This window comes from Paenibacillus hemerocallicola, assembly GCF_006265175.1.
Taxonomy (GTDB): Bacteria; Bacillota; Bacilli; order Paenibacillales; family NBRC-103111; genus Paenibacillus_AB; species Paenibacillus_AB hemerocallicola.
In genome coordinates this window covers 1-57,671 of sequence record NZ_VDCQ01000007.1, presented here as the reverse complement: position 1 = coordinate 57,671, position 57,671 = coordinate 1, and the positions used below count along the sequence as shown (strand labels likewise).

Below are 57,671 nucleotides of genomic sequence, written 5' to 3'. Positions count from 1 at the left end.
TATACTTCGCCAACAGTCAGAAGTGGCCGTTAACGATGGGGATTTACGAATTTTTCGGCAAATACAATCAATCATGGAACCTTGCTTTTGCGGACATTATTTTGGGAATCATTCCGTGTCTGTTGATTTTTATTATCGGACAAAGATTTATCGTCACCGGTCTTACTGCGGGAGCCGTTAAAGGCTGACGCCCGCTTTCATTTCAACCCTTTCGAATCATTAAACAATAAAAGGAGAGATCCTTATGCAGCAGTATCCCGTAATCCCGAAAGAAGAATTTATCGACCGGCAGCAGAAGGTCAAGGCGTTTTTGAAGGAAAACGCTCTGGACCTATTCATTGCATACGCGGACGATAAGGCCGTATACGGTCCGGCTTATGCGCGCTGGTTGTTTAATTATGCGCCTCACTTCGAACCGTGCTGCATTTTAATTCCCGCCGAGGGAGAGGCCGTTATTCTAACAGGGCCTGAATCGGATCAGTTTATTTACGCCACTTCCCACTGCCGGAATGTAAAAGTGATTAACGAGTTTTCGCACCCGGGCGAAGAGTATCTGTTTGCCCAAGTAACTACTCTGGAAAGCGTAATCGGGCAAATGCGCAAAGAGCTTGACCGCGACATTTCGAAAGTGGGGATCGTCGGGCTGGAGATGATTCCGCATTTGCTTTATGAGGCGATGGGAGCGATATTCGGACCGGGGAATATGGTCGATATCGAGTACCAGATGTTGAAGCTTCGCGCCATAAAAAGCGAAAATGAAATCCGGGTCATCGAGTACGCTTATTTTATCGCGGAAAAGGGACTCCAAGCTGCCATTCGGAGCATTGCCGAAGGGAAGTCCGAACGGGAAATCGCCGCCGAGGCGGAATATACGATGCGTCGATTAGGATCGGAAGGAATGGGCATCGACACGATCGTCGCCTCCGGCGTCCACAACACTTACCCCGTTCTGGCAAGAACAACGCACCGGAAAATCGGACAGGGCGATCTCGTTCTGTTAACCATCGCTCCAAGATACGAGGGCTATCATGGCGCGCTTGGCATGCCGGTCATCCTGGGGAAGCCGGATAAAGCAGTCGAAGAAGCCATGACCGCCGCAATTGAAGCGCAGCATGCCGCCAAGGACGCATTGCGTCCCGGAACGCCGGGCCATGTTGTGGATCGGGCGGCGCGTCAAGTTCTTGAGAAGGCGGGTCTTCAAAGCCATGTGCAATATTCGGCGATTCACAGCGTAGGCGTAATTGAGTTCGAAGCGCCGATTCTGACGTCCGCCTATCGCGACGAAGTTCAGGAAAATATGGTTTTCTCCATCGATATTCCGCTGTTTTCCGCTCCGTGGGGCGGTTTGCGGTTTGAAAATGGCTTCCATGTCACCAAAGACGGAGCGCGCCCCTTGCAAACCGTCCAGCCGGAAATCATCTGTCTGTAATCGGAACCGGCATAGAAAGGAGGTTCCTGCTCTCATGGCTGACATCATTCTGCATCCGGAGCTTACGCTCCCTCCCCTTAAGCGTCTGCACGGAGTGAATAACGGTCCCGTCTGTTACGGATCGCTCCTGGACGTTACGCCTTATTACGAAAAAGCGGGCTTTCCGCTGATCCGGCTGCACGACACGAACTGGCCGAATCCGGGCGAGGTGGACATTCATACGATATTCCGCGATTTTTCCCGGGATGCCGACGACCCCGCCTCGTACGATTTTTCGCGTACCGACGAATACATCCGTTCCGTACTGGCTACGGGTGCCAAGATCGTATACAGGCTGGGGGAAAGCATCGAGCATACGAAGGTCAAATATTACGTACATCCTCCCGCCGACATGGAGAAGTGGGCGCGCATCTGCGTGAACATTATCCGCCATTACAATGAGGGATGGGCGGACGGTTTTCATTACGGCATCCGCTATTGGGAAATTTGGAACGAGCCGGACAATCCGGACCGGAACTGCATGTGGTCGGGAACGCCGGAGCAGTATTACGAGATGTACCGGATCGCGGCGACCGCGATCAAGCGGCACGATCCGGCTTTGAAGGTGGGCGGTCAAGCCGCGACGATGGTCAACCTGCCGTTCACCGAAGGGTTCGTCGCCTACTGTCGGGACAATCGGCTGCCGCTCGATTTCTTCACCTGGCATACGTATGCGGACGAGCCCGGCCAGATCATGCGAAATGCGTTGAAAGCGCGAAAGCTGCTGGACGAGGCAGGGTTTGAGGATACGGAAAGCCATCTGAACGAATGGAACTACATGCGGGCGGACGAAGGTACGGAAGCGGAGCTTTGGGGGCGGCTGTGGAAGCCGGGGGGAGAGACGTTTCGGCGGAGCTTGTTCGAGCGGCAAAAAAACGAAGAGGGTGCCTCATTCGCAGCTGCGGTGTTCGCGATGCTGCAGGATGCCCCCATCGACGAAGCGAACTACTACGACGGCCAGCCGCACGAGCTGTTTAGCGGGCTGTTCGATGCGTATGGCATCCCGCAGAAAACGTACCGGGTGTTCGAGCAATTTCAGTTGATGTGCGCCTATGGGAAGAGGGTCGGCTTAGCGATCGGCGAGTCGGCTGCCGGCTTATACGGCTTCGGCGTCTCTTCGGACGACGGAGCGGAGATGGCGATGTGGATCAGCAATTTCTGCGGCGAGAGCCGCCAATATTCGATCGAGGTGGTCGGGGGTGGGGGTTCTGCCGCCCATGCTGCGGGCACAAGCTGGCGAACGGAGTGTCGTCTGCTCGATGCGGAGCGGAATTTCGATTCACCGGCGGTTATCGCGGGTGAGGATGGAGCAGTCGAGGTATTCCTGCCCAGGCATTCTGTTATGGTGCTGCGTTGGAAGCGATTTTGATACTGTTTATCAAATATACATTTCGGGGCATGCAGCGATGACGGAGGATCGGACAGCATGTAGCGCGGCGAGGGTATCGATGAAGAAGAAACAGTAAATAAACTGCTGCCGGGGGGAAGGGCTGAGTTGGGCATCGTCAAGCAGCCACGCCGAGGGCCGAAAGGCGAGCTTAGCGTCCGGAGGAAAATTGTCGACGCGCGGCGATCGAGATTGCCGGCCGAAACGGACTGGCGGCCGTTTCGATGAGCAGAGCCGCCCAATCGCTCGGCTTCGCCACGATGTCGCTGTACCGCTGCATCCGGACGAAATTTGTTGAAGCGGTAAATGATGGGAATTACCGCTGCGGAACTATATGGCATATAGAAGAAGCATGACATCGACATGACGCAAGAAAGGCTGAAGCTGGTGAACGTGAAGACAAGCAAATCCAGATGGCATGGCCAAAGATGGCATTGTCCATATTTCCCCGTATGTTGCGCAGAGCGCTTTACGACACGCGCGAGCGGCTGCTGTCTACCGAAGCGGCTCGAATCGCTTTTCTGGAAGATTCGCTCGCTCCCGAACAAGGGGATGCCATGCGGATGCCCGGAAGTCAGTCCGCTATTCTGATCAAACGCAAAAAAAGCGTCAGTTTCGAACTGAATTCCAGTTCAACTGGCGCTTTTACCCTTATGAACGTAAGCTAAGGCAGGTGGCGGACCGTGTAGTCAATTCCCGTGCAACGATTTAGCTATCCGTCCTTGCCATCTGAGCTGCCTTTTCCGAATAGGGTCCATGATTGCCTGCATCCGTCTGCGCTGCACGCGATTCATATACCATGGAGCATCGATTCAAGAAATTCGTGACACTGCTTAGATGAAGGTGGTCTTTGGCAGCGTGCTGGATCTGTGTGATATTTTTGCGTCCGGCGCAGAGCATAATACGATGGACTTTCGGGCCTTATGTTGCTTGCACAATTAATTCACATTGTGAATTTAATGTGCTACAATACAACAGATGGTTTAGGAACCGTTAAGCGCAACAGTTCCATAGCGGAAAGGAATTGTACTCGTCATGTTAAGCACTTCGGAAATACTCGTGTTGACGGAAATCCAAAAAAGCGAAGGCATATCCAGAAAGGCGCTGGCGGAGAAAACCGGTCTCTCGCAAGCTTCCTTGACGAAAATAACGCATAAGCTGGTCGCGGAGTCCTATATAACCGAAGGCGAGCGGATCGGAAGCGGCTTGGGTAGAAAGGAAGTGCTGCTTACCCCGAATCCGGACAAATTCAAATTTCTCGGTATCGATATCGGCGGATATCGGCTTCGCCTCGCTCTGGCCAATTACCGCTATGAGTTGATCCGCGTAGAAGAGTATTTAATCGGGGAATTGGAAGACAAGGAAGACGTGCTCGGGGAGCTGATCGGCAAGCTGCAGTCGTTTCTGGAGGCGGCCGGGACGACGTCCGTCGATGCGATCGGGGTAAGCGTGACCGGGATTATCGACATCGGGAGACGAACGATTTTGAATATCCCGAACTTGGACCGATGGAACCACGTAAACATCGTAGAGGCGTTATCGAACCGTTTCGCCTGTCCGGTATATTTGGAGGAAAGCGGCCGGACGATGGCGTATGCCGAGAAGCTGGCAGGCAAAGCGAAGGACGCGGCGGATTTTATCGTAGTCCATGTGGCGTACGGCGTCGTTGCGGGCATCTATACGAGCGGCGAGCCGCTTCGGGGAGCCGGCAACGTAGGCGGCTTGCTCGGTCATATTACGGCAGACGAAAAAGGCATAAGATGCCGCTGCGGCAATTACGGCTGTCTGGAAAATGTCGTCACGTTTCCGATGCTGGAAGGGGAATTCCGCAGAAGAAGCGGCGGCAGCTCGGCTTCGTTGGCAGAGGCATACGGAATCAATGACAAAGACGCGCTGGACGTCTGTATCGGAGCCGGCAAATCGATCGGTATCGCGCTCAGCAATGTCGTCAATTTATTCAATCCGGAAACGATTTACTTGGGCGGCCCCGTCTTCGAACGGTTCCCGATCGTTTTCGAAGAAGTGAGGAGGACCGTGCTGCTGCGGGCGAACCGGTTCGCGACCGTCGGCATGACGCTGGACAAAACGACATTCGGCGACAGGCAAGGCTTGCTTGGGGCGCTGACGCTGGCAGGCACCTCTTATATATCGTCGATGGAAAAATGAATGAATACAACCGGCAGGTAGCCGTCTCGCTTGAGACGGCTATTTTCGTTTTTCTTTAGTGTTTTAGGGAAGGAAGCAGTTTTTATCGCTCCTATGTCGGTTTACGCGTCCGCATACAACCTGGAGACCTTGTGATGAGGCGTGTAGAATACGTTGCCGTAAATAGAGGAACTTGATTCCGTTATTGTCCCGAATTCCGTTGCACCCTTGAGGATAAAGGAACAAAGCTTCCGTTATCTAGATCTTTCGGATGAAAATGGAGAGTAAACAGCGGAATAGCGGCATGGTTTTCCGTTATTTTGCGATCGACAAGGGTACTCGGATCCAATAGCATACGCTAGTTCCGCTATTTATGGATTCGCGGAATTGCCGGCGGAATTGCTGGCGCCGACAAAGGCGGTCGGCCTTCACCGATCTTGCGATACATATACTTCTGTACGCGAATTATGCTGTATACGGTGAACAAAGAACCAACTAAGAGTATCCCCATGCAAGGGAAGAGGGGAATGAACGTTAGAACCTTTAGTTCAACATATAGGATAGAAAAGAACTTATTTACAAAACGGTATTGTTGTTATATATTTTACTTAGTAAATTATTTAAAGGGGATTACCCTTGATTAATTTCCGTGGTGATTTAAATTGGGCGAGCCGCAGCGCTCGGCAACGAAAGGAGCGATCGCATTGCAACAGCTGAGGGGAGCATTTCGCAAAGTGCTCATGACTCCCGATGAAATTGCGCCTTTGCAGGGCTACGATCCGAACGTCCACATCGCCGATCCGGAGACGGATATTTTGGACGATTTGTATGCGCGCGTTGTCGTGCTTGATGACGGAAAGCGGCGCAATGTCATTATCAGCGTGGACTGCTGCTTGGCAAACGAATCCGCATTTCAGGCAGCCGACCCTTCAGGCAAGGCGCCGATTTACCGTCACCTGCTGCAGACGTTCCCCGAGGGCACGAGACGGAATTGGGGGATGGCAGCGGGCGTCGGGGAGCAGTCGGTATCCGTTCACGCCACCCATACGCATAGCGCCCCCGAGCATTTCGGCCCGAAATATACGGCGAGAATAGAGCAGGCGATTCGGGAGGCGGCGAGCGAATTGCGGCCGCTGAGGGTACGGGCGGCAGCCGGGGAAACCGCGGTTTCGGTCAACAGGCGGCCGCGTCTGCAGCACAATGACGAGCTGCCGATCGACAGGTCGCTTCACGTCATCGTGTTCGAGGACGAGGGAGGCGGCTCCGTCGGAAGCATCGTCAATTGTGCCGTACACCCGACGCTGCTTCTGAATCCGATGAACCGGATTTCCGCCGAATTCGTCGGGCTCGCCGTGAAAGAATGGGAGCGGGAGTGCGGAGACGGCTTCGCGGCGCTGTTCATCCAAGGGTTCTCGGGCGATGTCGGGCCGTACGGCCATTACCGGAACGAACCCGGCGACACTTACCCGTGGGTTCGACGGCTCGGTCATGAGCTGTATATGGAAATCGCGGCGATCGCAGCCGCTGCCCGACAAACGCCGACGATCGCGGCGCTGCCGCTGGCAAGCGCGGAGCGGAAAGTCGACTTGCCGACGCGGGCCGGCTATTTCAAGCCGGTTATTCCCGTAACGCTGTACGGTCTCCGGATCGGAGAGCTGCTGCTCGTCTCCGCATCTTGCGAAGTATTTAACGGATACGTCGACATTCTTCGCCCGCGCTCTTGTGCGACATACACGTTATTCGCGGGGATTTCCAACGGGTATACCGGTTATTTGCCGACTGCCGAGGCGTTTCGCGACGGACTTGGCGGGTATGAGATGAATACGACGCCATATGACGCGGAAGCGGCGCCCGCATTCGTCCAAGCGGCCGGGCAATTGCTCGGCGAGCTGCGCCTGCACATATCAGACTTATAGGGAAAGGGGCCTTATCCGATTATGCAATCAGAAACCGAACATAAGCCCGTCCGCACGAAACCATGGAAATTCGGAATGCTCAGCACCGAGGAGTTCGGGGAAGCAGAGAAGGAACTCGTGCTCGGCGTGTTGGAGAAGAAGCGGGTGTTCCGCTTTCTCGGCTCCGACAAGGAGCAATCCGAGGCGTACCGGCTGGAGCGGCTGTACAGGGGGCGTACCGGCGCGAAGCACGCGCTGGCCGTCAACTCCGGAACTTCCGCGCTAGTATCCGCTCTGATCGGGGCGGGAGTCGGGCCCGGGGACGAGGTGATCGTGCCTGCTTACACGTATATTGCCACGGCGGCGGCCGTACTGATCGCAAGGGCGGTACCGGTCATCGTGGAAGCGGACGATTCGCTGACGATGGACCCGCAGTCGTTCGAGGCGGCGATTACGCCGTACACGAAGGCGGTCATTCCCGTTCACATGCGCGGCGTACCATGCCGCATGGACGAGATTATGGAAATCGCCGGGCGACGCGGCATCCTCGTCATCGAGGATGTGGCGCAAGCGAACGGGGGCTCCTACAAAGGCCGGCCGCTCGGATCGTTCGGCCGCGCGGGCTGCTTCAGCTTCCAGCAATACAAGCTCGTTACGGCGGGGGAAGGCGGCTTGGTCGTCACGAACGACGACACGTTATACGCGCGGGCGAACATTTACCACGACTCCGCCTTCGTCTATTGGGACATGAATGCGGATAACGTTCAGCCGCCGTTTGCCGGGGAAAACTACCGGCTGAGCGAGATCAATGCTGCGCTCGCGCTAGCCCAGTCGGGGCGGATCGATACGATTGTCTCCAAGCTGCGGCGGATCAAAGCGACCATTACGGCAGCAATTCTCGATTTGCCGCAAATCCGGCTTCAGGCGATTCCCGACCCGCAGGGCGACGTGTCGTACAGCCTGGTCTTTTATTTGCCTACGGCCGACGAGGCAATGCAGTTTTCGCATTTGCTGTCGCGGGAAGGCATTCCGAACGGTACGATCGGCAATAACGGCTTCGCCGACCGCCACATTTACAAAAATTGGACATATGTGATGGAGAAGCGGGGAGCATCCGAGCGGGATACGCCGTGGAACTGCGCGAGCTACAAAGGAAACGTGCAATATTCTCCGGAGATGTGTCCGATTACGCTCGACTGGCTGGGTCGGGCCATTACGATCGGTCTGCACCAGCATATGTCGGAGGAAGACTGCGACGACGTCATTCGGGCGATTCGCAAAACGGCGGCCTCCCTATGAGAGAGTCGATCCGATTCGAGAGAGGTGAACGAAATGACGAGCAGGCTAAGAGCGGCGTTCGGTAAAGTGAAAATTACGCCCGAGGAGCACTCGCCGCTGCAAGGGTACGATACGACCGCGAATATCGCCGATCCCGCCAGGGACATTCTCGACGACATTTATGCGAGAATCGTCGTGCTCGACGACGGTCTTTCCAGACAAATCGTAATCAGCACCGACAGTTGCGTGACGTGCGAGGTTCCGTTTCTCGCCGTGAACCCGAGGGATGCGGCCAGGTTCAACTATTTTCCGGCCTCGTTCGCCGAAGGAACGAGAGCGGCGTGGGGGAAAGCAGCAGGGGCCGAGGAATCGTCCGTTACGGTCATAGCGACCCATACGCACAGCGCTCCCACCTATTTCAACCGCAAATATACGTCGAGAATAACCGCCAAAATCAAAGAAATGTTGCAAGAGCTAAGGCCCGTTCGTGTGAAGGCCGCCACGGGGAAATGCACCGTCTCGGTCAATCGGCGGCCCTTTCTGCAGCATAACGATTCGCTCGCGATCGACCGCTCCTTGCACGTGCTGGTGTTCGAAACGGAGGAGAGCGAACCGCTTGGGGCGATGGTGAACTGCGCCGTTCACCCGACGCTGCTTATGAACACGTTCGGGCGAGTATCGGGCGAGTTTGTCGGACTGGCGATGAACGAGCTGGAGGAGCGGTACGGCGGCGGATTCGTTTCGCTGTTTATTCAAGGCTTTTGCGGCGACGTCGGTCCGGTAGACCATTATAGAACGGAGAAGGAAGATACTTATCCGCACGTCCGAGCGATGGGGCACCGATTGTTCGGAGACATCGTAAGGACCATCCCCAGCTTGTCCGCAATCGGCGGACTGCCTCTTCGAAGCGCCGAGAAGACAGTCCGATTGCCGACCCGCGAAGGCTATTATATGCCTTCCTGCAGCATGACGCTGCACGGTTTGAGGATTGGGCAGGCGGTGCTGATATCCGTATCCGGAGAAATATTCAATGGCTTCGTCGGACCGATTGCGCGCGAATCCCCTTTTCCGTACACGCTCTTGTCCGGTCTCGCCAACGGGTACAGCGGTTATTTGCCGACGCTGGCCGCGTTTCACGACGGGCTGGTCGGATACGAAGTCAACACGACCCCGTACTCGGACCGGGCTTGCGAGATGTTTACCGATCAAACGGCGGAGCTGCTGAGGCATTTGCACGAGTACCGGCCTGTTGCCGCTTCGAAGTAATATACCACCGAACAAGGGGGCGTTTCATGAATGCCGGGCAAACAAATGAAAGCGCTTTTGTTATGGCTTGCCGTGTCGATGCCGATAGCCGCCTGCAGCGCCGGAACGACGGCGACGGATAAGGAGGATGCTCCATCCGATCGTTCGACCGCAAAAACTCCGGCCATCGACAAGCCGACGGAGCTGACGCTTTACCACCCTTGGGGCATGACGCAGCAGCTGTTCATGGAAACCGAAGGAAAATATGTCGTCAAGAAATACCCGAATCTGACGTTCAAGGTGCTCAACCGGTCGAACGGAACGCTGGAGGAACTGGTCGCCTCCGGGACGAAGATCGATCTCGTATATGCCACGGAGACCGAGCTTTACTTACTGAAGCAATTCAATCTGGACTCGGACGCGTCCGATCTGATCAAGCTGTACGGATACGATCTCGACAAGGTAGAACCGGCCGTCGCCAATTATATCAAGACATATAACGGGGGCAAAATACCTGCTCTTCCGACACAGTTGCAAACGCTTGCATTGTATTACAACAAAAGCTTGTTCGACAAGTTCGGGGTTCCTTACGCGACGGACCGGATGACCTGGGATCAGTTGTACGACCTGTCCAGGAAATTGACGAGATCAGACGGCGGAGTCGTGTACAGGGGCTACGCGGACGGCGCGATCAACAATTCGTTCCGGTTCAATCCGTTCTCCATGCCGCTTGTAGATCCGCTGACGAATAAAGCCGTATTTGACAACGATCGGATGAAACAATATTTGGATCAATTGATCCGGCCTTTAACGATACCGGAATACAGCCCGCAGAGCGATACGATCAACAACAACAAGGCGAGGGATATGTTCCGCAAAGAGCAGACGCTGGCCATGGTCACGATGATGACTACGGATTTTCCGAGAGCGAGCACGGGGGATACGGTCAACTGGGCTGCCGTTTCGTATCCGACCTTCAAGGATCTCCCGGGGGTCGGGCCGCAGCCGGAAATCATTATGTGGTACGTCACCTCTACCAGCGGCAACCGGGAGGCGGCTTTTTTGGCGGCTGCCGAGATGACCTCGGTACACGTTCAAACCGAGCTATTCAAGGAGGGCTCGATTACGATCCTGAAGGACAAATCCGGCTTGGGCACGTTCGGCTCCTCCTTGCCCGATCTGAGCGGGAAAAACGTTAAGGCGCTGATCCCGGACAAGTATGCGGAGAAATCGCCGTACTCCCGGTATGCGCCGACGGCGGCCGGGCAGCTTGTCGGCGTTTACGTCCAATCGGCTCTCGGGACGAAAGATCGGAACACGTCTTTCAGGGAAGCGGTTGAACGTACGGACAAAGCGATCGAGCAAAGCATCAGCACGAAGTAACGCGCAGCCGCCGCACAGCTTCCCCTAATACAATTTAAAGGGAGGATTCGTATGGATACCAACAAGGAAACCGGGAATGGACCTATCGAGCGGACGGATGAAGAATCGGGAGCAAAAATAAGCCGCAGAAGTTTGCTGACGTCTATCGGCATGGCGGGCGTTGCAGTCGTATCCGGAGGGCTGATCCACGAAAGCTTGGCCGGCGGTTTGAACGGAGCGACGACGGTTACGGGGGAGGTATACAAGCTGAAACGAATCACGGGCTGCGAGGAGCCTATCCTGGACGCCGATTGCGTCGCCTTCCGCCGCTCCGGCGAATCGCCGGAGCGAACAGTCGGCGAAGCTTTGCGCGATACGGTCAGCTTGAAAGATTTCGGGGCGCAGTGCGACGGCATAGCCGACGATACGGCCGCTTATGCGGCGATGCGCGGACATTTGGGCAGCGGACCGTTTATCGTGCCGTCGGATTCGCTCATTGGCGGACGTATACTTCCCGCCGGCGCTTATTCGCTTACGCGATCCGACTTTGCCGATATCGGCACGGACAACAAGGTGGCGAACCCGACGTTCGCCAGCTCTGCCGCGGGCTGGACGCTCGGCGGATTTGCCGCAGCCGCCGGGCCCGACCGGATCACGCACCTTGTTGCCGGCGCATCCAGCGCCAAAACGACCGTTTTCGCGGAACGCCGTACCGTGTACCTGCTGCGCGTAAAATTGATCACAGCAGCGGACGGCGTCATCAATTTCCGGCTGGGCAACAAAGACTTGTACGGTCCCGAGAAGCTGTATCAGGAAAACGGCGTGACGGTGGCGGGCGCATACATGTCCGCAGCCGTTATGCCGAACGGCACCGGAGCCGAGCAGCTCAGGCCGATCAGCGCCTCCGTCTGGTCTTACGCCTGGCTGACGAATAATACGGTAGACGGAGCGAACCAGTCGGGCAACGTCACCCTGGAAATATCCACCGGGACCCATTCGACTTGGCGCGGAGAAATTCTCAGCGTCGAGCTGATCAAAATCGCCAAGCCGCTCGTTTCCGGCCTGGGCCTAGTCGGTCACGACGATTCCACGCTGCTGGACCAATGGGGCGTCAAAATATCGAACGGCAACTACGGTACTGTCGGTCTCGGAGATCACCAGACGCTTCAACTCATTAACGGCGACGGCAAAACGACGTCGGAGGGGGCGCACAATGTAGCGATCGGCGCCCGGACGTTGGCGAGCACGATCGACGGAGACGAAAACACCGCAGTCGGCGACATGGCGATGCAGTTCTGCGAAGGATCCGGCAACACGGCGATCGGCTACAGCGCGCAGAAGTTCGGCCAGAAGGGGATGGAGAACACTTCGATCGGCTACAAAACGTTGACTACCAACGTTTGCGGGATCGCGAACACGATCGGCGGATTTCGCTCGGCCGCTTTTAACATAACCGGCAGCTATAATTCCGCGTGGGGCTGGAAATCGCTGGAGCGAAACAAGGATGGCAGCTACAATGTGGCGATCGGGTATATGGCCGGCTTCAATATCGGCAGCGTCGGGAATGTCGCGATCGGATCGATGAGCGGCCCGCATATTGGCGGGGGAGGTCCTTATTCCTATACGGGCTCCACCAGCGTCGGACACGAGGCCAAGGCTTACGGCAGCTACAGCGTGGCGCTGGGCGCGCAAGCGCAGGTCGGTTCGTATAACCCGGCAACCAATGTCACGACAGCGTATTCCAATTCCGCGGCTATCGGATATCAGGCGGCGGTGAGCGGCTCCAATCAGGTTCAATTGGGCAACAGCGGCACGACGACTTATGTATACGGAACCGTCCAGAACCGTTCCGACGAGCGCGATAAGGCGGATATCCGCGATACGGCGCTCGGGATCGAGTTTATTCTCGGCCTGCGCCCGGTGGACGGCCGCTGGGATTTGCGCGACGACTACCGGGTTACCGATGCGAACGGCAATACGACCGAATATCCGAAGGACGGCTCGAAGAAGCGTTCCCGGTATCACCACTGGTTCATCGCTCAGGAAGTCAAGGCATTGTGCGACAAGCTGGGCTTCGACTTCGGAGGGTATCAGGATCATCGGATCGGCGGCGGCGAGGATGTGCAGACGCTCGGGTACGACGAGTTTATTCCGCCGGTCGTCCGCTCGATTCAGCAATGCTGGGAGCGCCTCGAGCGATTGGAGGAGCGTCTCGCGAAGGCGGGGCTGTAGTTTTGCCGTACGAACAAAAAGGGGGATATACGCAATGGCGAGCAAACAATTGGCGGGAGCGCTGCTGGGCGCGGCTCTTCTTCTGTCCGGATGCGGAACGGGCAAGGAGGCTCCGGCAGCCGGGAACGATCCGGCTCCGATTCCGAAGGATCCGGTCGATCTATCCGTCTACTTTCCTTTTCCGGCGGATTGGCCCGAGGAGGAGTTCATGAAAACGTTCGGCCAGCCGATCATGAGCAAGTTTCCGCACATCAAGATCAACTATTTGGCCGGCGGCAAAATTCCGGAGCTGCTGGCAGCGGGGCAGACGATCGACATTTTGTTCGCTTCCATCGGAGCAAGTCCGACCCATTTGATCGAGAACAAGCTGGAATACGATATTACTCCGCAGCTCAAAACGTTTCAATACAATCTGGGTCAGCTCGAGCCGACGATGGTGGACATCGCGAAGCAGCTCGCCGGCGGGAAGGGGATGTACGGGCTGCCGGTCTATACGCCGCCTTCCGCGATCTACTACAACAAGGACATCTTCGATAAATTCGGCGTCCCGTATCCGAAGGACGGCATGACCTGGGATCAGTTGTACGATCTCGGCAAAACGCTTACCCGCACCGATGCCGGGGCGGCTTATTACGGATTGGGATCGTCCCACGGCCATCTGGCGATGATGAACCAGCTCTCGATTCCCCTCGTGCTGACGGATTCCAAAAAATCGACGTTCGACACTGACCCGAGATGGAATGCTTTCGCCGATAATTTGATCCGGTTCTACAAGCTGCCCGGCTTTGCCGGCATCCAATCGAAGCAAATATCGGAGCCGCACGAACGGAATCGTTTCTTCAAAGACCGGACGGTGGCGATGTTCCTCGCCCTGACCGCGCTGCATACGCCTCAGGAGCTCGGGAACCTGAACTGGGATTTGGCTTCGTTTCCGGTGTTCAAGGATAAGCCCGATGTCGGGCCGCAGGCGTACCCGACCTATTTTTTCGTAACGTCGATGAGTCCGCACAAGGACCAGGCTTTCGAAGCGATCGCTTATTTGACGAGCGAGGAATACCAGGCGGCGCGGCTGAAGGAGGGCAAGTTCCTGACTGCCTCGAGCAACAAATCGCTCCGGCAAACGTTCGGTCAGAACAATCCGGTGTATGCCGGGAAAAACGTCAAGGCGTTCCAGCCGGACAAATACGCTCCGGCCGGCTCGGTAAACAAATATAACGGAAACGCGATCGGCGAATTCAACACCGTCATAAAGGACATCGTGTTCGACAATAAGGACGTGAACACGGCGCTTCGCGAAGCGGCCGAACGGGTCAACAAACAAATTCAGGCGATCGAGGCAGCGACGGCCAAGCCGTAATTGAATTTGAGGCTTGCCCGGCCGACGGGCGCAAAAAAAGGCCCCTTGTCAACGGGACAAGGGGCTTCACCAAAAGGTTTATATTAAAAAGGGGGTCTTGCTATCTATAATACCCCGTTTACGTTATGGGAACATAACAGAAATATTTCATTTGTGTAACAAAAATGCGGGCCGACTCACTGAGTACGGAAGGCATTACTCCGTTAGCGTTACAGCTCTACCGCGATCCGCTGCTTTTGACGGAAAAACACCCATTCCTTGTAGCCGATGCTTTTCAGTAAGCGCTTCACTTCCTCGAACTCGTCTCCGACCCGTCCGGGAACGTGGGCGTCCGAGCCGAATGTAACGGAGACGCCGTAATGGTGGGCGCGCTCGAGAATGTCGTTCGCCGGATACCAGCCGCCGCAATCTTTCATTTTGCCGGACGTATTGATCTCGATCGCCATCTTGTTCTGGCCGATGATGCGGAGCGTTTCCTCGATCGCCGCCGTTTGAATGCCGGAAAATTCGGGATAGTATGCTTTCATCGCGTCGATATGGCCGAGAATCTGAAACAGGCCGCTTTGCGCGGACTGGCGGATCAAATCGTAATACAATTCCTTTTGCCGCAATTTCTCGGCGTCCTTCATATGCTTCCAGCGGTTTTTGTTAAAGATGCTGATCCCGTCCGATTTGTGCACCGATCCGATTACATAGTCGAACGGATATTGCTCGTAAATTTTTGCGTATGTGTCGATATGCTCGGGGAAAAAGTCCGATTCCACCCCGAGCAGTACCTCGATCCGGCCCCTGTATTCCTCTTTCAGCTTCAATACTTCCGACACGTAGCGCGCGAATTCGCTTTTGGCCATGGCGATGCCGGGCCAGGGCTGTTCCTCCGGCTCCGCGAAATACGGCGAATGGTCCGATATGCCGATAACCTGTAAGCCCTGTGCGACCGCCGAGTCGATATAGTCGCGGATCGTTCCTTCGGCATGTCCGCATCGGTCGTGATGGGTATGCAAATCGAATTTCATGTTGCGTCCTCCTATATGTTTTGCCGAGCAAAACTTGCATCGTAACCACTACGTTGCCTATTGCCTTATTGTATCCAAACGGACCGCGGCTCACTCCGCGCGCGTACCTTCCGCCTTATTCCGAGCCGAGGAAATTTGTTTCGGGCATGCCTTTCAAGTCCTGCAGAAACTGATGCATCGCCGAATTCATATATTTGCCGGCCTTCGTAATGACGCCGATCGGGTGGGTGAGCTCCAACTCGTTCACTTGAATCATCTTCAGCGTGCCGAGGCGCAGCTCGCCCGCGATCGACAGCTTCGAGATGATGGCCGCCCCGAGGTTCAGCTCGACCATCCGCTTCACTTCCTCGCTGCTAGACAGCTCCATGACGATCGGCGGCTCGATTTTATAGTTGTGGAACACTTGATCGGCGAAGCGTCTGCCTGCCGTCTCCGGCGACAGCATAATGAAAGGAATGTCCTTCAGTGCGTCAACCGTCGTATGCGACAGCCTGGCGAGCGGGTGCATCGGCGATACGACCAGCTCGAACGTGTCGTAATACAGGATGGACGTCTCCAGACCGGGATGCTTCTCGAACAAATAGCCTATGCCGATGTCGAGCGTTCCGTTGTCTACGCTGGCCATAATTTGCGACGAAGTCATCGAGTGGATCGACGTTTTGATCAGCGGGTATTGGTTTTGAAAATACGAGAGCACCCGCGGCAATATTTGCATCGCGATCGACGTCGTCGTGCCGAGATGAATATGGCCCTGCGGCGTATGGTTCAGGTCGTCCAGCCTTTGCTTCAGGTCTTCGACCGTCTGCAGGATGCGCTCCGCATGCTCCAGGAACACCATGCCGCTGTCCGTGAGCGTCACCGGCTGGTTGCGATCGACCAGCACCGTCCGGAATTCTTCCTCCAGGCTTTTGATTTGAGCGGATACGGCCGGCTGCGTCAAATTGAGCAGCTCTCCGGCTTTGCGGAAGCTCATCGTTTTGGATATGGTCACCAGCGTTTCCAACTGGTTGATGTTCACGGCAACTCTCCTTTCCGTGAGACCCGGCTTGGCAAATCGTCAGCGATTTGCTGTCGGCCCCGGTGCGTTTCTCCTCAGTTTTCGGGGAGGAATATTTATTAGAATGGGTTTAAGTGCGCTAAAGCGATACAGCTATGGAGCAATGCTTCGATATAGAATACAGCGAATTTTTGATTCGAGCAAGGCAACCCTTTAATCGCCTAAGCCGGTATTGCAAATAAATAGTTCGAGCAGATCCTCTTCATAATTATCGAAGCGCCTCGTTGCACGCAATAAGATCTGTGGTGTCCGTTATCCTGACCATTCCTCTCGAATAGTCACCGCATAGCCGCAGCTAGCCGCTTACTTCGCGGCCGCCGGCTCGAACAATTCCAGCCATTCCCCGTCGGGTCCGTAAAAAAACCGGTATCTCGCCCCATTCGGAAGCGTCGTAATGTCCGGGTCGATAAACGTGATGCCGAGCTTGTCGATTCGCTCGATTTCCGCATCCAGGTTGTCAACCGTGAAGGCGATATGGTGCACTTTGCCTTCGGCCGGCAGCCCCCCGTTATAGCCTTCGACCAGCTCCACCTGGGTTTCCTCCGCTCCGGGAGTGCCGAGAAAGGCCAGCTTGACCGTTCCGTTGCCGTGATCGAGCGAGCCCAGCAGCACAAGCCCCAGGACGTCCCGATAGAAGGCGATCGAGGCTTCCATGTCTTTTACCATAATGCCCACATGTTCGATTTTGCGTACTGCCATTGTAAGATGTCTCCTCCCGATAAAGCAAAAATCAGTCCGCAGACTGTTCCGTAAGTCGTCTCGTCTATTGTACCTTTAACGGGTCGGCAGGAAAAGTGCCGGCTAGAAAACATTTCCTAAAATCATCTTGAAACTTACTCAAATTTGAATATAATAATTTGTGTATATGGAAATAATCCGAACCTAAATGAGGGATGAAGCGAAATGAATCCGAACCGATCCAACATGAAGCTTACGATCGTCGGGCTGATGCTCGGCCTGCTGCTGGCGTCGCTCGATCAGACGATCGTGTCGACCGCCATGCCGACGATCATGGGCGAGCTGGGCGGCCTGGACAAATTCGTCTGGGTGTACTCGGCCTACTTGATCGCCAGCGTCACGGCGATGCCGATCTTCGGCAAGCTGTCCGACATGTACGGCCGCAAGCTGTTTTATTTGTCGGGGTTGACCGTGTTTATGATCGGCTCCGCCTTATGCGGTACCGCGGACTCCATGCTGCAGCTGATCATTTACCGCGCCATTCAGGGGATAGGCGGCGGAGCGCTTATGCCGATTACGTTTACGATCGTATTCGACATTTTCCCGCCGGAGAAACGGGGCAAGATGCAAGGACTGTTCGGCGCGGTTTTCGGCATATCCAGCGTATTCGGACCGCTGGCGGGCGCTTATTTCACCGATTACTTGAACTGGCGCTGGTGCTTCTACATCAACCTGCCGCTCGGCATCCTGTCGTTCATCCTGCTTCTGCGCGCTTATCACGAATCGCTCAGTCACCGGAAGCAGCGCATCGACTGGCTCGGTACCGTGACGCTGGCCGCAGCGGTGTTGGCCATTATGTTCGCGTTGGAGCTGGGCGGCAAGGAATACGCCTGGGGATCGTGGCAAATCGTCTCGTTGTTCGCCGCGTTTGCCGTCTTGTTCGTTCTGTTCCTTGTGACGGAGACGAAGGTGGCGGACCCGATCGTACCGCTCGGACTGTTCCGCAACCGATTGTTCTCGTCGAGCATGGGCATCAGCTTTTTGTACGGGGCGATCATGATTGCGGGAGCTTCCTATATTCCGCTGTTCATCCAAGGCGTTTTCGGAGGCTCGGCGACCAACTCGGGCACGGTCTTGACGCCGATGATGCTGGGGGTTGTCGCTTCCAGCGCCATCGGCGGCCGGTTTATCGGGAAGCTGTCTTACCGCAATATTATGATCGGATCGGGTGTGCTCATTTTGGCTGCGGTCATTCTGCTCGGCACGATCGATATCGAAACGCCGCGCTGGATCATAACGTCCTACATGGTGTTGATGGGACTCGGCATCGGGGTAGCATTTCCGGTAACGTCGATTTCTTCCTTGCATAAAGTGGAGGCGAACCGCCGCGGAGTCGTCAGCTCGCTCGTCGGCTTCTTCCGGACGATCGGCTCGGCTATCGGAGTAACCGTGTTCGGCTCGCTGCAGAACGACGCGCTCCGTGATAAAATGGCGGCTATAGCCGACCCGGCGTTTGCCGACAAAATTCCGAACGCTCAGGTGCTGCTGCAGCCGGAGGTGAAGAAAACGATTCCGGAGCCCGTGCTCGACAAGCTGATCGCGGCGCTCGCCGACTCGATCGCTTACGTGTTCCAATGGTCGACCTTGTTCGTCATCCTCGCCGTCGCGCTGATCCTGCTGATGGGGAAGGCGAAAATGGAGGTCGGGAAACCGTCGGTAAAAACGGAACCGGCACCGTCATCGCACGTATAACCTATTCAGGTGATGCAAAGTGTCGATGAGACTCGTCATATTGGGCTTATTGATGGAAGGCGACAGCCATCCGTACGAAATCCGGCAAAAAATGATCGAACGGGAAATGCACCGGTTCATGAAGATGAAGGACGGCTCGCTCTATTACGCGATCGATCAGCTCAAGAAGGACGGCATGATCGAGACGGTCGAAGTCGTGCGCGATTCGAACCGGCCGGACAAGACGATATACCGGATCACGGAAGCGGGAAAAGCATCGTTCCAGACATTGCTGCTGGAGCAAATGGAGGCCGACGCGCCATATCATCATCCGATGCATACGGCTCTGCCGTTCTGCCATTACGGCGATCCGATGCAGATCGCCGCGGTGCTCAGGCGCAAGCTCGAGCTGGTCGAGCAAAGAACGGAACGGATGAGGCAGGTGTACGAGGAGCACATTCCGATCGTGCCGCGCGGGGTGCTTCACCTGATGATCAGCGGGTACGAGCATGGCTTGACCACCGCCGACTGGCTGAGGAGACTGATACGCGATGCCGAGGACGGACGATTATACGAAATCGGGACGCCGATCGAGGCATATCCGCCGTCCGGGACGAGCCCGGATGCAGGCGGTCGGGATCCGGAGAATAGTTAGCGTGAAGCGAGGAAGAACGATACTTGCGGGGATCGTTCTTTTTTGTTGCGCGGAAACCGAGGCCAATCGGAACATCAGTACTCCGGCTGAGCTGATAACGTCGGTATGAGCACTATTGGACGGCTGGGGGGAGAATTTCGCGGGGATAAGGTTGGAATGTGCACTATTGCACGCGTTCAAGCCCATTTTGACGGCTTTTGTCCCTGCTGCTGAGCTGATAACGTCGGTATAAGCACTATTCGACGGCTGGGAGGAGAGTTTCGCGGGGATTAGGCTGGAATGTGCACTATTGCACGCGTTCAAGCCCATTTTGACGGCTTTTGTCCCTGCTGCTGAGCTAATAACGTCTGTATGAGCACTATTGGACGGCTGGGGGGAGAATTTCGCGGGGATAAGGCTGGAATGTGCACTATTTATGAATTCTATATTTGCAACGAAAATCGACAAATCTACGAATTTTCGTCTAGTATAAGACTTTTGTCCTAGATTTCCAGCGTGCTATAATGAGGGGGCATGGATGATTATTCCTGTTGAATCGACAAATTAGGACGACGGAGGCTGTATACGTGGGGAATGCGAGTTCGATAAAATACAAAATCATATGGCCGGTGTTGATCGTGATCTGTCTCGTATCGGCCGCGATGGGATGGATCAATTACCGGGAAACGGCCGACAGTATCCAGCGCAAAGGATTCGCTGCACTCGAGGTTGCGATGATCGGCATAGAGAACGCCTTGTATGCGCGCAAGACGGCGGAGGAGGTCATGGAGAAGGAGATGATCGGCCAGGCCGCTCTTATCTCCAATTTGGTGGAGAGAGGCTTGAACTACGAGCAAATATCCGCACTGGCCAAGCGCGCCGGCATCGACGATATTTGGGTGACCGACGGCAAGGGAGAGGCGATATTGACGAATGCCGGTCCGGACGTCAAATTCAACTTCGCAGCCGATCCGAAGCAGCAGGCGTACGAGTTCATGGAGCTGATCTCCAAGACGAAGGAGACGGTCGTGCAGCCGGCACAACCCCGAACGATCGATCCGAAGGTGTACAAATATGTCGGAGTCGGCGGCTGGACTGCGCCGCGCATCGTCCAAGTCGGCCGGGACGGCGCCAAGCTGACCGAGCTGGAGAGCAAGATCGGCGCCAAGCCGCTTATCATGGAGCTGAAGGAACGCGTCGGAGACGAGGTGCTGTTCGCGGGTATCGTGAATGCTGACGGAAGCCTCGTATTTGCCAGCGACGAGTCGGTTCGGCAGTTGGATGCGCCTATCGGAGAGCTTGCCAAGACGAGCTTGCAATCCAAAGAACGGCTATCCGAGGCGTCCTCTTACGATTCCCGAAAGGCGACGTACTACGTATCCCCACTGAGCAGCGGGCAAGGGCTCGTACTGGCCATGTCGACCGAGGTGCTAAACCGCATTTTGTGGAAAACCGTTCTGTGCGTAGCGCTCGCCAGCCTGATCAGCGGAGCGGTGCTGTTTCTCGTTGTCGGGCGCCAGTTCCGCCGCTTGGACGGGCTGAAGACCGCGATGAACGAGCTGAGTCAAGGCGAAGGCGATTTGACGCGGCAGCTTCCGGTCGGCTCCAAGGACGAGGTCGGCGAGTTGTCCGCGGCGATGAACCGCTTTATGGGCAAAATACGGGCTATCGTCACCGAAGTGAAGGGAACGACCGGGAACAGTACGCGGGAGGCGGACGATATCGACCGGCTCTCGACCCGGACTATGGAAATTTCCCGCGAGATGAATTCGACGATGGAGCAGGTTGCCGAAGCGACGGCCCGCCAAGCGGTAGAAGTAGAGCAAGGACTGAACAGCGTGCACGAGCTTGCCGGCATTATCGATATATACCGGAGGCAAACCGCCGTGCTGGAGGAAAGCAATCGCGAGCTGCGGCATAACGGGGAAAGAGGCGGCGAAGCGGTGGGCGAGCTGATCGAATCGATCGGCGAAAATGCCGGAATCGTGCGCGACGCGGGCCTCAGTCTGGAAAAGCTGCGCAAGGAGCTCGAATCGGTCGGCGAGATGGCCGAGGCGATAACGGCGATCTCCCAGCAGACCGGGCTGCTGGCGTTGAATGCTTCCATCGAAGCGGCGAGGGCCGGGGAGCACGGCAAAGGGTTCGCGGTCGTGGCGTCGGAGGTTCGCAAGCTGGCGGACCAGGCGAACGATTCGGCCGAGCGGATCCGCGAGCTGCTCCATAAGGTGCATTTGTCCACGAACGAGACCGTCCTGGCGATGGATGGAGCCGTCCGCCAGACGGACAGCCAGGAGCGGTTCGCCGGCACGACGAGGGATGCGTTCGGCGCGATGAAGCTGGCGCTGGCCCAGATGGACGGATTGATCGGGGAGCTGTCGGGCGGCATGGCGCGGATGGAAGAGAAGAAAAACGGCATCGTGGAAATGATCGAGGCGATATCGGCGGCGTCCCAGCAAACGGCGGCGAGCTCCGAGGAAATATTGGCTGGCGTCGATTCGCAGCTGCGTCAAATCGAGGAGATGAACGGAAAAGCCCGGCTGTTGAACCGCCATATGAGCCAGCTTCAGGCGGAAGTGAATTTGTTCGAGGTATAGGCAAGCTTCGAGGAAAAGGACCTCAGCCCCCTACTTTGTAGTGGAATCTGAGGTCCTTTCGTTTGAAAATTGGAACGTTCCCGTATCATGCCAACACTTTTGGGACAGCTCTTTGCGAGCAAATTCGGAACGGCCTGGTTTAGTAGGGCGTTTCAGAACTTCGCTTGACCGGAAGCAACCGCGCCATCGAGAAAACGGATGAAGAAGCCACTATGGGTGTACGGGCCAACGGGGCGCCGGAAGAAGGGAACGGAAACGGAAGCGGAACAAAAAGTTCCGCTATCCGCTTCCGAAGGCGGCAAAACGGGCTTTAACGGAACGATTTTTTCCTCTATTTCGTGAAAAAGCCGGTTTTACGGGACCCGAGACGCCGTTAGCGGAACTGATTGTTCCGCTAAGCCAATTTCGGAGTGCCGTGACGAAGAATAGCGGAACTTTTTGTTCCCTTTTGGCCCTCGAGCAAATAGCCGAGGAATGCGGATTCGGGAACGTATACTACTTTACCCGGGTATTTACGAAAGAGTACGGAATGCCCCCGGGAAAATATCCGAGAATAAAGCTGCAAGGATGATTGTCCCGTCATGTTCATTCCGCGAGCTTCAACCGCACCCAGAAACGGATCTCGTCTCCTTCGCATTCCGCCCAAATGTCGCCGCCGTGGTAATCGATAATACTCTTGGCGATGGCGAGACCGAGGCCGGAGCCGCCGGTTTCCGACGAGCGGGACGGGTCGATCCGGTAAAACCGGTCGAACAGCCGGTCCACGTCCTGCTGCGTAAGCGGCGTGCCGTTATTGCTGATGCGCACGGTGACATAGTCGGCTTCGCGGAACAGGAGCACCCGGATCGTTCCGGGCTTGCGGCTGTATTTGACCGCGTTCGTCAGCAGATTGTCGAACACCCGGATCATCTTGTCGGCGTCCACCGTTACTCTCAGCTTCTCGGGAGGGAAAGCGCGGACGATGCTCAGCTCGTTCTCCTCCGCATAGCTGACCATTTCCTCGAGCAGCTGCTCGAGCAGCTCGTTGATGCATACCGTATCGAGCTTCAGCGTGTCGCCCTTGTTGGAAAGCTTCGTATATTCGAACAGGTCGTCGATCAAGCTTTTCAGCTTCTCCGATTTGCCGTAGGCGATATTGACGTACGAGTCGGCTTGCGTATCCGATTCGTAATTTCTGTCCTTCAGCAGCCTCAAATAACCCATAATAAGCGTCAGCGGCGTGCGCAGGTCGTGCGAGACGTTCGTGATCAGCTCGTTCTTCGTCGCTTCCGCCCGGCGCTCCTCCTCGAGCGTCTGCTGCAGCTCGACCGTCATCCGGTTGATGCTGTCGGCCAGCGAGCCGAGCTCGTCCCGGCTTCTCGCGGGCACGCGGTAATGCAAATTCCCTTTGGAAATTTCGCGCAGTCCGTGGGCAAGCTCGCCGATATATTTCATTTTTCTTTTCGTAATCCAGAAGAACAGGAAAATAAAGGCGATAAAGGCGAGCAGCATGGGCATCGGGCTTTTGCCCCCCTTCATATAGACGATGCTGGGGGAAGGCATGCCGGACACTACCAGGTAAGCTTTCGCATTTTGCAAATCGAGCGGATAAAAGCTGGAATATTCTTGATTTTGATATCGTCTGTCGTTGATCCGCGCGTCCATCGCATTGCGGATGATGCTGTGCAGATCGACCTTGCTTTCGGTAGCGTTGGCCGATTTGAACAGGACTCTGCCGTCGAGATCGAGCAGCAATATTTTCATATTCGGATTCCACTGGTTGTATCTGGATATAATGTCGGTAATCCGCTGTTCCGAGGTTGCCACGGCCACGGCCGAGCCGCTGCGCCCCGATCGTTCCTCGGCGCTGTAGTCGTTGTTGATGTCGTTCAGGATCGACCGCGCCCTCGAATCGATTTCATGAACGCCGGCCGAATAATCGATCGTCGGGTATTGGTTGGCGTTGGCGAACAGCGGGCTTGTCGCGCTTCGGACGATCAGGGCGGCCAATACGCAGAAGACGAACGTCAGTATAAGCTGCATCCGGATGCTCGATTCGATGTGCCGATGTACGAACATGTACACGTCGCGAATAAATCCGAGCAGGACGGACACCCAGTGCATGGGGTTGAATAGCGACCTACTTTTCAATTTTGTAGCCGACCCCCCACACCGTTTTAATATATTTCGGCTGACGCGGCGTCGTCTCCAGCTTCTCGCGTATTTTGCGGATATGGACCATCACCGTATTGTCCGATTCGTAGAACGTCTCGTTCCACACCGACTCGTATATTTTCTCGATGCTGAAGACGAGTCCCCGGTTGCGGGCGAGCAGCTCCAGAATGGCGAATTCCCGCGGCGTCAATCGGACCTCGCGGCCTTCGACTCGCACCTCGTGCGTAGCGGTGTTGATGACGAGCTCGTCGATCTCGATTTCTTCCTCCAGCCGGGGCGCCGCGACGTTCAGCCGTTTGTAGCGGCGAAGCTGCGATTTGACTCTGGCGACCAGCTCGAGCGGGTTGAACGGTTTCGTCATGTAATCGTCCGCGCCGGTGCTGAGTCCCATAATTTTGTCCATATCCTGACTTTTGGCCGACAGCATGATGATCGGCATGTTCTTCTCCTCGCGGATGCGCATGCATGCCTGAATGCCGTCCATGCGCGGCATCATGATGTCGAGGATAATAAGGTCGACCTCGCGCTGCTTGAGCACATCCAGCGCTTCCGCGCCGTTGGAAGCCCGGAGCAGGACATAGCCTTCGTTCTTCAAATAAATTTCCAGCAAATCCAATATTTCTTTTTCGTCGTCAACAAGGAGCAAGGTCTCCTGTGCCATAGACAATCGTCTCCATTCGTAATCGTCGCGTTAAAAGGATACCATAGCAAGCTGGCATATTAAAACGGCTGAACCTCATTATAAAGGCCATTTCTTAAGAAACTTCAGTCCCAGTTCTTAAGTAATTCTTAAACCCATACAATTTATACAAAGGGACAAGGGGCGGGGAGGAATTCAAATTGCAGTTTTTTCTGCAGTTCGTGGCGGTGGTGCTGGGCAGCTCGGCAGTAGCTTTCGGGGTGGACGCCTTTCTGGCGCCGTATCGGCTTATCGACGGAGGGTTCATCGGAATCGGACTGCTGCTGAACTATCATTTCGGACTGCTGCCCGGATTGACGGTTCTGCTTATTAGCGCGCCCGTATTCGTCGGCGTGTTTTTTTACGATAAAGCGTTGTTTATGAACGGGATAAACGGATTGCTGGTCACCTCGCTGCTGATCGACCTGCTGTCTCCCGTCGCCGGATGGTTTCGGTTCGGCATGCCCGTGCACGCCCTTCTCGGCGGGTGGCTGATCGGAATGGGGGTAGGCACGATGCTGTCGTACCGGACGAACTCCGGGGGGACGGATCTGCTCGGTCAAGTCGTGGCCGACCGTACGGGCTTTCCCGCCGCGGTATTCATTTTGATGGTGGACGTCGCCGTGCTGCTGGCGGGACTGAGCGTAATCGGCTTCAATCGGACATTTTTCTCGCTCGTTACGATACTCATCGTGTTCGTGGCGACCGTTCGGTACTCGAGACGCAAGCCGTTAGGTCGAAGTATCCATATTTTTTTGAAAAAAAATTGACGAAATTTAGGTCGGAGGATCGAACGAAAAACGACACCCGGCGGGACCTTTCGGCATGAAAAGCATTCCCGCAGGGACGTTTGGACGATGACATCCTATATACAGGTTCAGGAAACTCGAGTATAATTAGAAAAAGTCCTTTTGCAGGTTTGCAGGACGGACGAGCTGCCGCGAGCATGCGGCCGTTTTTTGTGCCGGGAAGAAAATGGCGCCTATTACCCCAAAGGAATCGATAGTTTTGGAGAAATAGGGCCGGGAACGTGAAACTCCCAGAATTTTGTCGAAAGGGGACTCTATGTAATGAAGGCCGAGTACATCAACCCGTTTCTGGAGTCAGCGAGAATCGTACTGGAGCAACTGATCAACGTGCGTCCGACAACCGGGCAACTCGGTATTAAAGACGTCAAATTCGTGGAAAACCATATTTGGATCCAGATCGGGATGTCGGGACAAATGCAGGGCGACATCGTCTTCGGACTTCACGAGGATGTGGCGCTGAAGCTCGTATCCGCCATGATGGGCGGATTTTCCGTGACGCAGATGGACGAGATGTCCCAAAGCGCGATCTCGGAGCTGGGCAACATGATCAGCGGCAATGCCAGCACGATCCTGTACAATCAGGGGGTACGCGTCGATATTACCCCGCCGAAGCTGATTCAGACCGCAGCGGCCGCAGGCTTCACGCCTACGAAAGCGCTAACGATCCCGCTCATGATGGAGCATATCGGCCAGCTGGATATCAAAGTACTGATTTCGTAACGGCACCGTTTTGCGGAAATGTACATACTAGGCGGAGAGGGTGCGCAAGCAGCCTCTTTTTTCGTTAGCGGAAGGGGCAGGTATGCCGAGCAGGTCGAGCAGGTCGAGCAGGTCGAGCGAAAGGACGGGGATTGCATGAACGATTGGAACGGCAAAGTGGTGGCCATCACGGGAGCTTCCAGCGGAATCGGCGAGAGAACGGCGGTGCTTGTCGCCGGGCGAGGAGGCATCCCGCTGCTGATGGCCCGAAATCGCGCGAAGCTGGACGAAATCGCCGCACGACTGGGCGGACGGTGCGCGGCGTACGAGTTGGACGTGTCTTCGTCCGATTCCGTCGAAGCTGCGTTCAAGCTTGTCTACGAACGGCACGGCCGGGTAGACGTACTCGTCAATAACGCCGGCTTCGGGATATTCGAACGGTTCGAGCTCACCCGGCCCGAGCATTTCGAGAGCATGATGAACGTCAACTACATGGGTATCGTCCGCTGCACGAAAGCGGTGCTTCCGGCCATGCTCGCGGCGGGCGACGGGAACATCGTCAACGTCGCTTCCATGGCCGGGAAAATCGGCACGGCCAAATCGACCGGTTATTCCGCGACGAAGCATGCGGTGCTCGGACTGACCAACAGCCTGCGGCAGGAGTTGGCCGGAACGGGCGTTACCGTAACGGCGATCAACCCGGGACCGGTGGATACGCCCTTCTTCGACATGGCGGACCCGTCCGGCAGCTACGTGGCGAATGTCAAAAAGCTGATGCTTACGCCTGACCGCGTGGCCGGAGCGATCGTGCGCGCGGTGGAGCGGAACCGGGCGGAAGTGGATTTGCCGGGCATAGCCGGCTTCGGCGCCAAGCTGTTTCACTTGTTCCCGCGGACGTTCGAACGGGTGAGCCGACGGTTTTTCAATTTGAAGTGAAATAGAGGATCAGGCCGATAACGGACGCCCAGATCGGTAGACTGAACAAGGTGCCCCATACCAATCCGGCGATCGCATTGCCGTCTTTTTCATACATAGGGTCTTCACTCCCTTGGAAAGTAAATGTTCTACTTGTCAGTATGTTCGAAGACGTCGCATTCAAAACGTGCCGCGATCGTTGGAACGATATGGGACATGATATGCGAAAGGGACACATACGGTGCTCGGCTTGACCGGGCCGGAGGGAAGAGCTTGAATGGAAAGACACGAGCGAGGAAAAGGGACTGTCCCAAGAGGATCGAACCTGATGAGGAATCCCGAATAAATAGCGAAAAAACCTCCATCGCCAACTTGATGGAGGTTTATTTATGAGCCGATCATGGGCGTGCCTTACGGGCTGATCAGCTATGCGCGGATATCTGGCAAGATGGATTTCTCCAGACACGCCGCGTGGAACCATTCGAGGTCGGAAAATCGCCTTTGCAACGGCAAGCAGAGAGGCAATAAGTGAACTTCATTAATCGGGGCCGGACCTTCGAGCTGGCCCGCCGAAGAGCGGCGCCGAGGCCTTAAGGACCTAATCGACTCTAACTGTATGTAGGATGGCGTTAGACGATTTCCTGACCAGTCAAAACGACGCTTTATTCGCCTTGGTCTTCCGAAGCTTTGGACGTCTCCGAGCGTGAGCGTGCGGCCCGCTGCGCTTCGTTCAAGCTTTTGATTTCTTCGAACAGCTTGCGTATTTCCTGCTTCGCTTCGGGATGGCTTTGGTTCCAGTGGCTCGCGAGTGCCGGCATCGATTTGTGGATATGGTTGTAGATGGCCCATTTTTTTACTTTCTCGACCGTTTCCTGGTTGGTTTTGCCGGTCAGAAGCTCTGCGAATTTCTCCACCAACGCTTCGAACTCGCGATCAAATACGGGATTCATAGTTCTTGACACCTTTCGCCTCGATTGTTACTTTCAGTCTACGAGAACGGAGACGCGTTGTCAAAGCGCCTTCGCCCGCATAAGCGGCCTGCCGTTCGCGGCGGTTTGCGGGCTGGCAGGGCATGCTAAACCTACAATCCAAGAAATAGAGGGACGGCCATGACACCATATTCGGAAACGGATGGAACGATTATTGAGCGGGAACGGCTCCCGGACCCGGCAGAAGGTTTGAATCTGGAGCGAGTGACGTACTACAGTCAAGGGCTCCGGGTAAAAGGGTATTTGTGCGCGCCCGAGTCCAGTGGACCGCTGCCCGGTCTCGTATACTGCCGAGGCGGCATACGCGGCGTCGGAATGGTCCGCATCCCGAGGATCGCGACATTGGCGAGGCGCGGATACGCCGTGTTCGCTCCGTTCTACAGAGGGAACGAAGGCGGGGAAGGGCGGGAAGATTTCGGCGGCGAGGACCGTTACGATTTGTATGCCGGTATCCGTTTGCTGCGCGCGCTTCCCGCGACGGGCCCGGACCCGGTGCCGTTGATCGGCTTTTCCCGGGGAGCGATCATGGCGCTGCTGGCGGCCAAGGAATGCGAGGGAGTCGGTCCCGTAGTCGTATGGGGCGGGGTCAGCGACCTGCAGCTGACCTACGAAGAGCGGGTCGATTTGAGGCGGATGCTGAAACGGGTCGTCGGCCATCCGAAAAAAGACGAGGAAGCGTACCGCAGCCGTTCTCCCGTATGCTGGGCCGGGCAAATCCGCTCGCCCGTGCTCATTATTCACGGCTCTGACGACGAGCACGTAGGCGTGGAGCATGCTTACCGGCTCGCCAAAGCGATGGAGGCGGCCGGCAAGCCGGTTGCGATGAACATTTATCAAGGAAGGGCTCACGTTTTTCCGCGGGATGAGGACGAGCAGGTGCTGGATACGATTTTCAACTGGATCTCCCATTGACAGTGGGACTCCTCGGGACTATAATTTAAACAGTTTAAATATTAAAGTGTGAAAATAAATTTCGATTAAACGGGAGGTGCATCGTTGGGCGCCGATTCGCAAGGATATGTCGATCGTTTCCATTCCGCGATGGAGTCATTCAAGCGCAAAATCGTACAGGAGTTTTCCGGCAGGCTGCAGTATGGGCTGACGATGCCGCAATTTTTCATGCTGCATATGATTCGGGATAAAGGACCGTGCAAGGCTACCGCATTGGCCGAGCAGATGGAAGTGAAGCCGAGCGCGATCACCGTCATGATCGACCGTCTCGTGAATCACGGCTTCGTGGAGCGAAGCCATGACGAAAGGGATCGGCGCATCGTGCTGATCCGGCTTACCGAGCAAGGCAAGCAGGCGCTTGTCCAGATGAACCAAATCCGCGCTGAGATCGCCAGCCGCTATTTCGACAAGATCGACAAAGACGAAGCGGAGCAATTTCTGAACATACTGGAAAAGCTTGCGAAGTAAAGTCCGGCGCGACGAGCCCGGGAAGCAAAATTTCATAAGGAGGAGCAAGTGTGGACACAGTGCGGGAAAAGCCGTTGAACGAGGAACAGCCGCTGCAGCGGAGGGGGCTGCTCATTGTCGGATTGATGATCGCGATGCTGTTCGGCGCGCTCGATCAGACGATCGTCGGAACCGCCATGCCGCGGATCGTCGGCGAGCTGGGCGGGCTTGGCCTGATGGCTTGGCTTACGACGGCATACATGCTGACCTCTACGGTCGTCGTGCCGATCGCCGGCAAGCTGGCCGACTTGATCGGCCGCAAAGTCGTTTACGTGACCGGTCTCGTCATTTTTATAGGGGCATCCGCTTTGTGCGGAATGGCTCAAGGTATGACGGAGCTTATCGTGTTCCGCGCCCTTCAGGGTGTGGGCGGGGGCATCATGATGCCGATGGCGATGATTATCATCGGCGATATTTTTACCGGCAAGGAACGCGCGAAGTGGCAAGGGGTATTCGGAGGCTTGTTCGGCTTGTCGTCGGTCATCGGTCCTCAAGTAGGCGGATGGCTCGTCGATTCGCTCAACTGGCGTTGGGTGTTTTACATCAATTTGCCCGTGGGAGTGCTCGCTACGATTCTGATCGCCATGGCGCTGCCTAAGCATAAGGCGCCGGGCAAGGTCGTATTCGACATTCCGGGCATGGCGACGATGATCGTCGGGGTCGTCAGTCTGCTGCTGGCGCTCACGTTCGGAGGCGTCGATTACCCGTGGGGCTCCTGGCAAATTATCGGCCTGTTCGCTTTGGCCGTAGTGTCTCTCGCCGCATTCGGCGTCATCGAATCGAGAGCGAAGGAACCGATTCTTCCGATCCGGCTGTTCAAAAACCGCGTGTTCAGCTCGATCAACGCGGTCGGCTTCCTGATGTCGGTCGGCATGTTCGGGGCAATCATGTTCGTTCCGTTGTTCATGCAGGGGATCGTCGGGGTAAGCGCCTCGGCCTCGGGAACCGTCATGACGCCGCTCATGATCACCATGATCATCACGAGCATTATCGGCGGTCAGATTGTGTATAAAATCGGCGTACGCGTGCAAATTATGATCGGAATGATCGTCATGGCCGGAGGCTTCATTCTCCTGACGAACATGGGAATGGAAACGACGAAGCTGGGCGCTTCGGGCATTATGGTCGTGCTCGGCGTCGGAATGGGGCTTGTCATGCCGATATTGACGCTGGCGCTCCAGGACAGCTTCCCGAAATCGGAATTGGGCGTCGTAACGTCGTCCAGCCAATTTTTCCGCTCGATCGGGGGGACGTTCGGGATGACGGTGCTCGGCGCGATTATGAATCATCAGTCCAGCAAGCTGCTTACGCAAGATTTGGCTCCCGTGCTGAGCAAAATGCCGGATCAATCGGGGATGGTGGCGGATATGGCCTCCAAAATCCACAGCGATCCGCAAAGCTTGTATTCGATGCTGCTCAGTCCGGAAGCGTTGGCCAAGCTGCCGAAGGAATTCATCGATGCGGTATCGCCGATTCTGAAAAGCTCGATGGTAACCGCCTTGCACAGCGTTTTCTGGCTCGGCTTCGTGTTCGTGCTGCTCGGGGCGGCCATGACCTTGTTGATCGGCCGGATCAAGCTGTCCGAACGGAAGAAGGGAGAGAACAAGCTGCAGGAGGCTTCGGTACACTGACCGGCACCGGAACTTCGGCATGGATTATGCTGGCGCATTCGAATCGATAGTTGCCGCATGTTGATGTTTATCCAAAAAACGCTCCCGTCTACGTATGGTCGGGGAGCGTTTTTTGGCTATATTCCGCGAACGACCTTTAACGCGTCTTCGCATATAACGGAACGCTATTCCGTTAAAGTTCCATTTTCCTCGACATATCCGAAAATAGCGGAACAGCGTTCCGTTATATCCGATTGTGGTGAAGAAAAGTGTCCGTGGAGGAGAAATAAGGGAACGCTATTCCGTTATCGTGTCATCAACGGCGTCGTTCGGAGAAATAACGTGCGTACGTTCCGCTATTTTCTGTGCGATTTCAAGAGAGAAAGTACACAGCTTCATCCTTGCCGGGAAGCGGCTTTGTCTTTCTTGGGCCAAATCAAGTAGCTGAAGCTCCAGAGCAGATCGATGCCGAGCACGACCGTCCATAGCTTTACGACGGAGAGCAGGGCGGAGGTGCGCTGCTCGTCCCCGACAAACCAGACCATCGCATACAGGACCACACAGCCGAGCGCCCAAGCGACGAGATGATGCAGCCACAACTTGGCTTCATGGATCGCATGCTCCCGGCCGTGCTTGGGGGGCCGGGCGGGCGGAGGCCCTCCGGCGAACCGGTGGGCGAACCGTTCGTCGGCCCACTTGATCATCCGATGTCCGTAGGCGACGGAAACGCCGATATAGACGGCGGCCAGTCCGTGCGTTATATTCGCCGTCGCCCCGTTTCGCAGATCGACAACGGTCGCGACGATGAGCACCAAATCGACCACAGGGGTGCACAGCAGCAAGACGGAGCCCAATCGCTTCAGCTTCAGTACGTATCGGCTGAACAAACCGGCCAGGACGAACAGCCAGAAGCCGATTTCGCAGCCTATAATAAATGCGGTAATCATCGATGTAAAACTCCTTTTTCAATACAAATGTATTAAAACAACCGAATTTATTTTAACACGATTGTATTATGAAAAACAACCGTGATATAATCGGAGCATGCCGAAAATCGTAAATCATGACAGCCGCCGAATTCAGCTGGCGGAAGCCGCTTGGCGCATCATTCGCAGCAAAGGAATCGACGAAGTATCCGTGCGCAACGTCGCCGAAGAGGCGGGAATGTCGCTCGGCTCGCTTCGCCATTATTTTGCGACGCATTCCGAGCTGCTCGCTTTTTCCATGAGACTCGTCTCGGACAGAGTGGAGAGCCGGTTGAGGAGCATGGAGTGGAACGGCGGTCCCCGCCAAGCAATGGAGGCGATCATTGCGGAGCTCGTCCCGCTCGACGACGACCGTTTGGCCGAATGCCAGGTTTGGTTCGCCTTCGCGGGCAAGGCGATTGCCGATCCGTCGCTGGGCGCGATGCTGCGCGAGGTCCACGATTCGCTTCATGCCCTCTTCCGCCAGCTCACGGACGATCTTATACGCCTCGACTTGACGAAGCCGGGCATCGATGCGGAGCTCGAAGCGAAGAGAATGCACGCGATGGTGGACGGGCTCGTCGTTCACGGAGTGACATGCCCCGAGCGTCTGACCGGCGAACGGATCAAGGAGGTCGTGTCTTACCACCTCGATCGTATTCTCCGTTAACCGGGCGTCCGAATATTCATCCCGTCTGCGCCGATGACGGCGGCAGCCGGTTGTAGCAATCAGCATCCTGTTGCCTGACAAGGGCGGACGGATGCTTTTTGGCATGAGCCGGAACCCGCTTATGTGTAAGCGTTACTAATGGACATTTAATAGACTTGTCTTTTAATACCGATATAGCCTAATCTTAAGGTAAGCAAGTTTATATTTTGCCAAATCGAAGGGAGTTCTTATGAAAACAATTGCCGAATTAGAAGCCAAACTGGCCGAGCCTTCCGAGGCGCTCGTTAAAGACATCGCAGCAATCGACGGAGACATTATGCTGCTCGGCATCGGCGGCAAAATGGGGCCGAGTCTGGCGAGACTGGCGCAAAACGCATTGAAGCAAGCGGGCGTGAACAAAAAAATATACGGCGCATCGCGCTTTTCCGACAAAGAGCTGAAGGCGGAGCTGGAGGCGGACGGGATCGAGACGATCAGCGTGGACCTGCTGAACGACAACCAGCTGCAGCAGCTGCCGGACGTCAAAAATGTCATTTATATGGCCGGCAACAAATTCGGCACGACGGGCAACGAGCATTTCACTTGGGCCATGAACTCGTATTTGCCGGGCCGCGTAGCCGAAAAATATAGAAACTCCCGCATCGTCGTATTCTCGACGGGCAACGTATATCCGCTTACGCCGGTATTTTCCGGCGGCGCGACGGAAAATACGCCTCCGGGAGCCAACGGCGAGTACGGCATGTCCTGTCTCGGCCGCGAGCGCGTATTCGAAAGCTTCTCCCACCGCTACGATATCCCGATGGCCATCTACCGTCTGAACTACGCGATCGACCTCCGTTACGGCGTATTGCTGGAAATCGCCAGATCGGTCAAAGCCGGACTGCCGGTTGACGTTTCGATGGGCCACTTCAACGTCGTGTGGCAAGGAGACGCCAACGAATGGGCTATCCGCTGCCTGAATGTGTGCAGCACGCCGCCTGCGGTATTCAACATGTCCGGGCCGGAGACGCTGTCGATGCGCTGGGTTGCGGGCGAGTTCGCGAAACGTTTCGGCGTCGAGGCGAATATTTCCGGTCAAGAATCCGACACGGCGCTGCTCAGCAATTGCTCCAAAGCGCACAAGACGTTCGGCTACCCGCGCGTCAGCATTCTTCAAATGATCGACTGGATCGCGGATTGGGTGGAAATCGACGGCAAAACGTGGAACAAGCCGACCCACTTCCAGGAAAGAGAGGGGAAATATTAAGCCATGAGCCGCAAACCATTAAGCCCCGAGCAAGTGAAGGCGCTGCACGACGGCCTTGTCATCCCGGCCCAGCCGCTCGCGCTGACCGAGGAGCGGAAGCTGGACGAAAGACATCAGCGGGCGTTAACCCGTTATTATATCGCGGCAGGCGCCGGCGGCGTTGCCGTAGGTGTCCACTCGACGCAATTCGAAATCCGCGAGCCGCAGCATAATTTGTACGAGCCGGTTCTCCGTCTCGCCGCCGAAGAGGCGGATCGGGCGGGATTGGATCGTCCGTTTATCAAAGTGGCCGGCATTTGCGGTCCGACCGCGCAAGCGCTGAATGAAGCGGACATTGCCGTCAAGATCGGCTATGACGCCGGACTCGTCAGCATGGGCGGTCTGAAGGAATGGACCGAGGAGCAGCATCTCGAGCGGATCCGCGCGGTTGCCGAGAAAATCCCGGTCATCGGCTTTTACTTGCAGCCATCGGTCGGCGGCCGTATTTTCAGCTTCGACTTCTGGCGTCAGCTCGCCGACATCGACGGCGTCGTCGCGATCAAGATGGCTCCGTTCAACCGCTACCAGACGATCGACGTCGTACGGGCGGTAGCTTATTCCAAGCGCCGCGACGAAATCGCGCTATACACGGGCAATGACGACAATATCGTAACCGATCTGCTGACGACATACCGTTTCAACGTCGACGGACAAACGGTCGAGAAAAAAATCGTCGGCGGACTGCTCGGCCACTGGTGCGTTTGGACGAAAAAAGCGGTCGAGCTGCTTGACGAAGTCAAGCAGGTGCGGAACGACGCGACTCTTTCCGCAGAATGGCTGACGCGCAACATCGAAGTGACGGAAACGAATGCGGCTTTCTTCGATCCTGCGCACAATTTCGCCGGCTGCATCCCGGGCATTCACGAGGTGCTGCGCCGCCAAGGGCTCATGAAGGGCACGTGGTGCCTGAATCCGCACGAAGTGCTGTCCCCCGGCCAGACGGAGGAAATCGACCGGATGTACCGCGATTACCCGCATCTGAACGACGACGAGTTCGTCCGGCGGCATTTGAGCGAGTGGCTGGCCGATTGATAAACGCATAAGCGGACAGTGAAATAGCGCTGTCCGTTTTTGTCCGTTCGGAATAAAATGAGGAAAGACGGGGCAGAATGAGGGGTTAGTCCAATGCGATTCAAAGACGTTTTTTCGATTATCGGTCCGGCCATGGTCGGACCATCGAGCTCGCACACGGCGGGCGCCGTCCGGATCGGACGCGTCGCGCGGCACATTCTCGGCGATTTGCCGGAGAAGGCGGATATTTTGTTTTACGGGTCTTTTGCAGATACGTATCGAGGCCATGGCACCGATCTTGCCATCGTGGGCGGCTTGCTCGATTTCGACACCGACGACTCCCGCATCCCCTCTTCGCTCGCGATTGCCGGGCATCTCGGAATGGACATTGCATTTAAAGAGGGAAAAGGACAGTTTCCGCACCCGAATACGGCCAAACTGATCTTGCGTCGCGGAGAGCGGGAAGTGACCGTGGTCGGCGCTTCGATCGGCGGGGGCAATATAGAAATGTTGGGCGTGAACGAATTCGACGTGAAGTTTACCGCCATGTATCCCACTCTGATTTTGTTCCACAATGACCGTCCGGGCATGATCGCCGACGTGACCCGTGTACTGAGCCGCGAGAACGTGAACATCGGACATATGTCCGTCGACCGGAAAGGACGCAGCGGAGAAGCGCTCACCGTCATCGACACGGACAATTCCCTGACGGAGGACGTAATCCAAGAGATTGCGCAGCTGGCAACGGTGCGCGATGTCCGCTTGGTCGACTTGACGGCAAATGGGGGGAGCGAAGCACCATGAGATTTCGTACGCTGAAGCAGTTGGTCGAACTGTGCGAGCGGGAAAACAAATCGTTCGGCCGCCTTATGCTGGAAGAGCAGGCCAACGAATCCGGCAGGAGCGAGCAGGAAGAATTCCGCAAAATGTCCGAATACTATGCGATCATGAAGGAAGCGGTCCGCAAAGGGTTGACCGAGGACACGACATCCCGCAGCGGGCTCACCGGCCGCGACGCCCAGCGGGTTATGCAATATATGGAAGGCAATGAAACGTCCGTCGGAGCCGTTGCGGCGGAGGCGATGGCGAACGCGCTGGCCGTATCGGAAGTAAACGCTTCGATGGGGCGGATCATCGCGACGCCGACTGCCGGCTCGTGCGGCATCATACCGGGCGTATTCGTCAGCAGCCAGAAGCGGTTCGGCTGGAATGACGATACGATGACGTATGCCTTGTTCGCCGCCGGGGCGATCGGCTACGTCATCGCCAACAATTCGTTCGTCTCCGGCGCCGAAGGCGGCTGCCAGGCGGAGGTCGGGTCGGCGATCGGCATGGCTGCCGGAGCGATGGCCGAGCTGCGCGGAGGCACGCCGTCCCAGGCGGCGCACGCGGTAGGGCTGGCGCTCAAAAATACGCTTGGGCTCATCTGCGATCCGGTGGGCGGGCTCGTGGAAATACCGTGCATCGTGCGCAACGGCTTCGGGGCGGTTAACGCTCTGGCGGCGGCGGATATGGCGCTTGCCGGGGTGCGCAGCGTCATTCCGTCGGATGAAGTGATCCAGGTGATGCTGGAAGTCGGGTCGAGCATGCCGGAGAAACACCGCGAGACGGCGAAGGGCGGACTGGCCCAAACTCCGACCGGCAAGAAGATCATGGATCAGCTGTACCGGAAAGGCTCGCCGAAGCAAACGGCCGCGGATGCCGCCGGAAACGATGCCGGCGCGCAAACGGAGAAGAAAGACTAGCATGGGATACCGGTAAGGAATGATCCGGAGAGCGGCTGCCATCCCCTTAAAGGGTTGGAACAGCAAGACATTTGAATAAATTACGAAGTCAAAGAAGATGGCTTGGCTCGTTAAGATAATGGCAGGGGACGCTAAATAGCGGAGCGGTTAATGTTCGGACGAGCGGCTTGACGCAGGAACGTCAGCCGGGCGCCATGAACGATTTCGTTCCGCTATTTCATTCGTTTGAAATGGAACGAGGGCGCCGGCGCAATGTGCGGATGAACTCGAAAATGACGGGATTCAGCGAATACGCGGAATCGTTTCGGAAGCATGGTTGACGATTTGATCCCAATGTACGATTATGATAATGATAACGGGATAGATGGTTTTCCAATATCGCGGCGATTGCCCCTGCGAACGTTGAAGTCCGTTTCGACCCGATAGCACCGAACCGTTACGATACGCGATACGAAAGGAAGATCTTCATGTCACAAGCAAACGCCCTGCAGCCGCTGCTCGCTGCGGGACAACGGATGGAATCCGAGCTGGTCGATTTCCGGCGCGATTTGCACCGCAATCCGGAGCTCAGCATGCAGGAATCGGAGACGGCGGCGAAAGTCGCGGACCGATTGCGGGCGATCGGATTCGAGATCAAGACCGGCGTAGGCGGACACGGCATCGTCGCCGAGCTGTCCGGCGGCAAGCCGGGTAAAACGATTGCGCTTCGCGCCGATATGGATGCGCTTCCGATCGAGGAGGAAAGCGGCGTGCCGTTCGCATCGGGGCGCCCCGGCGTCATGCACGCCTGCGGACACGACGCTCACACGACGATGCTGCTGGGAGCGGCCCGCATTTTGGCGGAACGGAAGGACGAAATCAACGGCAGCGTCCGCTTCTTGTTCCAATCCGCGGAAGAAATCAATCGCGGCGCCCGGCTCATGATCGAAGAAGGCGCGCTCGACGGCGTGGACGAAATATACGGATTGCATAATTTGCCTACGCTGGCGGTCGGCAAAGTCGCCACCCGGTATGGCTCGTTGATGGGGTCCGTGGACCGCTTCGAAATATCGCTGACGGGCAAAGGCGGCCATGGAGCTATTCCGGATCAAAGCATCGATCCGGTCGTCGCGGCTTCCGCCATCGTAATGGGACTGCAGACGGCGGTAAGCCGGGAAATATCGCCCTTCGATCCGGTTGTCGTGACGGTCGGCAGCGTACAGGCCGGCGACACGTATAACGTCATTCCGCACCGCGCTTCGATGGTCGGAACGATTCGGACGTTCTCCCCGCGCGTCCAGAGCACAATGCAGGAGCGAATTACCCGTATTGCCGGCCAAATAGCCGAGGCTTATCGCTGCAAGGCCGAAGTCGATTACGTCGAGATGACGCCGGTGCTCGTTAGCGCCGACGATTGCGTCGCGCACGTCGAGCGGACCGTCGAAGCCGTCATCGGTGCGGACAACCGTATCGAAGCGGCGCCGACGCTGGCCGGCGAAGACTTCTCGCTCTATTTGCAAAACGTGCCGGGCTGCTTCTTCTGGCTCGGGTCCGGTCCTCTGGAAGGGGCGGAGCACGCCTACGGGCTTCATCATCCGAAATTCCGGATCGAGGAAGACTGCTTGCCGCTCGGAGCTTCTCTTCTTGCGGCCGTCGCGCTAAACCGATTAACCTAAGGAAGGCTGCAGGCGGCGATTATTTCCGCCGGCCGCTTAAGCGATTATAACGTCACGTCTGGAGGCTGAACCATGGCCGAAACGAACACGGCTCCGACCGCCAAAGGCATCGCCATCGGGATTATCGGTCCCGAGCCGCTCGTCGAGAAAATGAACCATTGCTTGAAGGGGTTTCCGTCGTTCGACCCGATCGCCCGGGCATACAGCCGCGAGGACGAGGCGCCGGACCTTGCCCGGGAACTGATGGACCACGTGGAAGTGATCTTGTTCTCGGGACCGGTCCCGTACAGGCTGGCCGTCGAAAAGCTGAATTTCAAAATTCCGGTCCATTATGTGCGTTTGTCGGGCACGGGCTTGTACCGGGCGCTATTCCGCATCGAGAGACGATGGGGGCTCGATGAAATGTCGGTCGACACATTATCCAAGCAATCGGTGGAGCAAGCTTTCCGCGAGCTTGGAGAAGTGTATAAGGGAACGGTCCACTATCCCGGGTCCGAATTCGTGTCCAAGGAAGCGCTGATCGAATTCCACGCCGAGCAGTACAAGTCCGGCAGGGTGAAGGTAGCTCTCACGAGCGTAGGTTCCGTATCGTCGGCGCTGACGGAGCAAGGCATTCCGAACGAATGGGTGCTGCCTACCGATCAGGACATCATCGTGTCGCTGGAGCGTTCGTTGCTGTCGACGGAGACGCGCCGCAGCAACGAGTCGCAAATCGTGGCCGGTTTTATCCACGTGGACGAATTCGACCGTCTTGCGAAGAAAAAAACGTCGGAGCACGAGGTGCAGCGGCTCAAGCTGGACATTCATCGGATGCTGCTCGGATACGTGGAGTCGCTCGACGGGCATTTGACGCATCTGGGCGGAAACGAATATTTGTTCATTACGACCCGCGGCATTTTCGAGCGGGAGACGGGCGGCTACAAATCGATTCCGCTGGCCCGGGTTGTCGAGAAGTACTATGGGCTGTCGCTCAGCATCGGCATCGGGTTCGGGCGTTCGGCCAATGAAGCCGGTACCCACGCCAGACTTGCGCTGCGCAATTCGAAGGAAAGCGGGGGAGACATCTGCTTCATCGTCCGCGAGGACAAGAGCGTGATCGGACCTCTGGAGATGACGCATCCGCACGAGTACGACCTGTCGCTGATCGACGCGAACTTGCTGAAGCGGGCCGAAGACGCCGGCCTGACGTCGGGCTATTTGAGCAAGCTCGTCGCCCATGTTACACGCTTCGGCAAGACGGATTATACGGCGCAGGAGCTGGCCAATGTGTTGGACGTCACGGTGCGCAGCACGCATCGTTTTTTGCTGGCGTGGCTCGATTCCGGGCTGATCGAAATTATCGGCGAGGAGAAGGGCAAGTCGAAAGGCCGGCCGAAGCAAATATACCGGCTGTCTTTTCTGAGCGAGCTGGTCAGGTAACGTTGCGCCGAATCGGGAAATATCGAAAAAAAAGGCGAAGCCGATCGAAAGAAAAGGCAATATTTCCGCTCCCTCTCTTGGTATAGTACTTAGAGGAACAGGCTTCGTACGAAGCCGACGGAAAATATGGATGAGGAGGTGCGTTCCATGTCGAACGCATTGAAGATCGGAATTATCGGATTGGATACGTCCCACGTTACCGCTTTTACCCAGCTGTTGAACGATTCCACCCATGCGTATCATGTGCCAGGGGGCAAAGTCGTAGTCGCTTTTCCGGGCGGGTCGCCGGATTTCGAATTGAGCATTTCCCGGGTGCAGGGCTTTACCGACAAGCTGCGCGACGAGCAGGGCGTCCAAATCGTCGACTCGGTCGAAGCGGTAGCCGAGCTGAGCGATGCGATTTTGCTCGAATCGGTAGACGGACGCGTGCATCTGGAGCAGTTTGCCAAAATCGCGCCGTTCGGCAAGCCTGTGTTCATTGACAAGCCTCTTGCGGTAACGTCGGAAGACGCCAAGCAAATCGCGGCTTTGGCGGCCAAGCACGGCATCGCCGTCATGAGCACATCCGCGCTCCGTTATGCGGAAGGACTGACGGAAGTATTGGCCAATGCCGAGAAGGGCGCGATCATCGGCGTAGACGCATACGGTCCGATGGCCATCCAGCCGACTCAGCCGGGCTACTATTGGTATGGCATCCATACGGTCGAGATGGTATTCGCCGTACTCGGCAAAGACTGCGTCGACGTAACGGTGACGACGAACGACGACCACGACGTTATCGTCGGACGTTGGGCGGACGGAAGAATCGCCACGGTTCGCGGCAACCGCAAGGGCAACAACCAGTTCGGCGCGACGGTGCATCGGGAGAAGGGCAGCCAGTTCGTGGACGTGTACGCGCACGCGAAGCCTTACTATGCCAGCCTGCTGGAGCGGATCGTCCCGTTGTTCAAGGGCGAAGGCGCGGCTATCGATTTCACGGAAACGATCGCGGTCATCCGCTTTATCGAAGCGGCCAACGAGAGCCGTCTGAACGGCAAAACCGTAGCGCTGTAATACAAGCGAAGATCGGGGCGGGGAGAGCAAGTTTCCCCGCCTTTTTTCGATGCAGCGGAATTTTTAAAAGGCCGGCGGCAGCTCCAGGCAGAGCGACCGAATGACGTCGACGGAAGCTAGCCTCCTCATGCTTGACTGTAAATGATACAGTTATTTTCAGCAAATTCGCGATATTCGCCGAAATAAGCGGAAAATATGCAGGTAAATCACTACCAGACCGAAAAATGGGTGTAAACAAGCTAGAATAACTGTATATTTTCCAGTTCACCACGGCAGCGAGGCAAGTCTTCACCGAAATAGCTGCATATTTTCTGGTTGTTGAAAAAGTCAAAAGAGAGATTTGTCATACAAAAAGCGGTGGGGGAAGTGTGCGGAAAGCGAAGCGGTTGACTTTAAAATCGTGTTGTAACCGCTAAAATCTTAAAACCAACACGATGTTAACGGATGTGGAGCGCATTCCCCCGCCTCTTGTTTCCGGCGCTCCCTCTCTTTGCAGACTTTTTCAACAGCCTCATGCTGTACAGTTCGTCTGCGTGATTCATCGTTTTTTAAGGAATCGGCCTTCTATACGGCCTGTACGGCGGAGCAACTTGACTCTTTTCAGGGCCTGGAAATGACATTATAATGGAGATTGGCGTAATGCCAAATACATAATGCGAAGTTTGCCTATAGAAATACATGTATATATCATGAATTTACAAGGGGGCGCCCATGAGCTATTCGCTGGAGCAACTGAACCGTGACGGCATACCGAAGCTGCTGCACGGCATTTCCGACAAGGCGGAATGGGAGGCAAAGCGGCAATCGATCATGCGTCGATGGCTGGAGTGCATCGGCGGCTTGCCGGAGTCCGTTCCGCTTCGCTACGAGGTATTGTCGGAAACGGAGGAAGAGCGGCACGTCCGACGGCACCTTCGCTATGATACGGCAGACGGGGATACGGTGACCGCGTACCTGCTCGTGCCGAAGCGCGGCTCGCGGGAAGCGGCCGCGAGGCAGCCGGCGGTCCTGGCGCTTCATCCGACGTCGAACGAGGGCAAGGCCGACGTGGCCACCCCGCAGGGACGTCACAACCGGCGCTATGGCGCGGAGCTGGCCGATCGCGGTTATGTCGTGCTCGCGCCCGATACGATCACCGCGGGCGAACGCGTCTACGAAGGAGCATCTCCTTACCAGACGGCTCCATTCTACGAGCGATATCCGCAGTGGACCGCAGTCGCGAAGATGATCGCCGACCACCGGCAAGGAGTGGACCTGCTCGTATCGCTCGACTATGTCGACGCCGGCAGGATCGGGGCAATCGGGCACTCCCTCGGAGGCTACAACGCGATTTTCCTCGCGGTCGCGGACGAGCGGATCCGGGCGGTCGTATCGAGCTGCGGCTACGCTACGTTTACGGGCGATCCGAATCCCGGACGTTGGGGACGAAGAGACTGGTTCTCGCACATTCCCGTCATTACCGACGAGCTGGAGCGGGGAATCGTGCCGTTCGAATGGCACGAGATCGCGGCTTTGGCCGCACCGACGCCCTTGTTCAACTGGAGCGGCCAAGCGGACAAAATATTCCCTCATTGGGAGCCGATCGCCGAATCGATGCGCGATTTGCATGCGCTGTACGAATGGCTGGGCGAACCGGAACGCATGCTCTCATTGGACGGCACGAGCGCGCACGATTTCCCCGGTCCCGTAAGGGCCGCCGCATACGATTTTTTGGATACGTGGCTGAAGCGCCATAGCTGAAATGAGATAACGTCGTAGAAGCGGAGCCGGAAGCATCCGATTTTCGCGTGCGGACGATATGTGGAGGAATGGTTGAAATGGCCGAACAACCTAATTCGAATCGACAATGGAAGACGATATTCCCTTTGGATGGCGACATGCTGAACGAATATGACGGCGAGCTCCGCGACGGACGGCTGCACATTACAGTCGCCATAGCGGGGCCCGGCGGATGCCGCGTTGCTGTCAACGGTGTCGAAGCAGTGCCGCGGGACGGGGGTTATTATGCGGTAATCGCATTGGACGGGTACAGCAACACGATCGCGATCGCCGATGAAGAAGCCGGTTACAGCGACAGTCTGGTCGTGTACTGGCTAAAGCATGCGACTAACAAATATCGGATATCCGTGGACGACAATATTTGGTTTCTGAAAGATATCGCGCAAAATCGCGACGTTTACCGGTCTATCTTCGATAATCCGTATTTGGCCATGTATAAGGACGTGCACGACGCGTACGGGACGAAGGTGCAATTTAACCTTTATTATCAGACGGAAGGGTTCGACCTATCCCAAATGCCGGATACGTACAAAGAGGAGTGGAAGGCGAATTCGGATTGGATCCGGTTGACGTTTCATGCCCTGCAGAACGACCCGGATAAGCCATATATCAACGCCGGGGCGGACGAGGTCATACGGGACTGCGAGCGGGTGACGGAGCAAATTATCCGCTTTGCGGGAGAGGAGCTTCTCGATCCGGTAACGACGATCCATTGGGGGGAAGCTACTCGCGAAGGATGCAGAGCGCTCAGGGAATACGGCTTCCGCGGCTTGGCGGGCTATTTCGTATTTGCCGACGGGAAACCGGTTGTTTCTTACTATTTGGACGCCAGCCAGACCGCGCATTTGAACAGGCGGGATTTCTGGAAGGATCATAGCGAGGATATGGTTTTCGTCAAAATCGACGCGGTGCTCGACCGGCTCAAGAAGGACCAAATCGTTCCGGAGCTGGAGCGGGTCAAGGCACTGCCCGGCGAAGCGGGCTTTATAGAAATGCTCATCCACGAGCAGTACTATTACACCCATTATAGTGCGTATCAGCCGGATTACCGGGACAAGCTGATGACGGCGGCCAAATGGGCGAGCGAGAACGGATACGCTCCGGCCTTTTTGAGCGAATGCCTGTTCGAATAGCAGGAGAAAGCCGCTGAATATGGAATCGGAAACAAAAAACCGCAAGGCCTACGGCCGTGTGGTTTTTTTTGTTGAGGAGCATAAATGTCAGCTTCGGATCAACGTTCGCTGCTGCGAACGAATGCCAGTATAATATTTTGCGGATGATCCCCGAATCCGGAGCCGAACAAATTTGGGCCGCCCTTGTTCGCGGCGTCTTCGCTTACTTCGAAACGGACGCGGATCGGCTCGCGATATGAAGGCCGAGCATGTCGAGCGTGGTCTCCGCACCCTGCAGCCCGTTGATGAAGCTGCCTTCCTTCGTCACCTTCCATTCGGCAAGCGTTCCGTACTCGGTGCCGTGAAACCAGCGATCCGGCGTCAATTTGCCTATAAGGTCGCCGAAGTCGCTCGGGCTGGTCCATGTTCCGACGAGCAAATCGTGTTCGGTAATGCGTCAGGCGGGGTATCGGATCATTTCTTGCTTGAATTCGCGGTGAAAATCGGCGGAGTCGCCCAGGGGATGGAGAACGTTGCCTAGCTACGGTCGACTTGTACGTAAGCTATACCAACAGGTAAAAATCGAGGAATCGCATGGAAAGGGCGGATGTCCCGTTAGCCAATCGTCCCGAATGACCGAATCGGCAATCTACAGGTCCGTATCGCCAATGGTGCTGCGGTCCTGTTTTTTTATATAGTGGATTAGGCAAGAGTGCTATCAGCCAAAAATGAAGCAAGCTGCATCGGATCGCAGCGAAGGGGTACAGCCATATGGAAAAACGGAACGGCGTCATGCTCGAAGCGCTGAAAAAGCAATTCATCGAGCCGGACGACGAATTTTCGCCTATGCCTTTCTGGTTCTGGAACGGACGTATGGAACGGGAAGAGATAATCGGACAAATTCGCGATTTCCGCGAAAAGGGGGTAGCGGGCTTCGTCATTCACCCGCGGCTCGGTTTGTGCGAATCGACGCCTTATTTATCGGACGGCTACTTGAATTTGGTGGAAGCGGCGGTAGAGGAAGCGGAACGGCTTCATATGAAAGTCATCCTGTATGACGAAGCGATGTATCCGTCCGGGTCGGCGATGGGGATGGTCGTACGCGACAACCCGGCGTACGCGAGCCGCGGGCTGAAGATGATCGAGATTCCATGCGAAGGAGGCAGCGAATTTCCCGTAATCCTTCAGGACGGCGAGACATTGGTATCGGTGCAAGCAGTGGCGAAAACATTCGACGGCGGGATCGATCCCGCCAAAGTGGTGCTGCTCGGGGCCGGGAATACCGATAAGGTTGCTTTTCAGCCTCCGGACGGCGGAAGCTGGTCCGTCCTGCTGTTCGTGGAGACTTATTCCAAAGGGGTTATACGCGGCGTTTATTTCGGACAGGATGATGTCGATCCCGATGCACCGCCGTCGGCCGACCTGTTGAATCCGAAGGCAACGGAAACGTTCATCCGATTGACGCACGAAGCTTATTACGGGAAGCTGCAGCGGTTTTTCGGAAGCACCGTGATCGCGATGTTTACGGACGAACCGAACATTTTGGGGCGTAAGCCGATTCGCGACTTGAAGCCTTGGACGGACGGATTTCTCTCCTACGCCCGGCGCTTCGGCTTGAAGGAGGAGCAGCTGCCGGCACTCTGGCTCGATGCCGGACACGGGACCGGAGACATTCGTGCCGCCTATCAAAAAGCCGTAAATGCCAAGCTGACCGACAGCTTTTACCGTCCGCTCTCGGTCTGGTGCGAGGAGCATGGCATCCAGTTGACCGGGCATCCCGGCCATAGCGACGAGATCGGCCTGCTCGACTATTTTCAGCTGCCGGGCCAGGATATCGTTTGGAGAGTGGTCGAGCCGGGCGGGGACAAAGGGCTGCAAGGGGCGGGCAGCACACTCGGCAAATGCTCGTCGGACGCGGCGCGCCACCGGGGCAGAAGACGGAATTTGAACGAATGCTTCGGCGCCTGCTTCAAGGACGGGCTGGGCTGGCATTTTACTGCCGACGAGATGAAATGGTACATGGACTGGCTGTTCGTCCGCGGCGTCAATCTGCTCGTGCCGCACGCGTTCTATTACTCCATCGAAGGGGAGAGGCGGGACGAGCGTCCGCCGGACGTAGGCCCGAACAGTATTTGGTGGCCGCATTACCGGCACATCAGCGACTATATGAGACGGATGAGCTGGCTCATGACGGACTCCGTCAACGCGGCCCGGACCGCGATTTTATGCGAAGAAGACCGGATGCCTTGGGAAATCGCCATTCCGCTCTACCGAAGCCAGATCGAGTTCAACTATTTGGAAGAGCGGTTGTTCACCGATTCGTGCATGCTGCGCGACGGCGAGGCGCGTATAGGCGACTATGGCTATTCGGTCATTATCGTCGATCGGCCGGAGCAATTTTCGGCGAAGACGAGGAGCAGGCTGGAGGAGTTCGTACAGTCGGGCGGAACGGTAATCGTCGTATCGGAGGAGGCGTCCGAGTCAGGGGACTTGGAGCTGGCGGAAGCACCGGTTGCGGCCGGGGTGGATACGGCATTGGCGGCATTGCCGGTCGCTAGTTACTCCGGGTCTCAACATGCGGTCTCCGGTTCGGAGCTTCCCGCTCTAATCGACAGGCTCATTGCTCGCGATGTCGGGCTAAGCCCTGCGGCTTCCGATATTCGCATCAGCCACGTTCGAAAGGAGGGTGCCCACTTCTATTTGTTGGTCAATGAAGGCGAGGAACGTTGGGAAGGCATTGCCCTGCTTGGAACAGCCGGCTTTGTGGAGAAATGGGATCCGTGGACGGGAGGCTCGTCCGTACAGCCGGTGCTTCCGACGTCGGGGACCGGGCGATCCGTCCGTTTGCCGGTTGCGCTGGAACGGAGGGAGAGCGTCATTCTGTGCGTCGACCCGTCGGGAACGCCCGTCGTAGCCGCATCGGTCGCGACATCGCACACGATGCGCACGATCCGCCTCGATGCAGGATGGACCGCGACCGTATCCGGGACGAAGGACGATGAGTGCGTCAGCTTCGGCGCGGTCGAGCTCGGCTCCTGGACCGGATGGGACGGGATGGAGCACTTTTCCGGCAAAGTCGAGTACGGGAACGAGTTCCATCTGGAGCAGGAGGACGTCGGCGCGGGCCGGAGCATCCGTCTCGATCTGGGCGAAGCGGAGGAAATGGCCTCGGTCGAGCTGAACGGCACGGAGCTGGGCGTCCGGTTCTGGAAGCCGTACCGGTATGCGGATATTTCCGCGGCGGCCGTACCGGGCTTAAACCGGCTTCGCGTCACGATTGCCAACAGCTTGGCGAACGCCTACAACGAAGCCTCGCTGCCGTCCGGCCTGTTCGGGCCGGTAACGGTGGACATTGCGGAAACGAACGAATAGAGCGGAACGCGCGTTTCCTTGCAGAATACCTTCCGGCGCCCGATGGCAGACGGAAGGTTTTTTTCGAAAGGCGCCCCATTATTTTTTTCTGCACCTGCCCCCGGGTTTCCGTTATAATCAGTACGATAAGCTAGATGTACCGGTTAGCGGGGTATCGCGAGGGCAGCGCATGGATCGATTTCGCGATATCGCGGCTTATACCCCGAACCGTTCTACGGATGGAGGCTGCGCCATGACGATCAAATGGATCGACTTGTCCCGGAATCAAATCGATATATACGAGCAGAAGCATATGGGCGGCCATCTCGTATCCGAGCACCATCACCAGACGCATCAGCTGCTGTTCGTGCTGGAGGGCGAAGGCAAGATCAGGCTGGACGGGGAAACGCATGAGCTGGCCGTCGACGATACGGCCCTTATCGTTCCATTCTCCAACCATTCCGTCATGTCGGATTCGAGATTGACGCTGCTCGTGCTTGCGTTCGACGAAGCGGCGCTCGATCCGGAAATGGCCGAGCAGCTGCTTCGCACCCATTTTCAAGCATCGATTCTGATGAAGCCGAACTTGTTCATCGGAAGCGAGCTTCGCCAGCTGCTGCGGAAAATGCTGTTCGAGCAGTCCAAGGAACCGACTGCGCTCGGCAGGCTGTCGCTCAAAATCCAGCTGTCGCAGCTGCTGCTGGCGCTGGCCCGGTCGATCCAATCGCAAGCGGTCGGAACCGGCTCGAACCGGCTCCGCGCGGAGAAAATACGCAGCTATATCGACTCGCACTATTTCGATCCGCTGACGGCGGTCGATATCGCTTCCAAGCTCGGAATAAGCACCCGTCACGTGAACAATATTTTCAAGGAACGGTACGACATGACGCCGATGCAATATTTGACCGAGGTGCGCATCCGCCTCGCCCAGAAGCTGCTCGCGGAAACCGGCAAAGATATTATTTCGATCTGCTTCGAGGTCGGATACGACTCGGTCTCCACCTTTTACCGTTCGTTCAAGGCCGTCGCGAAAATATCGCCGAAAACATACAGAGAACTGAACACGCCCGAGCAGGCCGAATAGGCTGGCTGGCCTTACCGGATCGTTGCGCAAAGCCCAATTTATGCCGCGCAAAAACGAAAAAAACGACGTGCTCCGCTTGAACGATCAAGCAAGGCGCGTCGTTTTTTTGTACGAGAGCATACTCCGCATACGATCTGGAGGCTTCTTGGTGGGCATTCCATGACGTTGCCCGTAAATAGAGGAACTATACTCCGTTATTGTCCCCAAATGCGATACACTCTAGAAGATAACGGCTCAGGCTTCCGTTAACTCGATCTTTCGGGGTGAAAATGATCGTGAACAGCGGAATAGCGGAACGGTTTTCCGTTATTTTGCAATCAACGAGAGTACTCGGGTCAATAGCATATCCCAGTTCCGCTCCCTCTGGTTTTAAGGGGTTTTCTCACGCATGCCCGCGCATATTTGCTGGATTCGCGGTCCCTAAAGGCGCCGCCCAAGGCGGCCTGCCTTCACCGATCATACGGTTACATGCACTCCTGTACGCGAATGAGGCAGTCGTAGTTTTTAAGCCTTTCGTTTTTAAGCCTTTCATTCCCGGGAGTCGTCCGCAGAGGGTTTGAAAGTCCCGATCGTTTCCGTCAGCCAGTCGCGGTCGCATTTCAACAGCGCAATCCGGTGGCCGATGGACAAATCGACTCCGCTGCCGTGACCGTGCCGGGGTACGGAGGTGAACATGGCCAGCAGCCGCTCCGTTCGTTTCAGCCTTTCCTCCAGCAAGGTCAGCGCCTCCGGGGAGGGAAGATGATCGATGAACATAAGGCCGATATCGCCGGATGGCGTTACGTTTTCCACACTGGACAATATGCTTCGCAGAAGCTCCTGAAACCTGGCTTCGCCGCTCGCCGTAATCGAATAAATTTGCCGGGGCGGCCGGTTCCCCTCTTGCTCCACGCTCACGTCGACGTAGCCGGCTTGATCGAGTCTTTTCAATATCGAGTAGGCCGTCGCCTTTTTCATATCGGAAACCCGTCCGAGGTTGCGTTCTATAAATTCGTTGATCTGATAGCCGTGCTGGCTTTGCGCCATCAGCAAGCCCAATACGAGCAGTTCGCGTTCATCCATGCGGGCCGATCCTCCTAGCTGGTTCCATTCCCATTATAAATACTGTTGACTGGAAGATCAAAAGTTGATAACCTACTCATGTGTCATTAATCACGCGTGACTATAGGCGTTCGAATAAGGCGTCCGGAGCGCGGAGGAGGTTTTATTATGTACGGTTTCTGGCTTTTCATTCATTTATCCGGGTTATGCGTCTGGCTCGGTTCTCTCGTCGCCGTGGGCATCCTGCTCTCCGCCATGAAGAAGCAGATCCATTCCGCGGACGTAGGGGCGTTGGTCAAGAAAACGGTACGCACGTTTAATTTCCTCACCCATCCGAGCGCGTTTCTCGTGCTGATCAGCGGCGTGCTCATGCTGCTCCAGATGGGACTCGGATCGGACAAGCCGTTCTGGATGATCTACATGGAACGCGTCGGCGGCATGGTCATCCTGCTCTTCATTATCGTCATCTCGATCATGGGCAGACGTCTCGTGAAGCGGATATCCGGCGGCGGCGTCCAATCGGCATCGTCTTCCATTTCTTCTTACGTAACGGGTCTCGCGGTCAGCTCCGCATTGGTGTTCTCGATCATTTTCGTCGTCAGCGGCAAATATTAGGCTAGGAACGGGCGCCCGGAGGGAGGGCGCTCTTTGTTTGGATTCCCGTAAAAATCGCTCGCATTACCGCTTATTCCGAATATCGCTTCCGAAATTAAGAATCGGCTTCCCGGAGTTGTAAGAAAAGCGCTTTCGCTTCGGCTACAATACGGGTATACGAAGGAAGGGAGCAATGAACAATGGCAGTGCGCAATATCGGAATTATTATGAATGGAGTTACCGGGCGGATGGGGACGAACCAGCATTTAATCCGCTCCATTCTGGCTATCCGCAATCAGGGCGGCGTCGCGCTTCCGGGCGGGGACGTCATCATGCCGGACCCGATTCTGGTCGGCAGACAGGAGAACAAGCTGCAGTCGCTTGCCGCGTCGCACGGAGTCGAACGCTACAGCACCGATCTGGACGCTTGCCTGGCCGATCCGTATAATGAAATCTATTTCGACAGCCAAACGACGGTACGCCGTGCGGAAAGCATCAAGCAGGCGATCGCCGCAGGCAAACATATTTATTGCGAGAAGCCGACGGCCGTCGATCTCGAGGGATCGCTCGAATTGGCCCGCATCGCGCGCAAGGCCGGAGTGAAAAACGGCGTCGTGCAGGACAAGTTGTTCCTGCCCGGTCTATTGAAATTGAAACGGTTGATCGACTCCGGCTACTTCGGACGCATTCTGTCCGTACGGATGGAGTTCGGCTACTGGGTATTCGAGGGCGATTGGCAGCCGGGACAGCGTCCTTCGTGGAATTACCGCAAGGAAGACGGCGGCGGCATCATCGTCGATATGTTCGCGCACTGGCGCTATGTGCTCGATAATTTGTTCGGGGAAGTGAAGTCCGTTTCTTGCCTGGCGGCCACCCATATCCCGAAACGGTTTGACGAGCAGGGCGCTCCTTATGAATGTACGGCGGACGATGCGGCTTACGCGACGTTCGAGTTGGAAGGCGGCATTATCGTGCAGGCGAACTCGTCCTGGGCCGTGCGCGTCGACCGCGACGATCTGTTGACGGTTACGGTCGACGGAACGGAAGGCAGCGCCGTGGCCGGCTTGCGCGATTGCAAAGCGCAGCACCGCGTCAATACGCCGAAGCCGGTATGGAATCCGGACATTCCGAATCCGTTCAAATTCCGCGATCAATGGGTGCAAGTACCGGACAATACGACGTTCGACAACGCTTTCAAAGTACAATGGGAAATGTTCCTGAAGCATATCGCGATCGATACGCCGTTCCCGTGGGACTTGCTCGAAGGCGCGAAGGGCACCCAGCTTGCCGACCTCGGCCTGCAGTCGTGGAGCGAGCGCCGTTGGATCGACGTGCCGCAGCTGAGCCTGTAGGGGAGGGAGCCCATATGTCAAAATCATTGCTCCTCCCCCGTGCGGGGGGACAACTGTATGAATACGCCCCGGGCAAAGCAGCCTCGTTCTCCGTGCCGACCAAGCCGTTCACGGGCCGAATCGCCTTCTCCGCGGCCCATGTCGTCTGCGATCCGTTCGCCGACGCCGATCCGCTTCACCAGGCGCAGATCGATTGGAACTCGACGCTGGCGTATCGCCATCATCTGTGGTCGCTCGGCCTTGCCGTAGCGGAGGCGATGGACACCGCACAGCGCGGGATGGGGCTCGATTGGAACCGCTCGAAGGAGCTGATCCGCCGTTCGATCGCGGAAGCCCGTTCGGTCGGGGGGAAAATCGCCTGCGGCGCGGGGACCGATCATTTGGCGCCGGGACCGGCCGTAACGCTTGCCGATGTGGAAGCGGCCTACGAAGAGCAGGTCGGCTTCGTCGAGGGCGAAGGCGGTCAGGTCATCCTGATGGCCAGCCGGGCTCTCGCGGCATGCGCGAAAGGTCCGGACGACTACGAGCGGGTATACGGCCGCATATTGGGCCAAGTGAAGCAGCCGGTCATCCTGCATTGGCTGGGCGATATGTTCGACCCCGCTCTCGCCGGATATTGGGGCTACAAAGACGATTTGGATGCGGCGATGGACGTTTGTCTGAGAGTGATCCGGGCGAATGCGGACAAGGTGGACGGGATCAAAATATCGCTGCTCGACGCCGGCAAAGAAATCCGGATGCGCCGGCTGCTGCCGGACGGAGTCAAAATGTATACGGGCGACGACTTCAACTATCCGGAGCTGATCCGCGGCGACGAGCAAGGATACAGCCATGCGCTGCTTGGCATCTTCGACGCGATCGCGCCGGCGGCGGCACAGGCGCTGCATGCGCTGGACGCGGGCGATCTGGTCCGCTACGAAGCGATCATGGAGCCGACGGTCGCCTTGTCCCGGCATATTTTCCAGAAGCCGACTTATGCCTACAAGACGGGAATCGTGTTCATGGCCTATTTGAACGGCCGTCAAACGCACTTCCGCATGATCGGAGGAGCTGAAGGCTCCCGCTCGATCGTCCATCTGGCGGAGCTGTTCGTGCTCGCCGACCGGGCCGGGCTGCTGGCCGATCCGGAGCTTGCCGTCGAACGGATGAAGCCGGTGCTGGCACTGGCGGGTATCCGCGCACAATGACCAACAACCAGGGAGCGGTTGCGCGCCGACGTTACTCGGGGGCGCCGCGTCTTGTCCGGCATGGACACGACACGTGAAGCTTTTCGGGCACATTTTAGGCGCAACCGTTTCTATATCCGGGAGGGGAACGGCATGGAACCTCTTCGTTCCATAGATAGACTCAGCTTGAACCAAATTACGACAGACCGGCTGAATATGCGCGAGGCGGTGGACGCGTGCGTCCGCGCCGAAGTTCCTTGGATCGCGCTCTGGCGGCACAAAGTAGCAGAAGCCGGACTCGCTGAGAGCAAACGGCTCGTGCGCGACGCCGGGCTGCGCGTCTCCAGCTTGTGCCGCGGAGGTTACTTTCCCGCCGCGACCGCTGCCGAACGGAAGGAGCGGATGGACGACAACCGCCGCGCTGTCGAGGAAGCGGCCGAGCTCGGCACCGACGTGCTCGTGCTCGTCTGCGGCCCGGCGCCGGACCGCGACATCGACTTCGCCCGCAAAACCGTCGAGGAATCGATCGCGGAGCTTGCGCCGTTCGCCCGTTCGCACGGGATCAAGCTCGGAATCGAGCCGCTTCATCCGATGTACGCCGCCGAGCGCTCCGTCATCAATACGCTGGCGCAGGCGAACACGCTTGCCGAGAAATTCGAGGCTCGGGATGTCGGAGTCGTCATCGACGCGTTCCACGTATGGTGGGACCCGGAGCTGTACGCGCAAATCGAGCGGGCGAAGGGCCGTATATTGGGCTTTCACGTATCGGACTGGATCGTGCCCGTACCCGATCTGCTCATGGGCAGGGGAATGATGGGCGACGGCGTGATCGAGTTGCGCCGGATGCGGCATGCCGTCGAGGCGGCCGGCTATGCCGGCGCGATCGAAGTGGAAATATTCAACCGGCAAGTATGGGATATGCCCGGGGACGAGGCGTTGTCGCTCATTAAAGAACGTTATTTGCAGCATGTATAGCGCCGCTTGATTCGGCGTCATTCATTCTAGGCGATCCCTTTGAGGGCCGGGAGGCAGGGCTTCCCGGCTCGCGGGGCCTATGCCGCCATGGAGGGACCATTTGTGAGGATATGTCGGGCTGCACTTATCGGTATCGGGGGATTTGGCGGCCAGCACGTGAAGACGATGCTGGAATTGGCCGGCGAGAAGCGTCTGGAAATAACCGCATTCGCCGAATTGAACGTCGGAGCCTACCGGGCCGCGCATGACAAGCTGACCGAGGCGGGCGCCGTTCACTATACGGACTATGTAAAGATGCTCGAGGAGCATCCGGAAATCGATTTTGTCGCGATCGCCACGCCGATTGCCGCCCATAAGCCGATGTGCGTCAAAGTGATGCGGATGGGCTTTCACGTGTTGGTGGAGAAGCCTCCGGCCGTTACGATTCAGGACATCGACGAAATTATCGCCGCCCGGCAGGAGAGCGGCCGTTTGTGCCAAGTGAACTTCCAGAATACTTCGGGGCAGGCGTTCCGGCGCTTGCTCGAGCGGCTGAGTGCCGGAGCGATCGGTCAAGTGAAGCATGTGACGGGGGTGGGCATGTGGAAAAGACAGAGGGCGTATTACGATCGGACCCGATGGGCGGGCAAGCTCGTCTGCGACGATCAATACGTGCTGGACGGAACGTTCAACAACCCGCTCGCCCATCTGCTCAACAACTGCCTGCTCGCGGCCGGAGTCGCCGAGGATCCCGGCTTGCTCCCCGTATCGGTGCAGGCCGAGCTGTACCATGTCAACGATATCGAGGGCGATGACGTCTCGTGCATCCGCGCCGTCATGCCGAACGGCGCGGATGTTCATTTCTACGCCATGCTGTGTCATGAGGCCAACGAGGTTCCTTCCATCACCATCAAGGGGACGGAAGGCGAGGCTTTCTGGAGTTACACCCACAAGCTGACGATCCGCGGCCGCGACGGCGAGGAGAGCCTGGCGTTCGGCTCGACCGAATTGGTGCGCAATATGTATTTGAACCTGATGGAGGCCATCGGCGGCTCCGGCGAGCCTCTTTATTCGCCGATCGAGGCTTGCCGCAGCTTCGTCTTGACGTCCAACGGCGCTTACGAATCGGCGGGTGCCGTACGCGCGATTGCGGGCAGCTATGTGACGGAGCTGGAGGACGGCGACTCCACGGTGCGTCTGCTGCCCGGCTTGTCCGAACGGATGAAGGACGCCGCGGCGAAACGGCTGCTATATTCCGAGTATCCGTTGCCTTGGGCGACGCCGACGAGTCCGTTCCGGATGGAAGGCTACGGCCGGTTCGAGCTGCCTGTCGGTATGCTATAGACGGCATCGCTTGCACATACCGCATTGCCCTATACCGCATTGCCACATACTGCCTTGCCACATACCGCATTGCCACATACCGCATTGCCCTATACCGCATTGCCCTATACCGCATTGCCACATACCGCATTGCCATATACCGCATTGCCACATACCGCATTGCCACATACCGCATTGCCATATACCGCATTGCCATATATCACATTGCCACATACCGCCTTGCCACATACCGCCTTATGACGCATATCCCTTATGGCCGCCCTCGGAGTGGGGCGGTTTTTGTTTGTCCGTGGCACGTAGTCCATGAGGGCCGGGCAATCAGCATATTTGCGGACGAAAGTGCATGTACCGCGGAGCGGTGAGGGCCGGCCGGCTTTTGCCGGTTTTTGCGGGACCGCGAATCCAACAATTAGCGGTACTGGCGTATGTTAAGGAGTCAGATCCTTGTGCCGATCGCAACATAACGGAAAACCGTGCCGTGCCGCTATTCCGCTATTCACCAACATTTGCACCCTCAAGATTAAGAATAACGGAAGCCTGATCCGCTATCTTCAAGAGTGCAACGGAATTCGGGACAATAACGGAGTATAGTTCCTCTATTCCGCTGGTCATGAACATTTGCACCCTCAAGATTAAGAATAACGGAAGCCTGATCCGTTATCTTCAAAAGTGCAACGGAATTCGGGACAATAACGGAATATAGTTCCTCTATTCCGCTGTTCACCAACATTTGCACCCTCAAGATTGAGAATAACGGAAGCCTGTTCCGTTATCTTCAAGAGTGAGCCGGAATTCGGGACAATAACGGAACATAGTTCCTCTATTTCCGGCAACACATTGCACCCGCTTCATCAAAACGTCTCCAGGTTGTATGCGGACTATGCTGTCGTAGCTTTTTAGTCCCCGGCAGGTAGTCCATGAGGGCAACCCGGTTTGAACTTGGGTGTAGCACGTTCCATTCCCTTGCTTCCCTATTTTATAGCCTTCGCTTAAGCACCTTATCCGTACAACTCCTCCGTGTCCCGCGGCTGATGCAAAAAGGAAGGAATTACGATATAGTATACGTAGTCGTCAATATCCGGAAAAGAGGCCTTACCGATGAGAATCACCGTAAAAGATATTGCCAAAATCGCCGGCGTGACCCAACCTACCGTTTCCAAAGCGCTGAATAACGAGCCAGGCGTGAGCGAGGAAACGAGAATACGTATTCTGAATATAGCCAAGGAGCTCAATTACGTTCCGAATTTGGCTGCCAAACGGCTCGTCACGCGCCAATCCAACTGCATTGGATTGATTTGGCCGAGAACGGAAGGTTTGTTTTATTATCATCTTTGTCGTGCGATCCAACTAGAGGTGGCGAATCGAGGGCTCACGTTTCTAATTTCCGTGGCCAATCCGGCAGTGGCCGTACATACGTTTAACGAGCATTTCGTAGACCGGATCCTGTTCTGGGAATCTTCGGGGTGGGTGCCCGACATGTCGTTCATGAAGGAGATGGAAGCTTTTCAGGGCGAGTTGCTGCTGATGGGCGGGGCCTCGCTGGAAGGCGCGCACCGTATCGAGATTGACCGGAAGAAAGGGATATACAAGGCGATGCGGCACTTGGCCGAGCTCGGTCACCGCAAAGTCACGTTCATCGGTCGCGCTTCCGATAAGCTAAGCGGCTATATGCAGGGAATGGTGGAGTTCCGGATGGAGCATCATCCCGATTACCTCATCCAGCGCGAAGGGAAGGAGTTTCCGGCGAAGGCGGTGGAGGAGATGCTGTCGCGGCCGGCCGAAGATCGGCCGACGGCGTTGATTTTGGATAGCCAGGGCGTATTGTTCCAGATGTTGAAATGGTTCAGGAAGTACCGGATCAGCATCCCGGACGATATGTCGCTGATCGTGTACGACGATGTGCCCGAAATGCAGGAGCTGCTGGACGTACCGCTGACCGTCGTAGGTCCCGGCATTACCCGGCTTGCTTCAAGCGCTATCGAAATATTGGCGGGCGAGCTCGGCCCGAAGGGCGGACCGGAACAACCGCAAGGGCCGTCCCGCGCAAATATCATAATCGAGCCCGATCTGGTCATACGGGAATCCTCGAGACCGGTCCGGAGTTGAATAGGCAGGAGACTGCGGCTCGGGGCCAAGAATGAGATTCCGGGCGAGGAATACCCCACTGCAGTGAGGAATATGTCGCTGTGGGGAGGAGTCAGCTAATGTACTGAGGAATAAGCCGTTATAGTCCGTAAGAGGCCTCCGTTAGCCAACGGTAGGAACTTATGTTCGCTAATAGTGAACCAAAGTGTTACTGCTTAGGTCCCTATTTCGATTTTTCTAGATATCGGTTATCGAAAACCAAGTCCGGGAACTTGGAAAGCAGAATGTAAGGCGAAGCAGAGTGCCGAAAAGATCATTGAAATCAGTCAGTAAAGGCGGTGCTGACGAAATAGAAGCCTTTTGGCCAGATTTCATTCATCCTTGCCACAATAAGGTTGGTTTCAGCACTGTCCGCATCGTTTTCCCGCTTCGTGCCGACTTTAGTGCCCGTTTCAACCTTATTTCCTTTAGCAAGCCGGGTTTCGACAGGAATTTATCCATCTGCGTCACAAATAAGGTTGGTTTCAGCACTATCCGCATCGGTTGCCCGCTTTGCGCCGACTTTAGTGCCCATTTGCAGTTAGAATAAAAAGTAGACACCGCTTAATGTCACG

The 57,671-nt window shown here is 56.4% G+C and carries 49 protein-coding genes (1 of these 49 running past the window's edge); 40 read left to right on the top strand and 9 right to left on the bottom strand.

What is annotated here, in order from left to right:
- The 11 genes from FE784_RS07070 to FE784_RS07015 form a co-directional block, all read left to right on the top strand.
- A protein-coding gene (locus tag FE784_RS07070; RefSeq protein ID WP_139601441.1) for a carbohydrate ABC transporter permease crosses the window boundary here: on the top strand, positions 1-188 show its 3' portion. 640 nt of this gene lie to the left of the window's left edge; 188 of the gene's 828 nt are visible here — the last part of the coding sequence; its start codon lies beyond the left edge, outside the window; it ends in the stop codon at positions 186-188.
- 56 nt (positions 189-244) lie between these two features.
- Positions 245-1,429, top strand: a complete 1,185-nt coding sequence (locus tag FE784_RS07065; RefSeq protein WP_139601440.1) for a M24 family metallopeptidase — start codon at positions 245-247, stop codon at positions 1,427-1,429.
- A 34-nt stretch (positions 1,430-1,463) separates the two neighbouring features.
- The gene (locus FE784_RS07060; RefSeq protein ID WP_176706011.1) at positions 1,464-2,837 is read left to right on the top strand and encodes a GH39 family glycosyl hydrolase; all 1,374 of its coding nucleotides are present in this window, start codon (positions 1,464-1,466) and stop codon (positions 2,835-2,837) included.
- 446 nt (positions 2,838-3,283) lie between these two features.
- Positions 3,284-3,523: a hypothetical protein gene (locus FE784_RS07050; RefSeq protein WP_139601438.1), complete on the top strand. Its 240-nt coding sequence runs from the start codon at positions 3,284-3,286 to the stop codon at positions 3,521-3,523.
- A 367-nt stretch (positions 3,524-3,890) separates the two neighbouring features.
- Positions 3,891-5,021: an ROK family transcriptional regulator gene (locus FE784_RS07045; protein WP_139601437.1), complete on the top strand. Its 1,131-nt coding sequence runs from the start codon at positions 3,891-3,893 to the stop codon at positions 5,019-5,021.
- Positions 5,022-5,704: 683 nt separating this feature from the next.
- Positions 5,705-6,916: a hypothetical protein gene (locus FE784_RS07040; protein WP_139601436.1), complete on the top strand. Its 1,212-nt coding sequence runs from the start codon at positions 5,705-5,707 to the stop codon at positions 6,914-6,916.
- Positions 6,917-6,937: 21 nt separating this feature from the next.
- The gene (locus FE784_RS07035) at positions 6,938-8,194 is read left to right on the top strand and encodes a DegT/DnrJ/EryC1/StrS family aminotransferase (protein ID WP_139601435.1); all 1,257 of its coding nucleotides are present in this window, start codon (positions 6,938-6,940) and stop codon (positions 8,192-8,194) included.
- 33 nt (positions 8,195-8,227) lie between these two features.
- Positions 8,228-9,439: a hypothetical protein gene (locus FE784_RS07030; protein WP_139601434.1), complete on the top strand. Its 1,212-nt coding sequence runs from the start codon at positions 8,228-8,230 to the stop codon at positions 9,437-9,439.
- Positions 9,440-9,469: 30 nt separating this feature from the next.
- On the top strand, positions 9,470-10,801 hold the full coding sequence (locus FE784_RS07025; protein WP_139601433.1) for an ABC transporter substrate-binding protein: 1,332 nt from the start codon (positions 9,470-9,472) through the stop codon (positions 10,799-10,801).
- Positions 10,802-10,852: 51 nt separating this feature from the next.
- Positions 10,853-13,012, top strand: a complete 2,160-nt coding sequence (locus FE784_RS07020; RefSeq protein WP_139601432.1) for a tail fiber domain-containing protein — start codon at positions 10,853-10,855, stop codon at positions 13,010-13,012.
- Positions 13,013-13,046: 34 nt separating this feature from the next.
- Positions 13,047-14,369 carry an ABC transporter substrate-binding protein gene (locus tag FE784_RS07015; RefSeq protein ID WP_176706010.1) on the top strand — a complete coding sequence of 441 codons (1,323 nt, stop codon included), beginning with the start codon at positions 13,047-13,049 and terminating at the stop codon, positions 14,367-14,369.
- Between the two features lie 209 nt (positions 14,370-14,578).
- On the opposite strand, the gene FE784_RS07010 is transcribed toward FE784_RS07015, so the two are convergent.
- The 3 genes from FE784_RS07010 to FE784_RS07000 form a co-directional block, all read right to left on the bottom strand.
- Positions 14,579-15,385 carry a histidinol-phosphatase gene (locus FE784_RS07010; protein WP_139601430.1) on the bottom strand — a complete coding sequence of 269 codons (807 nt, stop codon included), beginning with the start codon at positions 15,383-15,385 and terminating at the stop codon, positions 14,579-14,581.
- A 115-nt stretch (positions 15,386-15,500) separates the two neighbouring features.
- A complete protein-coding gene (locus tag FE784_RS07005; RefSeq protein ID WP_139601429.1) occupies positions 15,501-16,403 on the bottom strand; it encodes a LysR family transcriptional regulator in 903 nt (300 codons plus the stop codon).
- Positions 16,404-16,745: 342 nt separating this feature from the next.
- Positions 16,746-17,141, bottom strand: a complete 396-nt coding sequence (locus tag FE784_RS07000; RefSeq protein ID WP_139601428.1) for a VOC family protein — start codon at positions 17,139-17,141, stop codon at positions 16,746-16,748.
- A 204-nt stretch (positions 17,142-17,345) separates the two neighbouring features.
- On the opposite strand from FE784_RS07000, the gene FE784_RS06995 reads away from it, so the two are divergent.
- From FE784_RS06995 to FE784_RS06980, 4 genes are all read left to right on the top strand, one after another.
- Entirely contained in the window at positions 17,346-18,872 is a 1,527-nt protein-coding gene (locus FE784_RS06995; protein WP_139601427.1) for an MDR family MFS transporter, read from the top strand.
- Positions 18,873-18,897: 25 nt separating this feature from the next.
- On the top strand, positions 18,898-19,506 hold the full coding sequence (locus FE784_RS06990) for a PadR family transcriptional regulator (RefSeq protein WP_342779077.1): 609 nt from the start codon (positions 18,898-18,900) through the stop codon (positions 19,504-19,506).
- Positions 19,507-20,072: 566 nt separating this feature from the next.
- A complete protein-coding gene (locus FE784_RS06985) occupies positions 20,073-22,079 on the top strand; it encodes a methyl-accepting chemotaxis protein (RefSeq protein ID WP_139601425.1) in 2,007 nt (668 codons plus the stop codon).
- Positions 22,080-22,494: 415 nt separating this feature from the next.
- Complete coding sequence (locus FE784_RS06980) at positions 22,495-22,650, top strand: helix-turn-helix domain-containing protein (protein WP_246131933.1); 156 nt, start codon at positions 22,495-22,497, stop codon at positions 22,648-22,650.
- A 14-nt stretch (positions 22,651-22,664) separates the two neighbouring features.
- Here FE784_RS06980 and FE784_RS06975 read toward each other — a convergent pair whose 3' ends face one another.
- Positions 22,665-24,209 (bottom strand): HAMP domain-containing sensor histidine kinase, encoded by a 1,545-nt coding sequence (locus FE784_RS06975; protein WP_139601424.1) that lies wholly within the window; start codon positions 24,207-24,209, stop codon positions 22,665-22,667.
- On the bottom strand, positions 24,199-24,894 hold the full coding sequence (locus tag FE784_RS06970; protein ID WP_139601423.1) for a response regulator transcription factor: 696 nt from the start codon (positions 24,892-24,894) through the stop codon (positions 24,199-24,201). The genes FE784_RS06975 and FE784_RS06970 overlap by 11 nt, the downstream gene beginning before the upstream one ends.
- A 179-nt stretch (positions 24,895-25,073) precedes the next feature.
- Between FE784_RS06970 and FE784_RS06965 the strand changes: the two genes are divergently transcribed.
- The 3 genes from FE784_RS06965 (at position 25,074) to FE784_RS06955 (ending at position 27,356) form a co-directional block, all read left to right on the top strand.
- Positions 25,074-25,682, top strand: coding sequence for a YitT family protein (locus FE784_RS06965; protein ID WP_139601422.1), 609 nt, complete (start codon positions 25,074-25,076; stop codon positions 25,680-25,682).
- Positions 25,683-25,982: 300 nt separating this feature from the next.
- Entirely contained in the window at positions 25,983-26,441 is a 459-nt protein-coding gene (locus FE784_RS06960) for a chemotaxis protein CheX (protein WP_139601421.1), read from the top strand.
- Positions 26,442-26,576: 135 nt separating this feature from the next.
- Positions 26,577-27,356: an SDR family NAD(P)-dependent oxidoreductase gene (locus tag FE784_RS06955; protein ID WP_139601420.1), complete on the top strand. Its 780-nt coding sequence runs from the start codon at positions 26,577-26,579 to the stop codon at positions 27,354-27,356.
- A gap of 641 nt (positions 27,357-27,997) precedes the next feature.
- On the opposite strand, the gene FE784_RS06950 is transcribed toward FE784_RS06955, so the two are convergent.
- On the bottom strand, positions 27,998-28,285 hold the full coding sequence (locus FE784_RS06950; protein ID WP_139601419.1) for a YusU family protein: 288 nt from the start codon (positions 28,283-28,285) through the stop codon (positions 27,998-28,000).
- Between the two features lie 159 nt (positions 28,286-28,444).
- On the opposite strand from FE784_RS06950, the gene FE784_RS06945 reads away from it, so the two are divergent.
- The 3 genes from FE784_RS06945 to FE784_RS06935 all read left to right on the top strand — a co-directional run bounded on the left by FE784_RS06945 (position 28,445) and on the right by FE784_RS06935 (position 31,413).
- Positions 28,445-29,236, top strand: coding sequence for an alpha/beta hydrolase family protein (locus FE784_RS06945; protein WP_139601418.1), 792 nt, complete (start codon positions 28,445-28,447; stop codon positions 29,234-29,236).
- Positions 29,237-29,320: 84 nt separating this feature from the next.
- The gene (locus FE784_RS06940) at positions 29,321-29,743 is read left to right on the top strand and encodes a MarR family winged helix-turn-helix transcriptional regulator (RefSeq protein WP_139601417.1); all 423 of its coding nucleotides are present in this window, start codon (positions 29,321-29,323) and stop codon (positions 29,741-29,743) included.
- A gap of 50 nt (positions 29,744-29,793) precedes the next feature.
- On the top strand, positions 29,794-31,413 hold the full coding sequence (locus tag FE784_RS06935; protein WP_281287030.1) for an MDR family MFS transporter: 1,620 nt from the start codon (positions 29,794-29,796) through the stop codon (positions 31,411-31,413).
- Between the two features lie 374 nt (positions 31,414-31,787).
- Here the strand turns inward: FE784_RS06935 and FE784_RS06930 are convergent, their stop codons facing one another.
- Complete coding sequence (locus FE784_RS06930; RefSeq protein ID WP_139601416.1) at positions 31,788-32,339, bottom strand: hypothetical protein; 552 nt, start codon at positions 32,337-32,339, stop codon at positions 31,788-31,790.
- Between the two features lie 97 nt (positions 32,340-32,436).
- Here FE784_RS06930 and FE784_RS06925 point away from each other — a divergent pair, with 97 nt between their 5' ends.
- The 10 genes from FE784_RS06925 to FE784_RS06880 all read left to right on the top strand — a co-directional run bounded on the left by FE784_RS06925 (position 32,437) and on the right by FE784_RS06880 (position 44,107).
- On the top strand, positions 32,437-33,027 hold the full coding sequence (locus tag FE784_RS06925; RefSeq protein WP_139601415.1) for a TetR/AcrR family transcriptional regulator: 591 nt from the start codon (positions 32,437-32,439) through the stop codon (positions 33,025-33,027).
- A 229-nt stretch (positions 33,028-33,256) separates the two neighbouring features.
- Positions 33,257-34,273: an NAD-dependent epimerase/dehydratase family protein gene (locus tag FE784_RS06920; protein ID WP_139601414.1), complete on the top strand. Its 1,017-nt coding sequence runs from the start codon at positions 33,257-33,259 to the stop codon at positions 34,271-34,273.
- A gap of 3 nt (positions 34,274-34,276) precedes the next feature.
- On the top strand, positions 34,277-35,344 hold the full coding sequence (locus FE784_RS06915; RefSeq protein WP_139601413.1) for a dihydrodipicolinate synthase family protein: 1,068 nt from the start codon (positions 34,277-34,279) through the stop codon (positions 35,342-35,344).
- Positions 35,345-35,437: 93 nt separating this feature from the next.
- On the top strand, positions 35,438-36,127 hold the full coding sequence (gene sdaAB / locus FE784_RS06910; RefSeq protein ID WP_139601412.1) for an L-serine ammonia-lyase, iron-sulfur-dependent subunit beta: 690 nt from the start codon (positions 35,438-35,440) through the stop codon (positions 36,125-36,127).
- Positions 36,124-37,068, top strand: coding sequence for an L-serine ammonia-lyase, iron-sulfur-dependent, subunit alpha (gene sdaAA, locus FE784_RS06905; protein ID WP_139601411.1), 945 nt, complete (start codon positions 36,124-36,126; stop codon positions 37,066-37,068). The genes sdaAB and sdaAA overlap by 4 nt, the downstream gene beginning before the upstream one ends.
- Positions 37,069-37,535: 467 nt before the next feature.
- Positions 37,536-38,723 carry a M20 metallopeptidase family protein gene (locus FE784_RS06900; protein ID WP_139601410.1) on the top strand — a complete coding sequence of 396 codons (1,188 nt, stop codon included), beginning with the start codon at positions 37,536-37,538 and terminating at the stop codon, positions 38,721-38,723.
- 72 nt (positions 38,724-38,795) lie between these two features.
- Positions 38,796-40,142, top strand: coding sequence for a helix-turn-helix domain-containing protein (locus FE784_RS06895; RefSeq protein WP_139601409.1), 1,347 nt, complete (start codon positions 38,796-38,798; stop codon positions 40,140-40,142).
- 147 nt (positions 40,143-40,289) lie between these two features.
- Complete coding sequence (locus tag FE784_RS06890) at positions 40,290-41,195, top strand: Gfo/Idh/MocA family protein (protein ID WP_139601408.1); 906 nt, start codon at positions 40,290-40,292, stop codon at positions 41,193-41,195.
- A gap of 711 nt (positions 41,196-41,906) precedes the next feature.
- Positions 41,907-42,935: an alpha/beta hydrolase family protein gene (locus FE784_RS06885; protein ID WP_139601407.1), complete on the top strand. Its 1,029-nt coding sequence runs from the start codon at positions 41,907-41,909 to the stop codon at positions 42,933-42,935.
- A 77-nt stretch (positions 42,936-43,012) separates the two neighbouring features.
- Positions 43,013-44,107: a hypothetical protein gene (locus FE784_RS06880; protein WP_139601406.1), complete on the top strand. Its 1,095-nt coding sequence runs from the start codon at positions 43,013-43,015 to the stop codon at positions 44,105-44,107.
- A 202-nt stretch (positions 44,108-44,309) separates the two neighbouring features.
- Here the strand turns inward: FE784_RS06880 and FE784_RS06875 are convergent, their stop codons facing one another.
- Positions 44,310-44,525, bottom strand: a complete 216-nt coding sequence (locus FE784_RS06875) for a hypothetical protein (protein ID WP_139601405.1) — start codon at positions 44,523-44,525, stop codon at positions 44,310-44,312.
- 332 nt (positions 44,526-44,857) lie between these two features.
- Between FE784_RS06875 and FE784_RS06870 the strand changes: the two genes are divergently transcribed.
- Positions 44,858-47,458 (top strand): glycosylhydrolase-like jelly roll fold domain-containing protein, encoded by a 2,601-nt coding sequence (locus FE784_RS06870; protein WP_246131932.1) that lies wholly within the window; start codon positions 44,858-44,860, stop codon positions 47,456-47,458.
- Between the two features lie 169 nt (positions 47,459-47,627).
- Complete coding sequence (locus FE784_RS06865; protein WP_246131931.1) at positions 47,628-48,521, top strand: helix-turn-helix transcriptional regulator; 894 nt, start codon at positions 47,628-47,630, stop codon at positions 48,519-48,521.
- A 528-nt stretch (positions 48,522-49,049) separates the two neighbouring features.
- On the opposite strand, the gene FE784_RS06860 is transcribed toward FE784_RS06865, so the two are convergent.
- Positions 49,050-49,583 carry a PadR family transcriptional regulator gene (locus FE784_RS06860; RefSeq protein ID WP_139601404.1) on the bottom strand — a complete coding sequence of 178 codons (534 nt, stop codon included), beginning with the start codon at positions 49,581-49,583 and terminating at the stop codon, positions 49,050-49,052.
- A gap of 147 nt (positions 49,584-49,730) precedes the next feature.
- Here FE784_RS06860 and FE784_RS06855 point away from each other — a divergent pair, with 147 nt between their 5' ends.
- From FE784_RS06855 to FE784_RS06825, 7 genes are all read left to right on the top strand, one after another.
- Entirely contained in the window at positions 49,731-50,177 is a 447-nt protein-coding gene (locus FE784_RS06855) for a hypothetical protein (protein WP_139601403.1), read from the top strand.
- 179 nt (positions 50,178-50,356) lie between these two features.
- Positions 50,357-51,508, top strand: coding sequence for a Gfo/Idh/MocA family protein (locus FE784_RS06850; protein WP_139601402.1), 1,152 nt, complete (start codon positions 50,357-50,359; stop codon positions 51,506-51,508).
- 14 nt (positions 51,509-51,522) lie between these two features.
- Complete coding sequence (locus FE784_RS06845) at positions 51,523-52,695, top strand: dihydrodipicolinate synthase family protein (RefSeq protein WP_139601401.1); 1,173 nt, start codon at positions 51,523-51,525, stop codon at positions 52,693-52,695.
- Between the two features lie 132 nt (positions 52,696-52,827).
- The gene (locus FE784_RS06840; RefSeq protein WP_139601400.1) at positions 52,828-53,649 is read left to right on the top strand and encodes a sugar phosphate isomerase/epimerase family protein; all 822 of its coding nucleotides are present in this window, start codon (positions 52,828-52,830) and stop codon (positions 53,647-53,649) included.
- A 102-nt stretch (positions 53,650-53,751) separates the two neighbouring features.
- A complete protein-coding gene (locus FE784_RS06835) occupies positions 53,752-54,972 on the top strand; it encodes a Gfo/Idh/MocA family protein (protein ID WP_139601399.1) in 1,221 nt (406 codons plus the stop codon).
- 1,098 nt (positions 54,973-56,070) lie between these two features.
- Positions 56,071-57,078: a LacI family DNA-binding transcriptional regulator gene (locus tag FE784_RS06830; RefSeq protein WP_139601398.1), complete on the top strand. Its 1,008-nt coding sequence runs from the start codon at positions 56,071-56,073 to the stop codon at positions 57,076-57,078.
- Positions 57,079-57,358: 280 nt separating this feature from the next.
- On the top strand, positions 57,359-57,646 hold the full coding sequence (locus tag FE784_RS06825) for a hypothetical protein (protein ID WP_139601397.1): 288 nt from the start codon (positions 57,359-57,361) through the stop codon (positions 57,644-57,646).
- Positions 57,647-57,671: the final 25 nt, after the last annotated feature.

Coding starts and splice junctions, on each gene's coding strand:
- FE784_RS06880 (WP_139601406.1), top strand. CDS start 43,013: ATGGCCGAACAACCTAATTCGAATCGACAATGGAAGACGATATTCCCT.
- FE784_RS06995 (WP_139601427.1), top strand. CDS start 17,346: ATGAATCCGAACCGATCCAACATGAAGCTTACGATCGTCGGGCTGATG.
- FE784_RS06970 (WP_139601423.1), bottom strand. CDS start 24,894: ATGGCACAGGAGACCTTGCTCCTTGTTGACGACGAAAAAGAAATATTG.
- FE784_RS07015 (WP_176706010.1), top strand. CDS start 13,047: ATGGCGAGCAAACAATTGGCGGGAGCGCTGCTGGGCGCGGCTCTTCTT.
- FE784_RS07065 (WP_139601440.1), top strand. CDS start 245: ATGCAGCAGTATCCCGTAATCCCGAAAGAAGAATTTATCGACCGGCAG.
- FE784_RS07000 (WP_139601428.1), bottom strand. CDS start 17,141: ATGGCAGTACGCAAAATCGAACATGTGGGCATTATGGTAAAAGACATG.
- FE784_RS07035 (WP_139601435.1), top strand. CDS start 6,938: ATGCAATCAGAAACCGAACATAAGCCCGTCCGCACGAAACCATGGAAA.
- FE784_RS06920 (WP_139601414.1), top strand. CDS start 33,257: ATGAAAACAATTGCCGAATTAGAAGCCAAACTGGCCGAGCCTTCCGAG.
- FE784_RS07020 (WP_139601432.1), top strand. CDS start 10,853: ATGGATACCAACAAGGAAACCGGGAATGGACCTATCGAGCGGACGGAT.
- FE784_RS06925 (WP_139601415.1), top strand. CDS start 32,437: ATGCCGAAAATCGTAAATCATGACAGCCGCCGAATTCAGCTGGCGGAA.
- FE784_RS06840 (WP_139601400.1), top strand. CDS start 52,828: ATGGAACCTCTTCGTTCCATAGATAGACTCAGCTTGAACCAAATTACG.
- FE784_RS06990 (WP_342779077.1), top strand. CDS start 18,898: ATGAGACTCGTCATATTGGGCTTATTGATGGAAGGCGACAGCCATCCG.
- FE784_RS06845 (WP_139601401.1), top strand. CDS start 51,523: ATGTCAAAATCATTGCTCCTCCCCCGTGCGGGGGGACAACTGTATGAA.
- FE784_RS07025 (WP_139601433.1), top strand. CDS start 9,470: ATGCCGGGCAAACAAATGAAAGCGCTTTTGTTATGGCTTGCCGTGTCG.
- FE784_RS07050 (WP_139601438.1), top strand. CDS start 3,284: ATGGCATTGTCCATATTTCCCCGTATGTTGCGCAGAGCGCTTTACGAC.
- FE784_RS06900 (WP_139601410.1), top strand. CDS start 37,536: ATGTCACAAGCAAACGCCCTGCAGCCGCTGCTCGCTGCGGGACAACGG.
- FE784_RS07010 (WP_139601430.1), bottom strand. CDS start 15,385: ATGAAATTCGATTTGCATACCCATCACGACCGATGCGGACATGCCGAA.
- FE784_RS06830 (WP_139601398.1), top strand. CDS start 56,071: ATGAGAATCACCGTAAAAGATATTGCCAAAATCGCCGGCGTGACCCAA.
- FE784_RS06865 (WP_246131931.1), top strand. CDS start 47,628: ATGGATCGATTTCGCGATATCGCGGCTTATACCCCGAACCGTTCTACG.
- FE784_RS06890 (WP_139601408.1), top strand. CDS start 40,290: ATGTCGAACGCATTGAAGATCGGAATTATCGGATTGGATACGTCCCAC.
- FE784_RS07030 (WP_139601434.1), top strand. CDS start 8,228: ATGACGAGCAGGCTAAGAGCGGCGTTCGGTAAAGTGAAAATTACGCCC.
- FE784_RS07045 (WP_139601437.1), top strand. CDS start 3,891: ATGTTAAGCACTTCGGAAATACTCGTGTTGACGGAAATCCAAAAAAGC.
- FE784_RS06850 (WP_139601402.1), top strand. CDS start 50,357: ATGGCAGTGCGCAATATCGGAATTATTATGAATGGAGTTACCGGGCGG.
- FE784_RS07060 (WP_176706011.1), top strand. CDS start 1,464: ATGGCTGACATCATTCTGCATCCGGAGCTTACGCTCCCTCCCCTTAAG.
- FE784_RS06895 (WP_139601409.1), top strand. CDS start 38,796: ATGGCCGAAACGAACACGGCTCCGACCGCCAAAGGCATCGCCATCGGG.
- sdaAA (WP_139601411.1), top strand. CDS start 36,124: ATGAGATTTCGTACGCTGAAGCAGTTGGTCGAACTGTGCGAGCGGGAA.
- FE784_RS06930 (WP_139601416.1), bottom strand. CDS start 32,339: ATGATTACCGCATTTATTATAGGCTGCGAAATCGGCTTCTGGCTGTTC.
- FE784_RS06855 (WP_139601403.1), top strand. CDS start 49,731: ATGTACGGTTTCTGGCTTTTCATTCATTTATCCGGGTTATGCGTCTGG.
- FE784_RS06885 (WP_139601407.1), top strand. CDS start 41,907: ATGAGCTATTCGCTGGAGCAACTGAACCGTGACGGCATACCGAAGCTG.
- FE784_RS06950 (WP_139601419.1), bottom strand. CDS start 28,285: ATGAATCCCGTATTTGATCGCGAGTTCGAAGCGTTGGTGGAGAAATTC.
- FE784_RS06960 (WP_139601421.1), top strand. CDS start 25,983: ATGAAGGCCGAGTACATCAACCCGTTTCTGGAGTCAGCGAGAATCGTA.
- FE784_RS06955 (WP_139601420.1), top strand. CDS start 26,577: ATGAACGATTGGAACGGCAAAGTGGTGGCCATCACGGGAGCTTCCAGC.
- FE784_RS06870 (WP_246131932.1), top strand. CDS start 44,858: ATGGAAAAACGGAACGGCGTCATGCTCGAAGCGCTGAAAAAGCAATTC.
- FE784_RS06860 (WP_139601404.1), bottom strand. CDS start 49,583: ATGGATGAACGCGAACTGCTCGTATTGGGCTTGCTGATGGCGCAAAGC.
- FE784_RS06915 (WP_139601413.1), top strand. CDS start 34,277: ATGAGCCGCAAACCATTAAGCCCCGAGCAAGTGAAGGCGCTGCACGAC.
- FE784_RS06945 (WP_139601418.1), top strand. CDS start 28,445: ATGACACCATATTCGGAAACGGATGGAACGATTATTGAGCGGGAACGG.
- sdaAB (WP_139601412.1), top strand. CDS start 35,438: ATGCGATTCAAAGACGTTTTTTCGATTATCGGTCCGGCCATGGTCGGA.